The 57,671-nt window shown below is 65.0% G+C and carries 44 protein-coding genes and 2 pseudogenes (1 of these 46 running past the window's edge); 25 read left to right on the top strand and 21 right to left on the bottom strand.

Annotated features, from left to right (window positions below):
- Positions 1–929, top strand: the 3' portion of a protein-coding gene (locus ACYPXD_RS30910; RefSeq protein WP_459720897.1) for an acyl-CoA dehydrogenase family protein. The gene continues 208 nt to the left of window position 1, outside the view; the window shows 929 of its 1,137 coding nt (coding positions 209–1,137); the start codon falls outside the window, past its left edge; the stop codon is at positions 927–929.
- Positions 930–933: 4 nt separating this feature from the next.
- Positions 934–1,437 carry a YchJ family protein gene (locus tag ACYPXD_RS30905; protein WP_459720894.1) on the top strand — a complete coding sequence of 168 codons (504 nt, stop codon included), beginning with the start codon at positions 934–936 and terminating at the stop codon, positions 1,435–1,437.
- A gap of 167 nt (positions 1,438–1,604) precedes the next feature.
- Here the strand turns inward: ACYPXD_RS30905 and ACYPXD_RS30900 are convergent, their stop codons facing one another.
- Positions 1,605–2,048 carry a hypothetical protein gene (locus ACYPXD_RS30900; RefSeq protein ID WP_459720891.1) on the bottom strand — a complete coding sequence of 148 codons (444 nt, stop codon included), beginning with the start codon at positions 2,046–2,048 and terminating at the stop codon, positions 1,605–1,607.
- Positions 2,049–2,101: 53 nt separating this feature from the next.
- Here ACYPXD_RS30900 and ACYPXD_RS30895 point away from each other — a divergent pair, with 53 nt between their 5' ends.
- The 6 genes from ACYPXD_RS30895 to ACYPXD_RS30870 all read left to right on the top strand — a co-directional run bounded on the left by ACYPXD_RS30895 (position 2,102) and on the right by ACYPXD_RS30870 (position 8,988).
- Positions 2,102–3,403, top strand: a complete 1,302-nt coding sequence (locus tag ACYPXD_RS30895) for a dienelactone hydrolase family protein (RefSeq protein ID WP_459720888.1) — start codon at positions 2,102–2,104, stop codon at positions 3,401–3,403.
- A 560-nt stretch (positions 3,404–3,963) separates the two neighbouring features.
- Positions 3,964–5,349, top strand: coding sequence for an adenosylmethionine--8-amino-7-oxononanoate transaminase (bioA, locus tag ACYPXD_RS30890; protein ID WP_459720967.1), 1,386 nt, complete (start codon positions 3,964–3,966; stop codon positions 5,347–5,349).
- Positions 5,349–6,533 (top strand): 8-amino-7-oxononanoate synthase, encoded by a 1,185-nt coding sequence (gene bioF / locus ACYPXD_RS30885; RefSeq protein WP_459720886.1) that lies wholly within the window; start codon positions 5,349–5,351, stop codon positions 6,531–6,533. Before bioA ends, bioF begins: the two co-directional genes overlap by 1 nt.
- Positions 6,530–7,279: a dethiobiotin synthase gene (gene bioD / locus ACYPXD_RS30880; protein ID WP_459720883.1), complete on the top strand. Its 750-nt coding sequence runs from the start codon at positions 6,530–6,532 to the stop codon at positions 7,277–7,279. The genes bioF and bioD overlap by 4 nt, the downstream gene beginning before the upstream one ends.
- 32 nt (positions 7,280–7,311) lie before the next feature.
- On the top strand, positions 7,312–8,427 hold the full coding sequence (gene bioB / locus ACYPXD_RS30875) for a biotin synthase BioB (RefSeq protein WP_459720880.1): 1,116 nt from the start codon (positions 7,312–7,314) through the stop codon (positions 8,425–8,427).
- A gap of 384 nt (positions 8,428–8,811) precedes the next feature.
- On the top strand, positions 8,812–8,988 hold the full coding sequence (locus tag ACYPXD_RS30870) for a hypothetical protein (RefSeq protein ID WP_459720877.1): 177 nt from the start codon (positions 8,812–8,814) through the stop codon (positions 8,986–8,988).
- A 16-nt stretch (positions 8,989–9,004) separates the two neighbouring features.
- On the opposite strand, the gene ACYPXD_RS30865 is transcribed toward ACYPXD_RS30870, so the two are convergent.
- Positions 9,005–9,622 (bottom strand): RBBP9/YdeN family alpha/beta hydrolase, encoded by a 618-nt coding sequence (locus tag ACYPXD_RS30865; protein WP_459720873.1) that lies wholly within the window; start codon positions 9,620–9,622, stop codon positions 9,005–9,007.
- A gap of 339 nt (positions 9,623–9,961) precedes the next feature.
- Between ACYPXD_RS30865 and ACYPXD_RS30860 the strand changes: the two genes are divergently transcribed.
- The 6 genes and pseudogenes from ACYPXD_RS30860 to ACYPXD_RS30835 all read left to right on the top strand — a co-directional run bounded on the left by ACYPXD_RS30860 (position 9,962) and on the right by ACYPXD_RS30835 (position 14,225).
- The gene (locus ACYPXD_RS30860) at positions 9,962–10,903 is read left to right on the top strand and encodes a 2-hydroxyacid dehydrogenase (protein WP_459720869.1); all 942 of its coding nucleotides are present in this window, start codon (positions 9,962–9,964) and stop codon (positions 10,901–10,903) included.
- 126 nt (positions 10,904–11,029) lie between these two features.
- Positions 11,030–11,956, top strand: coding sequence for a hydroxymethylglutaryl-CoA lyase (locus tag ACYPXD_RS30855; protein WP_459720863.1), 927 nt, complete (start codon positions 11,030–11,032; stop codon positions 11,954–11,956).
- Between the two features lie 28 nt (positions 11,957–11,984).
- On the top strand, positions 11,985–12,527 hold the full coding sequence (locus ACYPXD_RS30850) for a YbaK/EbsC family protein (protein WP_459720860.1): 543 nt from the start codon (positions 11,985–11,987) through the stop codon (positions 12,525–12,527).
- Positions 12,524–12,739 (top strand): annotated as a pseudogene (locus tag ACYPXD_RS30845) (DUF1289 domain-containing protein); the annotation flags it as partial. The gene ACYPXD_RS30850 and the pseudogene ACYPXD_RS30845, both read left to right, overlap by 4 nt.
- Before the next feature lie 77 nt (positions 12,740–12,816).
- Complete coding sequence (locus ACYPXD_RS30840) at positions 12,817–13,308, top strand: MaoC family dehydratase (RefSeq protein WP_459720855.1); 492 nt, start codon at positions 12,817–12,819, stop codon at positions 13,306–13,308.
- Positions 13,305–14,225, top strand: a complete 921-nt coding sequence (locus ACYPXD_RS30835; protein WP_459720852.1) for an MBL fold metallo-hydrolase — start codon at positions 13,305–13,307, stop codon at positions 14,223–14,225. The genes ACYPXD_RS30840 and ACYPXD_RS30835 overlap by 4 nt, the downstream gene beginning before the upstream one ends.
- A 278-nt stretch (positions 14,226–14,503) precedes the next feature.
- Here ACYPXD_RS30835 and ACYPXD_RS30830 read toward each other — a convergent pair whose 3' ends face one another.
- Entirely contained in the window at positions 14,504–15,406 is a 903-nt protein-coding gene (locus ACYPXD_RS30830) for a DMT family transporter (protein WP_459720848.1), read from the bottom strand.
- Positions 15,407–15,519: 113 nt separating this feature from the next.
- Between ACYPXD_RS30830 and ACYPXD_RS30825 the strand changes: the two are divergent.
- Positions 15,520–16,017: pseudogene (locus ACYPXD_RS30825) on the top strand (Lrp/AsnC family transcriptional regulator); the annotation flags it as partial.
- A 91-nt stretch (positions 16,018–16,108) separates the two neighbouring features.
- On the opposite strand, the gene ACYPXD_RS30820 reads toward ACYPXD_RS30825, so the two are convergent.
- Entirely contained in the window at positions 16,109–16,813 is a 705-nt protein-coding gene (locus tag ACYPXD_RS30820) for an alpha/beta fold hydrolase (RefSeq protein ID WP_459720846.1), read from the bottom strand.
- A gap of 283 nt (positions 16,814–17,096) precedes the next feature.
- On the opposite strand from ACYPXD_RS30820, the gene ACYPXD_RS30815 reads away from it, so the two are divergent.
- Complete coding sequence (locus tag ACYPXD_RS30815; RefSeq protein ID WP_459720843.1) at positions 17,097–18,056, top strand: NAD(P)H-dependent flavin oxidoreductase; 960 nt, start codon at positions 17,097–17,099, stop codon at positions 18,054–18,056.
- 115 nt (positions 18,057–18,171) lie between these two features.
- Here ACYPXD_RS30815 and mdoH read toward each other — a convergent pair whose 3' ends face one another.
- From mdoH to ACYPXD_RS30780, 7 genes are all read right to left on the bottom strand, one after another.
- Positions 18,172–20,340: a glucans biosynthesis glucosyltransferase MdoH gene (gene mdoH / locus ACYPXD_RS30810; RefSeq protein ID WP_459720840.1), complete on the bottom strand. Its 2,169-nt coding sequence runs from the start codon at positions 20,338–20,340 to the stop codon at positions 18,172–18,174.
- Positions 20,341–20,485: 145 nt separating this feature from the next.
- Positions 20,486–21,607, bottom strand: coding sequence for a polysaccharide biosynthesis/export family protein (locus ACYPXD_RS30805; RefSeq protein WP_459720838.1), 1,122 nt, complete (start codon positions 21,605–21,607; stop codon positions 20,486–20,488).
- A gap of 14 nt (positions 21,608–21,621) precedes the next feature.
- Complete coding sequence (locus ACYPXD_RS30800) at positions 21,622–22,662, bottom strand: lipopolysaccharide biosynthesis protein (protein ID WP_459720835.1); 1,041 nt, start codon at positions 22,660–22,662, stop codon at positions 21,622–21,624.
- Positions 22,663–22,867: 205 nt separating this feature from the next.
- Positions 22,868–26,446 (bottom strand): methylmalonyl-CoA mutase family protein, encoded by a 3,579-nt coding sequence (locus ACYPXD_RS30795; RefSeq protein ID WP_459720832.1) that lies wholly within the window; start codon positions 26,444–26,446, stop codon positions 22,868–22,870.
- A 129-nt stretch (positions 26,447–26,575) separates the two neighbouring features.
- A complete protein-coding gene (locus ACYPXD_RS30790; RefSeq protein ID WP_459720829.1) occupies positions 26,576–27,514 on the bottom strand; it encodes a LysR family transcriptional regulator in 939 nt (312 codons plus the stop codon).
- Positions 27,515–27,617: 103 nt separating this feature from the next.
- The gene (locus ACYPXD_RS30785) at positions 27,618–28,709 is read right to left on the bottom strand and encodes a porin (protein ID WP_459720826.1); all 1,092 of its coding nucleotides are present in this window, start codon (positions 28,707–28,709) and stop codon (positions 27,618–27,620) included.
- Positions 28,710–29,222: 513 nt separating this feature from the next.
- Positions 29,223–29,675: a hypothetical protein gene (locus tag ACYPXD_RS30780; protein ID WP_459720823.1), complete on the bottom strand. Its 453-nt coding sequence runs from the start codon at positions 29,673–29,675 to the stop codon at positions 29,223–29,225.
- 526 nt (positions 29,676–30,201) lie between these two features.
- Here ACYPXD_RS30780 and ACYPXD_RS30775 point away from each other — a divergent pair.
- The 9 genes from ACYPXD_RS30775 (at position 30,202) to ACYPXD_RS30735 (ending at position 42,688) form a co-directional block, all read left to right on the top strand.
- Positions 30,202–31,239 carry a bile acid:sodium symporter family protein gene (locus ACYPXD_RS30775; RefSeq protein ID WP_459720819.1) on the top strand — a complete coding sequence of 346 codons (1,038 nt, stop codon included), beginning with the start codon at positions 30,202–30,204 and terminating at the stop codon, positions 31,237–31,239.
- A 283-nt stretch (positions 31,240–31,522) separates the two neighbouring features.
- Positions 31,523–33,370 carry a GGDEF domain-containing protein gene (locus tag ACYPXD_RS30770; protein ID WP_459720815.1) on the top strand — a complete coding sequence of 616 codons (1,848 nt, stop codon included), beginning with the start codon at positions 31,523–31,525 and terminating at the stop codon, positions 33,368–33,370.
- 391 nt (positions 33,371–33,761) lie between these two features.
- Entirely contained in the window at positions 33,762–34,748 is a 987-nt protein-coding gene (locus ACYPXD_RS30765) for a LacI family DNA-binding transcriptional regulator (protein WP_459720811.1), read from the top strand.
- Positions 34,745–36,061 carry an AGE family epimerase/isomerase gene (locus ACYPXD_RS30760; protein WP_459720808.1) on the top strand — a complete coding sequence of 439 codons (1,317 nt, stop codon included), beginning with the start codon at positions 34,745–34,747 and terminating at the stop codon, positions 36,059–36,061. The genes ACYPXD_RS30765 and ACYPXD_RS30760 overlap by 4 nt, the downstream gene beginning before the upstream one ends.
- A 5-nt stretch (positions 36,062–36,066) precedes the next feature.
- Positions 36,067–36,978, top strand: coding sequence for a carbohydrate kinase family protein (locus tag ACYPXD_RS30755; protein ID WP_459720805.1), 912 nt, complete (start codon positions 36,067–36,069; stop codon positions 36,976–36,978).
- 106 nt (positions 36,979–37,084) lie between these two features.
- Complete coding sequence (locus ACYPXD_RS30750) at positions 37,085–37,306, top strand: hypothetical protein (protein ID WP_459720801.1); 222 nt, start codon at positions 37,085–37,087, stop codon at positions 37,304–37,306.
- 77 nt (positions 37,307–37,383) lie between these two features.
- The gene (locus ACYPXD_RS30745; protein ID WP_219798246.1) at positions 37,384–37,629 is read left to right on the top strand and encodes a hypothetical protein; all 246 of its coding nucleotides are present in this window, start codon (positions 37,384–37,386) and stop codon (positions 37,627–37,629) included.
- Between the two features lie 144 nt (positions 37,630–37,773).
- Complete coding sequence (locus ACYPXD_RS30740; RefSeq protein ID WP_459720797.1) at positions 37,774–38,670, top strand: ion channel; 897 nt, start codon at positions 37,774–37,776, stop codon at positions 38,668–38,670.
- A 265-nt stretch (positions 38,671–38,935) separates the two neighbouring features.
- Positions 38,936–42,688, top strand: coding sequence for an indolepyruvate ferredoxin oxidoreductase family protein (locus ACYPXD_RS30735; RefSeq protein ID WP_459720794.1), 3,753 nt, complete (start codon positions 38,936–38,938; stop codon positions 42,686–42,688).
- A 59-nt stretch (positions 42,689–42,747) separates the two neighbouring features.
- Here the strand turns inward: ACYPXD_RS30735 and ACYPXD_RS30730 are convergent, their stop codons facing one another.
- The 10 genes from ACYPXD_RS30730 to ACYPXD_RS30685 form a co-directional block, all read right to left on the bottom strand.
- Positions 42,748–43,494: a copper homeostasis protein CutC gene (locus tag ACYPXD_RS30730; RefSeq protein ID WP_459720790.1), complete on the bottom strand. Its 747-nt coding sequence runs from the start codon at positions 43,492–43,494 to the stop codon at positions 42,748–42,750.
- A 42-nt stretch (positions 43,495–43,536) separates the two neighbouring features.
- Positions 43,537–44,814 (bottom strand): sensor domain-containing phosphodiesterase, encoded by a 1,278-nt coding sequence (locus ACYPXD_RS30725; protein WP_459720787.1) that lies wholly within the window; start codon positions 44,812–44,814, stop codon positions 43,537–43,539.
- Between the two features lie 421 nt (positions 44,815–45,235).
- Complete coding sequence (locus ACYPXD_RS30720; RefSeq protein WP_459720784.1) at positions 45,236–46,540, bottom strand: solute carrier family 23 protein; 1,305 nt, start codon at positions 46,538–46,540, stop codon at positions 45,236–45,238.
- A gap of 382 nt (positions 46,541–46,922) precedes the next feature.
- Positions 46,923–47,555 (bottom strand): DUF2239 family protein, encoded by a 633-nt coding sequence (locus ACYPXD_RS30715; RefSeq protein WP_459720964.1) that lies wholly within the window; start codon positions 47,553–47,555, stop codon positions 46,923–46,925.
- A 73-nt stretch (positions 47,556–47,628) separates the two neighbouring features.
- A complete protein-coding gene (locus tag ACYPXD_RS30710) occupies positions 47,629–52,614 on the bottom strand; it encodes a response regulator (RefSeq protein ID WP_459720780.1) in 4,986 nt (1,661 codons plus the stop codon).
- A 191-nt stretch (positions 52,615–52,805) separates the two neighbouring features.
- On the bottom strand, positions 52,806–54,380 hold the full coding sequence (locus ACYPXD_RS30705) for a response regulator (protein WP_459720776.1): 1,575 nt from the start codon (positions 54,378–54,380) through the stop codon (positions 52,806–52,808).
- Entirely contained in the window at positions 54,377–55,888 is a 1,512-nt protein-coding gene (locus ACYPXD_RS30700) for an ATP-binding protein (protein WP_459720773.1), read from the bottom strand. The genes ACYPXD_RS30705 and ACYPXD_RS30700 overlap by 4 nt, the downstream gene beginning before the upstream one ends.
- Positions 55,854–57,068, bottom strand: coding sequence for an ATP-binding protein (locus ACYPXD_RS30695; RefSeq protein ID WP_459720769.1), 1,215 nt, complete (start codon positions 57,066–57,068; stop codon positions 55,854–55,856). Before ACYPXD_RS30695 ends, ACYPXD_RS30700 begins: the two co-directional genes overlap by 35 nt.
- The gene (locus ACYPXD_RS30690) at positions 57,053–57,478 is read right to left on the bottom strand and encodes an anti-sigma regulatory factor (protein ID WP_459720766.1); all 426 of its coding nucleotides are present in this window, start codon (positions 57,476–57,478) and stop codon (positions 57,053–57,055) included. Before ACYPXD_RS30690 ends, ACYPXD_RS30695 begins: the two co-directional genes overlap by 16 nt.
- A gap of 19 nt (positions 57,479–57,497) precedes the next feature.
- The coding region (locus ACYPXD_RS30685) for an STAS domain-containing protein (RefSeq protein WP_459720961.1) at positions 57,498–57,671 on the bottom strand (174 nt) is incomplete at its 5' end.

Raw genomic sequence — 57,671 nt, 5'->3', positions numbered from 1 at the left:
TTCTCGAGGAGATCGCCGCGGGCGACGGCGGCACGTCGACGGCGATTTCGGTCAACAACTGCCCCGTGTGCAGCATTCTGCTCAGCTACGGCAACGATGCGCAAAAGCGCGACTGGCTCACGCCGCTCGCGCGCGGCGAGATGCTTGGCGCGTTCTGCCTGACGGAACCGCAGGCGGGCTCCGACGCGTCGGCGTTGCGCACGACCGCGCAAGCCGTCGAAGACGGCCGGGCGTACGTGCTGAACGGCGTCAAGCAGTTCATCACGAGCGGCAAAAACGGCGATGTCGCAATCGTGATGGCCGTCACCGATCGCGAGGCGGGCAAGCGCGGCATCAGCGCGTTTATCGTGCCGACCGATACGCCCGGCTACATCGTCGCGCGCGTGGAGGACAAGCTCGGCCAGCATTCGTCCGATACGGCGCAGATCGTGTTCGAGCAATGCCGCGTGCCGGCCGGCAACCTGATCGGCAGCGTCGGCGAGGGGTACCGGATCGCATTGTCGGGGCTCGAAGGCGGCCGCATCGGCATCGCCGCGCAAAGCGTCGGCATGGCGCGCGCGGCGCTCGAAGCGGCCCTCGCCTATGCGAGGGCGCGCGAGAGCTTCGGCCAGCCGCTTTTCGAGCACCAGGCCGTGCAGTTCCGGCTCGCGGACATGGCAACGCAGCTCGAAGCGGCGCGGCAACTGGTCTGGCACGCAGCGTCGCTGAAAGATGCCGGGCAGCCGTGCCTCACCGAAGCCGCGATGGCGAAGCTCTTTGCATCCGAAGCGGCCGAACGGATCTGCTCGGCGGCGCTGCAAATTCACGGCGGCTACGGGTATCTGAGCGACTTTCCGGTCGAGCGCATCTATCGCGATGTGCGCGTCTGCCAGATCTACGAAGGCACAAGCGATATCCAGAAGATTCTCATCGCACGAGGGCTGAGCTGACACGATGACGATGCACCCCAATCTCAATGCCGGTCAGACGCCTGCCGCAGCCACACAGCGGCCCGACGCATGCCCGTGCGGCGGTGCCGAGCCCGAGGCAGCGGCACAGAAACAGCAGCGCGGCCACGCATCCGCCAAAGCCCCGCGCTTTGCCGACTGCTGCGGGCGCTATATCGACGGCGGCGAGCCCGCGCCGCGCGCACTCGAACTCATGCGCTCGCGCTACAGCGCGTACGTGCTCGGCGACACCGGTTACCTGCGAGCGACGTGGGCGCCGCAAACGTGTCCCGCGGACCTCGATGTCGATCCCGCCGCGCCCGATTCACCGCGCTGGCTCGGCCTGCAGATCAGACGCTTTACCCCGATCGGCGACACGCACGCCGAGGTCGAATTCGTCGCACGATACAAGACCGGCGGGCGCGCGCACAGGCTGCACGAATCAAGCCGTTTCCTGCGCGGCGACGATGGCCGCTGGCGCTATGTCGATGGCGACGTGAGCGATCGCTGACCGCTTGTGCAGACGTCTATACCTGACGTTTACCCTGACCTTTATCCGTATCGCCGGTCGTCCAAACGATCGCGCCGTGGGCGCCCGGTCCATCGCCGCAGTCCATTCAGTTGTGACAGAACTGTTTCGTGTCACTGAAAGTCAGCAGCGTTTTCCGATATCTCCCTTTAAACGCGTTCATTTTTATTGACCGGAAATCGTTGGTTGTCCGCGACAAAATCGAAGCCGCAACATTTACGCAGAGTCAACAACGACGCGGCTTGCACGGTCATTTCCCACATTCCGCAACGGGAATTTGTACGGCAGGGGTTTCTACTGAATTGCACAAAGGGAAATTGTCGTGCCAGGATCGAGCCATAGTCTTGAGTGTCCGTCGCGGAGGTGCGGTCCACCGGCCCCGCAGGATCTCCGGACATGCCGCGGCAAACCTGCCTTGAAGCGGCATGCTTTCGGAGCATCGCGCGACGCTCTTCATCGGCGCGTGGGGTGGCGTCGACTTTGGTTTGCGATTCACTCGGTGCGATTTTTCTCCGGCGTGCGAACGCAAGTTCAGCACGCGAGTGGGCTGTTTTGTCATTTTGCGGCGCAACATGCGCAGGCAATTCAGACAAATAGCTCGAACCGCGCAAGCAATTCAGGCGTTATTTCGAAGCAGGTACAGCGGATGATGTTGAGGAAAGTCCGAACGGGGTGTGCGATGGTGGCGGCGTGCGTCGTAGCACTGGCCGCAACAGTTGCACAGGCAGGCACGGCCGCGGATGTCGACGGCGGACCGCTTGCGAACGCCACCGTGCCGCGTATCGCGCTCGATGACGACCACTATCTGCCGACCGTCCACCTGAACGAGCAGGTGATCGGCATTCCAGCCGGCGCGGACGGCACCATCACCCTGCAAACAACGATCTACAAGCCCGATGGCCCGGGCCCATTCCCGCTCGTCGTCTTCAATCACGGCAAGATTCACGGCGACCCGCGCACGCAGGCGCGCAGCGATCCCGTTTCGTTCGCCCGCGAATTCGTGCGGCGCGGTTATGTCGTCGTCGCGCCGAACCGGCAAGGTTTCGCGCAGTCGGGCGGCACTTATGTGCAGGACGGCTGCGACGTCGAACGCAACGGCATGAGCCAGGCGGCGGACATCGCTTCGACGGTCGACTTCATGTCGAAAGAGCCGTATGTCGACGCGAAGCACATTGTGATCGCGGGCACCTCGCACGGCGGTCTCGCGACGATCGCCTACGGCGTCGACGCGGCGCCGGGCGTACGCGGCCTCATCAACTTCTCGGGCGGCCTGCGGCAGGACGCCTGCACCGACTGGCAAGGCAATCTGACGCGCGCCTTCGGCACCTACGGCGAAAAGGTGCGCGTGCCTTCGCTATGGCTGTACGGCGATAACGACTCGATCTGGTCGCCGGAGCTCGTCGGGCAGATGTACACGGCGTTCGAAGCGCATGGCTCGAACGCAAAGATGGTCGACTTCGGCATGTACAAGAACGACGCGCATCGTCTCGTCGGCGATCGTGACGGCGTGCATATCTGGTGGCCGTCGGTCGAGCGCTTCCTCGCGCGCGCCGGCATGCCGACCCGCGTTCAATACCAGGTGTCCGAACCGGCGCAACCGAAAGCGACGGATTTCGCGTCGATCGACGCGGTCAATTCCGTGCCGTTCGTCGACGATGCGGGCCGCAACGGCTATCGCAACTTCCTGCACCAGTATCCGAGCCGCGCGTTCGCGGTGTCGGCAACGGGCGCATGGTCGTGGGCCGAAGGCGGCGACGATCCGATGGCGGTGGCCATTTCGAATTGCCAGAAGCAGAGCAGCGACCCATGCCGGCTCTACGCGGTCAACGATACGGTCGTCTGGAAGCAGACGCAGTCGGATACGCAAACGGCCGACAATGGCGGCAACAACACCGACGCCGCGAAGCCGAAGACCGACAGCAAGCCGGCGCTCGCGAGCCGCAACTGATTCTCGACGGTCGCGACACGGCGACCGCCATCCTTCTCCGAATCCGATAAAGCAGGCCGACCGGGCTGACCCGCGCTCACCCAGACGCACGGCGGGCGACAGTGGTTGCGCGTTCTTTGCCTGCGTTTCCCTTTCTTCAGTCCATTCGCGCCACGCGTTTTGCCGTAGGGGAGCGGCCCACTCTGTCGTCGCCAACTGCAGCGATTTGCGCGCTTCGCAAGCGATCGGCGCCGTGCTGCTCCGATCGTCGAAAAAGCCTTATGAATCAAGGGTAGCGCAGACACGGCGCGATAATTTTCCGGTGGTGCATTACGTTCGATATCGCGTTAATCTCACAACCTCCCCGCGCTCGCCGCGTTTTCCAGAGGGCGCCCTGCCGTCCCGATTGGCCCTGTTTGCATTCGCATGTGCATGCAAGGCCGGCGCATTTGCGCCGTCCGCATGCGTTTTGCCCGGAGTGGTTTTTGAATACGCAAGGAACTCATCTGGCCAACCCGCTGGCCAACCCGTTGGCCAACTCGTCGGTCAACTCGTCGGCCGCCCCGCCGATCGACCCATCGATTCCGCCGACGCTCACGCCGCCGACCGATGCCTCGACGCCCGGCACGGCCGGGACCGACGACTGGGTCGCGCGCAGTTTGCGCGCCGTCTGGCATCCGTGCACGCAGATGAAGCATCACGAGCGGCTGCCGCTCCTGCCGATCGCACGCGGCCAGGGTCCGTGGCTCTACGACCGCGCCGGCCGGCGCTATCTCGACGCGATCAGCTCGTGGTGGGTCAATCTGTTCGGCCACGCGAACCCGCGCATCAATGCGGCGTTGAAGGACCAGCTCGATACGCTCGAGCACGCGATGCTCGCCGGCTGCACGCACGAGCCGGCGGTCGAACTGGCCGAGCGGCTTTCGGCGCTCACCCAGCAGACGCTGGGTCATGCGTTTTTCGCCTCCGATGGCGCGTCGGCCGTGGAAATCGCGCTGAAGATGAGCTTTCACGCGTGGCGCAACCGCGGCTACGACTACAAGCGCGAGTTCGTCTGCGTCGCGAACGGTTACCACGGCGAAACGATCGGCGCGCTCGGTGTCACCGATGTCGCGCTCTTCAAGGACGCCTACGATCCGCTGATTCGCCACGCGCATGTGGTGGCCTCGCCCGACGCACGCCATGCGCGCGACGGCGAAACCGCGGCCGACGTCGCGCGCCGCGCGCTCGATAACGTGCGCATGCTGTTCGAAGCGCGCGGCAGCAATATCGCCGCGCTGATCGTCGAGCCGCTCGTGCAGTGCGCGGCCGGCATGGCGATGCACGACCCGTCATACATCGCAGGCTTGCGCGCGCTGTGCGACCGCTACGGCGTGCATCTGATCGCCGACGAAATCGCCGTCGGCTGCGGCCGTACCGGCACGTTCTTCGCGAGTGAGCAGGCAGGCGTGTGGCCCGACTTCATGTGTCTGTCGAAAGGCATCAGCGGCGGCTATCTGCCGTTGTCGATCGTGCTGACGCGCGACGAAATCTTCGCATCGTTCTACGACGACGACACGACGCGCGGCTTCCTGCACTCGCATTCGTACACGGGCAATCCGCTGGCCTGCCGCGCGGCGCTCGCCACGCTCGATCTGTTCTCGAGCGACGGCGTGCTCGCCGCGAACGCGGCGAAATCGGCGCAGATGCGCGCCGCCCTCGAACCGCTCGCGAATCATCCGCATGCGCGCAACCTGCGCCAGTGCGGGACGATCTTCGCGTTCGACGCCGCCGTCGACAACCCGCAGTTCGCCAGAACATTCTCGCGCCGCTTCTTCGAGCACGCGTTGCAACGCGAAGTGCTGCTGCGCCCGATCGGCACGACCGTGTATCTGATGCCGCCGTACGTACTCGATACCGCCGAAACTGAATGGCTCGCCGCCCGCACGCTCGAGATTTTCGACGCGACTCTCGCGGAGGGCCGTTGATGCCGTTGCTCGACAGGCTCGAACAAGGGCTCGCCGATCTCGACGCGCAAGGCCTGCGCCGCCACCGGCGTGTGGCGGATAGCCCGTGCTCCGCGCATATGACCGTCGATGGTCGCAACGTGATCGGCTTCGCGAGCAACGATTATCTGGGGCTCGCTGCGCACCCGCTGCTCGTCGCCGCGCTGATCGAAGGCGCGCGGCGCTATGGCGCGGGCAGCGGCGGCTCGCATCTGCTCGGCGGCCATTCGCGCGCGCACGCACAGCTCGAAGACGACCTCGCCGAATTTGCCGGCGGCTTTTCGGACGCGCCGCGCGCGCTCTATTTCAGCACCGGCTATATGGCGAACCTCGCGACGCTGACCGCGCTCGCGGGCCGCGGCACGATGCTGTTTTCCGATGCGCTCAATCACGCCTCGCTGATCGACGGTGCGCGTCTGTCGCGCGCCGAGGTGCAGATCTATCCGCACGCCGATGCCGACGCGCTCGCCGCGATGCTCGATGCGTCCGATGCGCCGACCAAACTGATCGTCAGCGATACCGTGTTCAGCATGGACGGCGACCTCGCGCCGCTCGCGCGCCTCGTCGAGCTCGCGGAACGGCATGGCGCATGGCTCGTCGTCGACGACGCACACGGCTTCGGCGTGCTCGGCCCGCAAGGGCGCGGCGCGCTCGCGCACGCCGGGCTGCGCTCGCCGAATCTCGTGTCGATCGGCACGCTCGGCAAGGCGGCCGGCGTGTCCGGCGCATTCGTTGTCGCGCACGAGACGGTGATCGAATGGCTCGTGCAGCGCGCGCGGCCGTATATCTTCACCACTGCGTCCGTGCCGGCCGCCGCGCACGCGGTCTCGGCGAGCCTGAAGATCATCGCCGGCGAAGAAGGCAATGCGCGGCGCGCCCATCTGCATACGCTGATCGAGCGCACCCGCGCGATGCTGAAAGCGACGCCGTGGCTGCCCGTCGACTCCGAAACCGCCGTTCAGCCGCTCATCATCGGCGCGAACGAAGCGACGCTCGACATCGCCGCGGCACTCGATCGCGCCGGTCTCTGGGTGCCGGCGATCCGTCCGCCGACCGTGCCCGAAGGCACCTCAAGGCTGCGCATTTCGCTGTCGGCCGCGCATTCGCGCGCCGACCTCGACCGGCTCGAGGCCGCGCTCAGCGTGCTGCCGGGAGAAGGCGCATGACCGGCACGCATTCGTCCGCACTCTCGCTGTTCGTCACCGGCACCGATACGGAAATCGGCAAGACGCTTGTATCGGCGGCGCTGTTGCGCGGCTTCGCGCGCGAAGGCCTGCGCGCGGCCGCGATGAAGCCGATCGCCGCGGGGGCCTACGAACAGGACGGCGTCTGGCGCAACGAAGATGCGGACCAGCTCGACGCCGCGGCCAATGCGCCGCTGCCGCCCGCAATACGCACGCCGTACCTGCTCAAGGAGCCGGCGGCGCCGCATATCGCCGCAGCTCTCGAAAACGTCTCGCTCGATGTCGCGCGGATTGTCGATTGCCACGCGCAGGCGGTGCGCGCCGCGGATATCGTCGTCGTCGAAGGCGTCGGCGGCTTTCGCGTACCGCTCGACGATGCGCACGACACCGCCGATCTCGCGACCACGCTCGATCTGCCTGTGCTGCTCGTGGTCGGCATGCGGCTTGGCTGCATCAGCCACGCGCTGCTCACGGCCGAGGCGATCGCGGCGCGCGGGCTGCGGCTTGCCGGCTGGGTCGCGAACCGCGTCGACCCGGCCATGCGCTTCGCCGATGAAAACATCGAAGCGTTGCGCGGGCGCCTCGCGCGCCAGTACGGCGCGCCGCTCGTCGGCATCGTGCCTCATCTGCAGCCGGCTTCGCCCGATGTCGCGGCCGGGCACCTCGACATCGCAGGACTTTTGCGCACGCTGCGCGCGGCGCAGCACGAAAGCTTTCAGCAGCGCTAGAATTTTCGAATTGATCGATAAGGATTGAACCGATGACTCAAGTCACTTCCCCCACGGCTCACGCCGATGCACAACAGGCCGCCGCCGCTGTGTCGACTGCCGTATCGCTCCCCGCGACGCGCGCGCGCTGGCGCGTGGCCGACGTGGTCGCGCTGTACGAACTGCCGCTCAACGACCTGCTGTTTCGCGCGCAGCAAGTGCACCGCGAACACTTCGACCCGAACGCCGTGCAGTTGTCGACGCTGCTGTCGATCAAAACAGGCGGGTGCGAGGAAGATTGCGCGTACTGTCCGCAGTCGGTCCATTACGACACCGGCGTGAAAGCCGACAAGCTGATGGAAATCGACAGCGTGCTCGCCGCCGCGCGCGCCGCGAAGGAAAACGGCGCGTCGCGCTTTTGCATGGGCGCCGCATGGCGCAATCCGAAAGACCGCCACCTCGAACCGATCAAGGAGATGATCCGCGGCGTCAAGGCGATGGGGCTCGAAACCTGCGTGACGCTCGGCATGCTTGAACCGCATCAGGCGAAAGACCTCGCCGACGCGGGCCTCGACTACTACAACCACAACCTCGATACGTCGCCGGAGTTCTACGGGCAGATCATCTCGACGCGCACCTATCAGGACCGCATCGATACGCTCGAACGCGTGCGCGATGCAGGCATCAACGTGTGCTGCGGCGGCATCGTGGGCCTCGGCGAATCGCGGCGCGAACGCGCGGGCCTGATCGCGCAGCTCGCGAACATGGAGCCGTATCCGGAGTCGGTGCCGATCAACAATCTCGTGCAGGTCGAAGGCACGCCGCTAACCGGCACCGAAGCGCTCGACCCGTTCGAGTTCGTGCGCACGATCGCGATCGCGCGAATCACCATGCCGCGCGCAATGGTGCGGCTTTCCGCCGGCCGCGAGCAGATGGACGACGCGTTGCAGGCAATGTGCTTCTTCGCGGGCGCGAATTCGATTTTCTACGGCGATCAGTTGCTCACGACGAGCAACCCGCAAGCGGAAGCCGATCGCCAACTGCTCGCGCGTCTTGGCATGCATGCCGAGGCCGCTCAGCAATTGCCGCGTGACATGGGCGGCCATGAGAGCAGCCATGAAGCGGGCGGCTGCACGCACGGTTGCGACGGTCACACGATGCAAAGCTGAGCGCGCGCCTGCTCCCGGCTTTGACTGGGCCGCATGGTCGCGCATGCACGCCCGGTAACGCCTGAGTTCCACTACGCGAGGTCTGGAAGGCTGCCCGTCGATGACGGCAGCCTTTTTTGTTTCTGACTCCCGTCCGACAACGACGTATGCCATTCGGCTGAGTTTTTGTATCGATCAGCATGCCGTACGATTCTCTCGATCGCTTTTGCGAGGGTCGCAGAGCCGGCATCGGTTTCTGCGTTTATCGGTTGCTGTTCTGCAGTTTTTCTGACAAAAAAAGTGCGCAGCTTAAGAGAGGAATCACGTACGATGCTCGCGAAAACGATGAATCGCGCTGGCCGCGAAAAGCCTTCCAGTCGTTTGCGTCAATTCGGAGAAAGAAATATGGATACACGTACCACTCGCGTTGAAACGTCGCTTGACCAGGTCCATGAAGAAGTGCAGTCGTTGCGTAGCGACATCCGCGATCTGCGTAAGTCGCAGCGCGCCGATTTCCACATCACGTGGGCCGGTCTGATTGGTGTCTGCACGCTATTCGCGAAGGGCTTCCACTGGTTCTGATGCAGTGACTTCGGGGTTATGCCATGGCCTGTGCAACCGGCTCCAGTAACGCGGTGTCCTCGCTGAACCGCAATGGGGCCGCACAGTGCGCAAGCGTATCCACGAAGTACTTCGCACGCGGCCACGGGCCGAAACCCGCGGCCGTGTTGATATGCCCCGCCTCACCAAGATTGACGAACGCACTGCCGAAGCGTTGTGCGAGTTGCCGCGCTCCCGCAAGCGGCATCCATGGGTCCGTTTCGCTGCCAACCAGAATGGACGGCACTGAAATGCGCGCCGCGTCGAATGCGCCAGCAAACGCAAATTTGCGCGGGCTCGCTGGCGCGACGAACAACACGCCCACCACGTCGGCAGAACTCGCGCGTCGCGCGCGCTGCTGGAGTGCGCGTGCGGCTGCCAGACAGCCGAAGCTGTGTGCAGCCAGCACGAACGGGCCGCGCTGCCGGGCAAGCAGATCATTCACCGCCTGCGCCCATCGGGCGAGGTCCGGTGCGTCCCAATCCGTCTGCTCAACGCGCAACGAGCGCGGAAATTGCCGTTCGAGCCATGTTTGCCAGTGCGCTCCCTCGCTGCCATGCAAACCCGGCACAGTCACAAGCCGCGGTGGCCACGTCGATGTTTTGCACGAAAACATGATTCTTTCCTCGCAGACGGAGTAGGAGAAATCATTGTGGCGCGCAAGCCGACACAGCCGAACCAATTTTTCGTGCTTTGCATATCGGGCGGACACGACACGCGTGAGCGGCGCAGCGCGGATCTGCCGCACAACATGCACGCGAAACGCACATCCGCACGAAAAAAGTAGAATGAGGTCTATCCAATAAAAGACCGGTGCCCACAGGCAAAGACGCGGGCGTTGAGGCCGCCTTCAGGGAGACGCCGTCCGCAGCGGGCGCGACCTGCCTGCCGATTCAAGCGCCTCGCCAATAGCGCGTGCACAGCGACAACTGGTCCATCGAACCCGAGCCCTCGCATGAAGATTCTGTTCTACACGCCGCAATCCGATGCCACCGCGTGGCTCGCCGATCTGCGGCGCGCGTTGCCCGAAGCCGACGTGCGCGAATGGAAGCCCGGCGACGCCGCGCCGGCCGATTTCGCCATCGTCTGGCGTCCGCCGCACGAGATGCTCGCGCGGCGCGGCGGCTTGCGCGCGGTCTTCAATCTCGGCGCCGGCGTCGACGCGATCCTCGCCATCGAACGCGAGCAGCCAGGCACCTTGCCGCCCGATGTACCGCTCGTGCGGCTCGAAGATACCGGCATGGCCCCGCAAATGGCCGAGTACGTCGTTCATGCGGTGCTGCGCTACCTGCGGCGCTTCGACGAATACGCCCGGCTACAGAACGAACATCGCTGGCACGTGCTCGAGCCGCATCGGCGCGAGTCGTTCACGGTCGGTGTGCTCGGGCTCGGTGTGCTGGGCGCCCATGTCGCGAAGGCGGTCGCAATGTTCGGGCTGCCGGTGCGCGGTTATAGCCGCGGCGCGCGGCAGATCGACGGCATCGAGACTTATGCAGGGCCCGCACAGTTCGACGCCTTTCTCGATGGCGTGAAGGTGCTCGTCAACCTGTTGCCGCATACGCCCGACACGCACGACGTGCTGAACGCCAACACCTTCGCGAGGCTCGCGAACGGTGCGTACCTGATCAACGTCGCGCGCGGCGCGCATCTCGTCGAGCGCGATCTGCTCGACGCGCTGGCGAGCGGCCGGATCGCCGCGGCCACACTCGACGTATTCCGCGAGGAACCGCTGCCTGCCGATCATCCGTTCTGGCGCGAGCCGCGCATCACGATCACACCGCACAGTTCGGCGCTCACGCTGCGTACGGAGAGCGTCGCGCAGATTGCGCAGAAAATCGTCGCGTTGACGCGCGGTGAAACGATCAGCGGTATCGTCGATATTGCGCGCGGCTACTGAGCGTATCCGTGACGCTATCCGCGCAGGCGGTTACGCCACGCAGTTACACCGCGCAGTTACGTCTCGCAGTTACGTCTCGCAGTTACGTCTCGCAGTTACGCCGCATCACGCGGCAGGAGAAACCCGATGGCAATCCCGCAAACCGTGAAGATCGTCGAAGTCGGCCCGCGCGACGGACTGCAGAACGAGAAGGAGCAGGTGCCGACCGCGATCAAGATCGAACTTGTCAACCGGCTATCGGCCGCCGGGTTTCCGAATGTGGAAACCACGTCGTTCGTGTCGCCGAAATGGGTACCGCAAATGGCTGACGGCGCGGACGTGATGGCCGGCATCGAGCGTCGCGCGGGCACGATCTACTCGGTGTTGACGCCGAATATGCGCGGCCTCGAAGGCGCGCTTGCCGCGGCCGCCGACGAAATCGTGATCTTCGGCGCGGCGAGCGAAGCGTTTTCGCAGAAGAACATCAACTGCAGCATCGCCGAAAGCATCGAGCGATTTGTGCCGGTCGCGCAGGCAGCAAAGGAAAAGGGCCTGCGCGTACGCGGCAGCGTCTCGTGCTCGCTTGGCTGCCCGTATCAGGGCGAAGTGCCGGTCGCCTCGGTCGTCGACGTCGTCGAGCGGTTCGCCGCGCTCGGCTGCGACGAAATCGATATTGCCGACACGATCGGCGTCGGCACGCCGAGGCGCACGAAGGAAGTGTTCGCGGCCGTCACGCAGGTCTTTCCGCGCGAACGGCTATCCGGCCACTTCCACGACACCTACGGTCAGGCGCTTGCGAATATCTACGCCGCGCTGCAGGAAGGCATCGCTATCTTTCACGCATCGGTCGCGGGGCTCGGCGGCTGCCCGTACGCGAAAGGCGCGACCGGCAATGTCGCAACCGAAGATGTGCTTTATCTGATGAACGGTCTTGGCATCGAAACAGGCGTCGATCTCGCGCAAGTCGTCGAGATCGGCGACTTTATCTCGAAGTCGATCGGACGCCAGAACGTATCGCGCGCAGGCAAGGCGCTGCTGGCCAAGGCTCGCAGCGAGCAGACGAACTGCGCCTGACTCCACTGCAACACGGACACATTCAAGAATGACAAACGACACCTCACTCCCGAACCCGGCCGCCGCGGCCGCCTCCGCCGATCTCGGCGCGCTGCCCGACTCGGCACGCCGCGTCGCGCTGCTGTTGCGCGAGCGCGGCCACGCCGGCCAGATCGTGATGCTGCCGGAAACGGGCAAGACCTCGGCCGAAGCGGCCGCGGGTCTGGGCTGTTCGGTCGCGCAAATCGCGAAGTCGATCCTGTTTCGCCGCCGCGAGGATGACGCGCCGGTACTCGTCGTCGCGAGCGGCGCGAATCGTGTCGACGAGCACAAGGTCGCCGCGCATGTCGGCGCGGTCGGCCGCGCCGACGCGAAGTTCGTCCGCGAAAAGACCGGCTATGCCATCGGCGGCGTATGTCCGATCGGCCATGCGACGCCGCCGGTCACGCTCATCGATGCGGACCTGCTCGATCTCGACAGCCTGTGGGCCGCGGCGGGCCATCCGCACGCGGTGTTCAACCTGTCGCCGCAGGAACTCGTCGCGCTGACGGGCGCGCCGGTGGTCGACGTTGCGTTGCGCGAACCGGTATGACCGGCGCCGCGCCCGATACGGAGCACGGGGCGCCAGTGGCCTCGCCGTGCATCAACATCTGCCGGATGGACAATGCGGCTGGCTGGTGCGACGGATGTCTGCGCACCATCGACGAAATCGCAAACTGGTCGCTGTACGACGAAGCAACGAAGCGCGCGGTCTGGGATAAGCTCGAAGCAAGGCACGCGTACCTGATGTCGCAAGCGGCCGCGCAATCGAATGCACACTCGAATGCACAATCGAATGCGCAATCGGATCCACAGCGGCCTACGCGCAACGAGGGGTCGCGATGAATCGGCCGCCGCGCGTCGTGACGGTTGGCGAAAGCTTCAGCACGACGCTTGCGCTCTCGGCGGCTTCGGTGAAGTCGTTCGCGACGCTCGTCAACGATCTGAACCCACTGCATCACGACGACGCGTATGCGGCGCAAAGCCGCTTCGGCACCCTGATCGCATCGGGCGCGCAGCCTACCGCATATCTGATGGCGCTGGTCGCCACGCACTTTTCGCAATACGCGCAACCGCTCGGTCTCGAGTTCGACATCAAGCTCAAGAAGGCCGTGCGCAGCGACGACACGCTAACGTTCACGTGGCGCGTGCGCAGCGCGTTCTGGAAGCCAGGTCTCGACGGCGACCTCGCTCAACTCGACGGCAACGCGGCGAACCAGCGCGACGAAACGGTGATGCTGGCGAACGCGACGGTGCTCGTGATGCCGAAGTCCGCAGTCGAACCCGCACCGGCGTTCGCCCCTGAGCCGGCGCAAAAGGGCGGTGCGCCATGATCGCGCTGCCTGCGTCGATGCGCGTGTTCGAACGCGGCTGGCTGTCGTCGAACAATGTGCTGTTGCTCGACGATCGCCACACGACGCTCGTCGACACCGGCTACGCGACGCACGCGCCCCAAACGGTCGCGCTCGTACGCCATGCACTCGGCACACGGGCCCTCGATCGCATCGTCAACACGCATCTGCATTCGGACCATTGCGGCGGCAACACGCTCTTGCAGCAAACATGGCGCTGCGAAACGCTGATCCCGGCAAGCGAAACCGACACAGTGCGGCAATGGGATGAAACGCGCCTCAGCTTTCGCGCGACCGGACAGTTCTGCGAACGCTTTTCCGCCACCGGTTCGCTCGCGCCCGGCATGCACATCGAACTGGGCGCGCTCGACTGGCAGGTGCTCGGCGCGCCAGGCCACGACCCGCATTCGCTGATGCTCTACTGCGCCGACGAACGCATGTTGATCAGCGCGGACGCGCTCTGGGAAAACGGCTTCGGCGTGATCTTTCCCGAACTCGACGGCGAGAGCGGATTCGCGGAACAGCAAGCAGTACTCGAGTTGATCGCGAGCCTCGACGTCGCGACGGTGATTCCCGGTCATGGTGCACCGTTTGCGAACGTCGAAGCGGCGCTCGAACGCGCGTTCTCACGGCTGGCGTGGCTGCGCGCGGACCCGGCGCGCAACGCGAAGAATGCGCTCAAGGTGCTGCTCGTGTTCAGGCTGCTCGATGTGCGTACAACGAACTTCCGCTCATTGATCGACATGCTCGAAAACGCGAGCGCGATGCGCGCCGCCGCAGCGATACTGGCGCCGCACGAGGCATGGCCGGCGCTGGTGCGGCGAATCGTCAGGGAACTTGCGGCCAACGATGGTCCGCTGCAGCTAGACGGCGAGCACGTGAGGACACGCGAATTGTGAAAAATCCGAGGCGGAAAAAAGAAAGCCGCTCGGCAATGCTGGCGAGCGGCGCAACGTTTTATGTGTGACGTGATCAGCGTCAGTAGCCATGATACTTCCAGAATGCATACTCACGCATCGGGGGTTTCCCTACGCGCTTCAGGCCACGACAGGCGGAAACAAGGCTCGGGCGTCAACAGCTGATTTACAGACATCCGAAGCATACCGATCCGGCTTCATGTTATGGAATCCGTATTATCTACCGGTTAAATCCGGACGCACCTCGGGGCCCGACGCACCTATGTCGACGAATAACGCCGCAGCGGCACGATCCGCCAGCGCAGATTGACGCCCGCCGCCGCCAGCAGAATCAGCACCGCGCCCAGCACCTGAACCCATGCGAGCTTCTGTCCGAACGCAACCCGGTCGACGATGATCGCCACCACCGGATAGATAAACGACAGTGCGCCGGTCATCGCAGTCGGCAATTTCTGGATCGCACCGTACAGCAGCACGTACATCACGCCGGTATTGACGATGCCGAGCGTCGCCAGCTGCAGCCAGTGGATCGCGCTGGTCGGCAATGCGTCGAAGCGGACAAACGGCGCGAGCAGCACGACGCCGCTCGCCGCGGTAATGAATGCGATCAGATGCGGCGGCGTCGACTTCAGATACTTCGTGACGATTGACGAGATCGCCCACAGGAACGCCGCGCCGGCCGCGAGCGCGACGCCTTGCAGATATTGCCCGGGCATCGCCAGCACCGCGGGTTCGACCCGCACGACGAGCACCAGTCCTACGAACGCGATGCCGAGCCATGCGACCACCGACGCGGTGATGCGCTCACGGAACACGAGCGCGCCGAGCGCGACCAGCATGAACGGCTGCGTACTATAGACCGTGGTCGCCATCGAGATCGATGCGCGCGAATACGCGGCAAAAAGCAGCACCCAGTTGGCGACGATCGCGACGCCGCCGAGCGTGGCGAGCCCAACGACGCGCCAGGCGAACAGCTTGCGCCGGAACAGGCCCAGTCCCGCGCAGACGAGCGCGAGCGTCGCGCCGCCGAACAGGCAGCGGAAGAACACGACGTTTTGCGACGATTGCTGCGACGACACGACGAGCCAACCGATCGTGCCGGACATCAGCATCGCGATGGTCATCTCGAGCGCGCCGCGCCGGATTTCATTGCCGCCTGTCATCACCGTCCCCAAAAAGCGTCATACCGATGATGGCAGTGTAATGAATGATCAAGCGCGAATACATGACTAAACTTAAGCCAAACCCCCTTTCGACTTCGCAAACGAAGGCTCAAATGACCAAACGCCTCAGTTCCGCTGCATCGGCCATGTCGTTGACGCCGCTCCAGCCGGCCGCGCCGCTCGACGATACGGACCGCGCGCTGTTATCCGCGCTCGCCGACGACGCGCGCCAGCCGGTCAGCGAACTCGCGCGCCGCGTCGGGTTGTCGGCGCCCGCGACCGCCGACCGTTTGCGCCGCCTCGAAGCATCGGGGGTGATCGGGCGCTTCACCGTGCAGATCGACCCGCGTGCGCTCGGCTATACGCTGCAGGCGATCGTTCGGGTCAAGCCGCTGCCCGGCCAACTGCATCTGGTCGAAGAAGTGATCCGGCGCATTCCGGAGTTCGTCGAGTGCGACAAGGTGACGGGCGACGACTGCTTCATTTGCCGGCTCTATCTGCGCACCATCGAACAGCTCGACGAGATTCTGTCGAAGGTCACCGAGCGCGCGGAGACCCGCACCGCGATCGTCAAGTCGACGCCGGTGCCGCGCCGGCTGCCGCCGTTGTCGGCGCGTGCGACCGCCGATGCGACGCGGGCCACGGCTGCCGGACAGCCCACGACGCGCGCGTCGACCCGTGCTTCCACGCGCGCTTCCCCCTCTACCGATCAATAGCTTCGAAGAACGACAGCATTTCGGCCATCAGCTCGTCGGGCGCTTCCTCGGGGATCGCGTGGCCGCATGGCAGCGCACGGCCGCTGACGTCGCGCGCGACCTTGCGCCATTCGGCGAGCGGTTTGGCGGCCCGCCCCGGCACGCCATGCGTGCCCCACAGCACACGCAGCGGGCAGCCGATCTTGGTGCCGCGTTCGATATCGGCGCGGTCGTGCTCGAGATCGAGTTTGTTTGCCGCCGCCGCCGCGGTCGTTGCGGCGGCCCGCGCCGCATGAACGTCCGCTTCAAACGCGGGCGCGATATCGAGCAGCATCAGACGCTCGACGGCGTCTGTGTGATCGAGCGCCATCCGGTGCGCGACGTGCGCGCCGCGGTCGTGCGCGCAGACGAGAAACCGCGCGTAGCCAAAATGGCGCATCACCGCGATCTGGTCGGCGGCCATCACGCGCCTGGAAGGCAGCTCGTGCGACGAGGCGGCGCCGTGCGGCATCGCTGACGCGCCATAGCCGCGCAGGTCGGTCGCGATCACCGTGAAATGCTCGGCAAGCGGTTGCGCGCACCGATGCCAGACCGCGTGCGTGTGCGAATGCCCGTGCAGCAGAAGCAGCGGCGGCCCCGATCCGCCCTTGACGCCGTTTATTTCGACGTCGTCAGTCAAGACGCGAAACGGTGTGTAGTGATCGAAGGGCATCGGCGCGTTCTCGTTGTCATTGTAAGTGTGCGCATTGTAGAAGGCCGCCGTGCCCGCGCGAGGTGGGTTAGCCCACGCAGATATAGAAACCGAACTCTTCCTCCAACGGTGGGTGGGGCACGTAGGGCAGGTTGCCACCCTATAATCGAACGATCGTTCATTACGATGCGTAACCGGTTCGGCAATTGCCGCTCGCACGGCCGCTTCCCGCTACACTCGTCATGCCGGCCCGCCGCGCCGCGCGGCACGCCGGCAAAGATTCATCGTTCAGGAGACTTCCGCCATGGCATTGCCAGCCGTTCTGCAAAACCTCACGCTGCCGGTCGTCGCTTCACCGATGTTTATCGTCAGCTACCCGGAACTCGTGCTCGCGCAATGCAAGGCCGGTATCGTCGGCGCGTTTCCCGCGCTCAATGCCCGGCCCGCGGAACGGCTCGACGAATGGCTCACGCAAATTCAGGCCGCGCTCGCCGAACATAGGACCGCGCATCCGGACGCGGTGATCGGACCGATCGCGGTCAACCAGATCGTTCACCGTTCGAACGAGCGGCTCGAACACGATGTGCGCGTGTGCGTCGAGCACAAGGTGCCGATTTTCATCACGAGTCTGCGCGCGCCCGCGAGGGAAATTATCGATGCGGTGCACAGCTACGGCGGCATCGTGCTGCACGACGTGATCAACTTGCGCCACGCCAACAAGGCGCTCGAAGCCGGTGTCGACGGGCTGATTCTGGTTGCGGCCGGTGCGGGCGGCCATGCGGGCACGATCTCGCCGTTCGCGCTTGTCGGCGAAGTGCGGCGCATCTTCGACGGACCGATCGTGCTGTCGGGCGCGATCGCGAACGGCGGCTCGATTCTCGCCGCGCAGGCAATGGGCGCGGACCTCGCGTATATGGGCACGCGCTTCATCGCGACCCGCGAGGCGCACGCGGTCGACACCTACAAGCAGGCGATCGTCAATTCGAACGCGGCCGACATCATCTATACGAACCTGTTTACCGGCGTGCACGGCAACTACATTCGCGAGAGCATCGTCGCGGCGGGGCTCGATCCGGATGCGCTGCCCGAGTCGGACAAATCGAAGATGGACTTCGCCAACGAGAAGTCGAAGGCGTGGCGCGATATCTGGGGCGCGGGGCAGGCCGTCGGCCTGATGGACGACGTGCCGAGCGTCGCCGAACTCGTCGATCGGCTCAGGCAGGAGTACGCGGACGCGAAGAAGCGGCTCGGCATCGCGCCGTAAAAGCGGGGCGTTCACGTGCTGCGTGCTCATAGGCTACGCGTCGCGCCGGCGCCGGAACACGCAGCAACAGGTAGTCCCGCGAATCATTCCGCTGGGCGCAGGCTGGAGCAGCGGCTTATCGACAACCGGCGGCGTTTTCTTCGAGCGTGCAACGGCGCATCGCGTTGATATGAAGTGCGTCGAAACAGCTCCGCTCGCTCAAGGCAAGCAGCATGTGCTTGTCGCTCAGCGGCTTTCCTTCCGCGATCATCGGCAGCAAGCGATGCGCGATGTGCGCACGGATTCGCGTTTCCGGCCGATGCCTGACATAAAATCCCGCATCGCGGACCGCATATTCGATCACGCCCGCCGGGTCTTCCACGTCCGGCAGTTCATGGCGCAGCGTTCGCTCCCAGCGCACGGTATCCTCGATCACCCGAGGCGTATCGATTTCCTCCGGAATGCTGAACAGCCGGCGTGACGCGACGGCATCGATCGACAGGCTCGTAAAGCGGGCGATCCAGACGCTACCGGTGAATCCCGCAAGAATAGGGAAGAACCAGAGCATGATGTCGGCCGGCGACACCCATCTGTTCGAAAGCGCTTCGATCACGAGCGCACGGGCACCCGAGATGCCATGCACCGCGTACGCCATCGATGCCCAGCAGATGACCCCGATCACACTGATCCATCCGAAGTGCGCGACGCAGACCGACCAAGGCAGGGGCTCATCGTCGCGTTGCTGGGTTCCCCATGAAATGCTCTTCCGCTTCAGCCAGAGCCACACGAATCGCGTGACGTAGATCATCATGATCGGCGAAAAGAAAAAGGAGAAGATCGTCTCGAGCAGCAACGACCAGGCGAGCTTATCCTTGCCGCCGAATCCACGCGCGCGATCGCGCTTGACGTGCACGGCAAACGCCAGCAAACGCGGCATAAACAGAAAGACGAGCGACGAGATCAGCAGCATGATCATCGGCATGGCGAGCAGCCGGATCGATCCGACCAGCAGAACGCCTTCGCTAAGGAAATGGACCATCCCATACGCCGACACGACGAGGAACATTGCCCATAGCGGAGCGGCCAGATAGCCCATCGATCCGTTGAGAAAGGTCTCCCTGTGAACGGAGCGCAGGCCATCGATAAACAGAAATCGCAGATGCTGCATGTTGCCCTGCATCCAGCGCCGCTCGCGTATCAGAAATCCCAGAAGATTGGCCGGTATCTCTTCGTAACTGCCTTCCAGTTCGGGAAGGAACCAGACCTCATAGCCCGCGCGCGCCATCATCGCCGATTCGATGATGTCGTGGCTCAATGGCTTGCCGCCCCAAGGCGCCTTGCCTGACAGTTCGGGAAGCATGCAATGTTTGATGAACGGCTTCATTCGTATCATTGCATTGTGGCCAATGTACGACGCGTGCCCCATGAACATCGCCTGCAGGCTGTACGAGAACACGGCCCCGTAGAGCCGGGCGGCGAACTGCTGCATCCGGCCGAACAGGCTGCGCCGCAGCACGGGCTTCGGGTTGGTTTGCAGGATGCCGATCCGCTCGTTGCCCTCCATCATCCGGAGCAGTTCGACGATGGTCTTGCCATCCATGATGCTGTCGGCATCCATGACGAGCATGTACTCATACTTCTTTCCCCAGCGCCGGCAAAAATCCGTCACGTTGCCAAGCTTGGCGTTCAGATTGACGGGGCGGCGGCGATAGAAAAAACGCCCTTGCGAAAATCGCTCGCGCAAGTTGTGCACGGCACTCTGCTCGGCGATGCAGTATTCGAGCTTGCGGCTGTCGGAAAGCAGGAAGTTGTCGAAATGGCCGCAATAACCTGGAAATTCGCGTTCGATCGACTCCCACGTGGCGGCCATGCCGGCGGCGACGCGCGGCACGTCCTCGTGGTAAACGGGATAGATGATGGCAACCTTCGCTTCCTTGCGCGGCTCGCGGGCGGACTTTGACGGATGCCACGGATTGCTGGCCGGCCCCCGCAGCGTGTGCCAGGTTCCGATCATGAGCTTGAAGAAGTTGGACGCCAGGAACCACGTCATGACACCGTAGAGCACCAGATAGATTCTGGTCGTGATCTCGGGCATCTGCTGCGCGCGCAGCGTGTAGCTGGACAGCAGCAGAATAACGACCGTCGTGACAAAGGTCAGCGCAAGCGTCACTTTTCTTCGATACTCGACGACCCGCTCCCAGCCTCGCGCCTCGCCGTCCTGAACTTTCGCCGCATGCGCACGCCGGATGCGCCCCCAGACATTGCGCTTCCACTCGACGTCCAGCGCCGGGGGAGCGACGGTCATGCGCTCCGGCTTCGGCTGAATGACCGGTCGCCGATTGATATCGAGCCATGCATGAAGGTCGTCCCAGCTGCGAACCGATGCGCGCAGTCGCCGAACCTCTGCGGCATCGAGCCCAAGCGAATCGATGTAGGCACCAAAGGGCATATCACTTCACAGCCTGGACGGGAACCGCAAGCTGGAACAGGATGCTGACGGCTCGCTCGACCGGAACGATCGGCGCCTCGGCCACATAGATCATGTCTCCGTCCTTGATCGGAAAGCTGTGCGACGCAAGCATGCCCTGCAGATTATTCCAGGCGAAGCTGTAGAGCACCGGGCGTTCACCGCTTTCCGCTTTTTCCGTTCCCTCAAGGACAAACACGGCATGGTCGTCCGCCACGTTGGCATCGAGGCCGGACGCTGCGGCTAGCGCTTCGGCGAGCGTGGGCACATGCGCAAAGTCGAACTGCCCATTCTTGCGAATCCCGGCGCCGACCATGGTCACGCGCACGACCGGCGCGCGCTTGACGAGAATGCGGTCGCCGGGAGCAAGCGCGACCTGGCGGGCAAGGGCATCGTCGAGTGACAGCGTGACGGACGCGCCGTTACGCAACACGGTCACCTGGCTGGCGATGCCGCTGCGGCCGTCTCCATTCGCCGACCCGATGAGATCGGCGCCGCTTCCCAACGCCTGGGTCAAGGCCGATGCGAGCGAAATCCCCGCTGGTGTCCATGGCAGAATTTTTGGCGCACCAATAGCGCCTGTGACGAGCACGCTGCCATGTGACGAAGACGTCACCGAGATTTTCGCGGCCGGGCGCTGAAGAATGCCGAGCGACGCGTATCGCCGGGCAACCGTGTTCTGCGCCGCGTCGAGCGTCAGCCCGCGGATCGAAGTGGGGCCCACATAGGGAAGATCGATCGCGCCGCTTGCGGAGACCGTGTAAGCGCCGAGGTCGATCGGTGTCGGCACATTCGAGGCGCCTTGCTGCGAATCGGATCCGGGCCACGGCGAGATGGTCCAAAGCTGCAGGTGAAGCGTATCGCCGGGCTCGAAAGCGAAGCCATTCTGCTTCGGCTCGCCCGAAAGCGCCGCGAGCGATTGCTGAAGCTGCGCATCGTGGCGCTCTTTTTCCGACACGGCCCGTTGCCGCGCGAAGGCGGGAGTGACATTGACGATGTCGACTTCCGTGGTGGCGTTCAACGACGACACCGAAGGCCCCGCGGACGGAAGCGTATTGCACGCCGACAATGCAAGCATCGCGCTTACGGGAGCGAGGCGGGCCATTCGAAGCATGTTCCTCATCGGAGAAGTCCCCACAGCACGAGGGTGGCAAGCAGTACACCGGCGATCCATTCGAGACGCCGGGGCAGTTCGGGCGCCTGCGGGCTCGACGGCGCGCTGATGATGTTCAGGTAGTACTTGTTCTTCAGCGCGTTCAGCTGTGCCTGCTGAACCGCGGTCTCGACTTCGTGAAGCAAGGCAATGTCGTTGTCGCGCGCCACGGTCAGCTCCGCATGGCGCGCGGCCTGGCGCGAGAGTGTCTTGCCGTCGTTCAGCGTGCTGGAGATCCTCGCCTGAATGGCGGCCATTGCCGATTCGAGGTTGTTCGCCACCGGATTGTTCGGCGTGGCCTTCCGGATCGCGTCGTATTGCGCGACCATGCGCGCCTTCTGTTCGTTAAGCGAATTCAGGAGCGCGAGGTTCGAGTTGTACAACTGCGACGGATCGTGCATGCCGGTCGCAACGCGATAGGCGGCGAGCGCAGCCTCGTCGCGCTTGAGGTTCGCCTCGATCGACGCTCTCCTGTCGATGGCGTTGCGAATGTAGTCGGTCTCCTGCTGCCGGTTCATTTCGTCGATATGACGAACAGAATCGTCGAGCACTTTTCGTGCAATCGCCGCGGCCATCGCCGGCGTATAGCCTTCGACCGATAGCGAAACGATTCCGCTATCCCGATCAATCGCCGCATTCACGCGGCTTTGATAGTAATGCCAGAGCGTCACATCGCTTTTCCGCAAGAGCGTGGCGAGTCCGCCAAAACGGCTGAGCAGATCGCCTTCACCGTAATGCTTCGAGAGTTCGACGGCCCGACTCACGTTCCGGTATTCGTCCCATGAGCCGATGTAGTCCTTCACGATGTAGGCGCCCTCGGGCGAGCTACCGCCTCCCGTGCCGGAAAGCATCGTCGCGAGGCTTTGCGAACTCTGCGTGGGCTTATAGACGACCAGCGACGCCGTCGAAACGTAAACCGGCGAAGCGATCAGAAGAAAATAGATGACACATAGAACATTGGGAATGACAACGATAGCCAGAAAAAGCGGCTGACGAAACGACTTCATATTTATCGCTGCTTTTATACGTCGGAATGGGTTATGTCGAGGTGTCGAACCGGCGACGCATCGGCGGCGGACAGGCGGCGGATAGGCCGCCTCGCTCGCGATAAGCGAGCGTTGTTAGCGCTCCGAAAGAGCGGATGGATAATCTGGGGAAACAGGTGGGGCACCAATAGGAATATGCCCAAACACTTGCGGATTTCTCAGAAAATTACATATTGCGGCGATACTGCCCGCCCACCTCGAATAACGCATGCGTGATCTGCCCGAGCGAGCAGACCCGCACCGCATCCATCAGCACCGCGAACACGTTCTGATCGTCGATCACCGCCTGCTGCAAGCGCTCGAGCAGCGCGGGCGCCGCATCGCGATGACGCTGCTGAAATGCGCGCAGCCTTCCGAGCTGACCTTGCTTCTCGTCTTCGGTCGAGCGCGCAAGGGCGATCGGCGGCGGCGCTTCATGCGGATGCGCGCCAAGAAACGCATTCACGCCGACAATCGGATAAGACCCATCGTGCTTGCGATGCTCGTAGAGCATCGACTCGTCCTGAATGCGTCCGCGCTGATAGCCGGTCTCCATCGCGCCGAGCACGCCGCCGCGCTCGGTGAGCCGGTCGAATTCGGCGAGCACCGCCGCTTCGACCAGGTCCGTCAATTCGTCGATGACGAAGCTGCCCTGGTTCGGATTCTGGCTCTTCGCGAGCCCCCACTCGCGGTTGATGATCAGCTGGATCGCCACCGCGCGCCGCACCGACTCTTCGGTCGGCGTCGTGATCGCTTCGTCGAACGCGTTCGTATGCAACGAGTTGCAGTTGTCGTAGATCGCGATCAGCGCCTGCAACGTCGTGCGAATATCGTTGAAGTCGATTTCCTGCGCATGCAGGCTGCGGCCCGACGTCTGCACGTGGTATTTGAGCTTCTGGCTGCGCTCGTTCGCGCCGTAGCGCTCGCGCAGCGCGACCGACCAGATGCGGCGCGCGACGCGGCCGAGCACCGTGTACTCGGGGTCCATGCCGTTCGAAAAGAAGAACGACAGATTCGGCGCGAAATCGTCGATCGGCATGCCGCGCGCAAGATACGCCTCGACATACGTGAAGCCGTTCGCAAGCGTGTACGCAAGCTGCGAGATCGGGTTCGCACCGGCCTCGGCGATGTGGTAACCGGAAATCGAGACCGAATAGAAGTTTCGTACGCCGTGTTCGACGAAGTACGCCTGGATGTCGCCCATCACCTTGAGGCTGAATTCGGTCGAGAAAATGCAGGTGTTTTGCCCCTGGTCCTCCTTGAGGATGTCGGCCTGCACGGTACCGCGCGCGTTTTGCAATGCCATGCGACGCGCGGCCGCGAGTTCTTCCGCGGATGGCTCGCGGCCCGCTTCGCGTGCGCGTTCGCGCGCGAGGCCGATCTGCTGGTCGATCGCGACATTGAAGAACATGGCGAGAATCGCCGGCGCCGGGCCGTTGATCGTCATCGATACGGACGTGTCCGGCGCGCAGAGATCGAAGCCGTCGTAGAGCGCTTTCATATCGTCGAGCGTGGCGACCGACACGCCCGAATTGCCGACCTTGCCGTAGATGTCCGGGCGCTCGTGCGGCTCTTCGCCGTAAAGCGTGACCGAATCGAACGCCGTCGACAGACGCTTGGCCGGCATGCCCGCCGAAAGCAGCCTGAAGCGGCGGTTCGTGCGGAACGGATCGCCTTCGCCCGCGAACATGCGGGTCGGGTCTTCGTTCTCGCGCTTGAACGGAAATACGCCGGCTGTGTACGGGAAATAGCCGGGCAGGTTTTCGAGCATCAGCCAGCGCAGGATCTCGCCCGGGTCGCTGAACTTCGGCAGCGACACCTTGCGTATCACGCTGCCCGACAGCGTGTCGACCGTCAGCGCGGTGCGGATTTCGCGGTCGCGAATCGTCACGACGTGTTCGTCGCCCGAATACGCGGCGACGGTGTGCGGCCATGTGTCAAGCAAGGCCCTTTCGGATGCGCCGAGCTGCGCCGTGCGCGCTGCGATCAGTGCGTCGAGTTTTTGCGAAGTCGTGACGGGGAAACCGGTTTCGCTCGCACGCTGGCGATCGCCTTCGCGTTCGCCTTCGCTGTCGCCAGCTTGCGATGGAACGGCAGCGGAATCCGCGGGTTCGGCGGCACTTTCGGCCAGCATGCGGCGCGTCTCCATCAGTTGCCAGCGCTCGCGCGCGACGCGTGCTTGCGCGTGCGCATACGAACGATAGTCGCGCACCGTTTGCGCGACATCCGACAGGTAGCGCACACGCTCGGGTGGCACGATCGCATGACGCCCGCTCGAATGACGCACGCCATCGAGCGTCGGCAGCCGCGCGCTGCCTTCGCGCAGTCCGCGTGTGCGCAGCGCGCGGGCGACGCGCTGATAGAGCGCGGTCACACCGTCGTCGTTGAAGCGCGACGCGATCGTGCCGAATACCGGCATGCCGGCTGGCGCCGTCGAGAATTCGCCGCGATTGCGCTGCACCTGCTTCGCGACGTCGCGCAGCGCATCGGCCGCGCCCTTGCGGTCGAACTTGTTGATCGCGACGAAGTCCGCGAAATCGAGCATGTCGATCTTCTCGAGCTGGCTGGCCGCGCCGAATTCGGGCGTCATCACGTACAGCGATTCGTCGACATGCGGCACGATCGCGGCGTCGCCCTGACCGATACCCGACGTCTCGACGATGATCAGATCGAAGCCCGCCGCCTTGCACGCGGCAATCGCGTCGGGCAACGCGTCGGAGATTTCACTCGACGCTTCGCGCGTCGCCATCGAGCGCATGAACACGCGCGCGCCCGCCCCCCAGTCGCCGATCGCATTCATGCGGATGCGGTCGCCGAGCAACGCGCCGCCGGACTTGCGGCGCGACGGGTCGATCGCGAGCACGGCGATTGTCAGTGCATCGTCGTAGTCGAGGCGAAAGCGGCGGATCAGTTCGTCGGTCAGCGAGGATTTGCCCGCGCCGCCGGTGCCGGTGATGCCGAGCACCGGGGCGTGGGCGGATTGCGCGTGCGGTGCGAGCGCGGCGCGCACGGCTTCGGCATCGGCGCTCGTTTCGAGATGGGTGATCAGGTGCGCCAGTTTGCGGAAGACCATGCCGTTGGCATCTGTGGCGTGTTCTGCCGCGCTGTGCGCGGGCTTTGACGTATCGCCTGCGAGGGGGTCTGCTGCATGCAATGCATGCGCGATATCGCTGGCGAGTCGCGCAGCAATGCGCGGCCCGGCGTTTTCACCTTCACCTTCATTTTCGTCGCGCGCCGCGTTCGAACAGCGCGCGATCATATCGTCGATCATGCCCTGCAAACCGAGGCGCTGTCCGTCGTGCGGCGAATAGATCCGCTCGACGCCATAGCGTTCGAGTTCGTCGATCTCGTCGGGCACGATCACACCGCCGCCGCCGCCGAACACCTTGATCCGCTCGCCGCCGCGCGCGCGCAGTAAATCGACGAGATAGCGGAAATATTCGACGTGGCCGCCCTGATAACTCGACACCGCGACGCCGTCCGCGTCTTCCTGCAACGCGGCGGTCGCCACTTCCTCGACGGAGCGGTTGTGTCCCAGATGAATCACTTCGACGCCGCTTGCCTGCAACATGCGGCGGATGATGTTGATCGACGCGTCGTGGCCGTCGAACAGCGCGGCCGCCGTGACAAAGCGCAGACGCGCGGGCCGTGCGCGCCGCCCGGGCTGCTCGGGCAGTTGAACAGCCCGTTGCGGTGACTGGCTTGCTGGCGCCTCGCCGGATAGCGCGGCGCCGCCGGCGCGTTGCGGCGTGGAAAGATCAGTCATGTCTCCCCCGGATCGATGGGTGCGTGACGATGCGCGATGCCTGCATTATTGACGCAGCGCGGCGGCGGTCACGCAGCGCGGGTGCTGCAAGCAGTATATCGAAACGGGTTCGCGCCAACGGTGGCCGCGCTAGCTTGCTGCCAGCGTTCGCACCTGTTCGAGCGTAGGCCACAGCGATTCGTTCGAGAACCGGTCGGCGAGGAAATCGACGAATGACCGCACTTTCGCCGACACATGGCGCCGGCTCGCATACATCACGTGAATCGGCAGTTCGCGCGGCGGCAGCAGGTCGACGAGCAGCGGCACGAGCCGCCCCGCGGCAATATCGTCGCCGACCACTTCAGTGCCGAGCAGCGCGATTGCGGCGCCTTGCAGGACGACCACGCGCAGCGCCTCGAGGTGATTGACGACCAGATTGCCGGTGAGCCGCAATGGCGCGCTGCCCGCGTTCGCCGCCGTCACGAGATCCTGTGCCGACACGCCTGAATATTCGATGAAGTTGTGCCGCGCGAGATCGGCGAGCGTCTTCGGCACGCCATGCCGCTGCAGATAATCGGGCGACGCGCACAACACGATATGCGCGGTGGCCACCTGCCGCGCAATCAGCGACGACGACTTCAACCCCGCCGGCGACGCGCGGATCGCCACATCGAAGCCCTCGTCGATCATCTCGACGACGCGGTCCGACAGCGTGATGTCGACGGTGACTTGCGGATGCAGCGTCGCATAGTCGGCGGTCGCGCTCATCACATGACGCAGACCGAACGCCGACAGCGACGACACGCGCAGCCGGCCCTGCGGCACGACGCTCGCCGCGCCGACCGCCTGCTCCGCTTCGTCGAGTTCGGCCAGCACCTGGCTGAGCCGCTCGTAGTATTCGCGGCCGGCTTCCGTCGGCGCGACGCGGCGCGTCGTGCGGTTCAGCAGCCGCGCGCCGAGCTGCTGTTCGAGATGCATCACATGCTTGCTCGCCATCGCCGCCGACATATCCATCCGCTCCGCAGCACCGACAAAGCTGCCGATTTCGACGACATAACGAAACACTTTCATGCTGATGAGCGTGTCCATAAGCAATCGCTCGCGACAGGAATCAATCGTTGAACTCCTGCGGACTTTATCAAAGACTGGTCAGCAAAGCGCTGTCGCCGCGCCAATCCGCGCCGGACGCCGCTCAGAACTTCGTGCGCATGCCGATTCCGAATGTGTCGCCGCTCGACTGGCCGGAGAAATGGTCGTACAGGTAGGCCGCGTACACGTCGGTGCGTTTCGACAGCGGATAGTCGTAGCCGATCGCCGCGGTCTGACGCGTCTGATCGAGCCCGCCGCTGTCGCGCGAGTACGCATACGACGCCATCACCGTGCCGGGCCCCGCCGGCACGGTCAGGCCGCCCTGTGCGGTATCGACGTGCCAGCTGCCGGTCTGCTGGTCGTTCTTCGTGTACATGTACTGGCCGTAGAACTTGACGAACTTGAGGTCGTAGGTCACGCCGAATTGCCCGACGCCCTGGCTTTTCATACCCGAAACAAGCGTGCCGAGGTCCGCCGGATCGTTATTGAAGTTGACGTACTGGTACACGCCGGTCACCGCGAACGGGCCGTTGAAGTACAGGAACTGCACGCTGTATTTTTTGGCACCGTTCTGTCCGGCCGTATTGCCGAACGCGTACATCGCACTGCCGGAAAGGCCGTTGAAGCTTGGCGACGAGAACTGGATCGCGTTATTCCAGCCCGAATCGCCGACCACGCCCTGGTCCGTCGTATAGGTCGGGAATGTGCCGAGGCCAAGGAACACGTGATAGACCATCGGCGAGAACACGTACGAATCGATGAACGGATTGAAGAGAATGGTCGACACGAAGAGCTGCGTGGTCAGCCGCCCGGCCGTCACCGTGCCCCATGGCGATTCGATGCCCAGATACGCATTGCGCGCAAAAAACGTATCGCCGTCGAAGCGCCCGTAGCGGCCGTTCTGCCCGCGAAAGAAGTCCTCGAGCGTGAAGATCGCCTTGACGCCGCCGCCGAGATCTTCGGCGCCCTTCATGCCCCAGTACGACGTCGACATGCCGCCGCCCGACACCTGCCACGCGCGCTCGCCGCCCGGAAATTTCTGGGCGCCGACCCATTCGTCGACCTGACCGTAGAGTTGCACACTCGATTGCGCATGCGCCGGCAAAGCCGCGCCGGCCGCAAGCGCGACAATGGCGCCCGCCTTCAGCACCGTGCGTGATGACCAGCTGATGGCACGGCTGACCGCAGTTTTCATGGGTTCTCCTGTCTTTGTCCATTGGATGAGGCTGTGCGGCGGGGCGCTCGCCGATCCGTCACGAGGAGCCGGTGCGGAGGTCGAGCCAATCTGGGCTGAGCCATCTTTGCCGGTCATTTTTCTGGACAAAAACGCGGGGGCTTATTGCGGGTATAGCGCGCTCGATAGTTTGGTTGACTGACCAGTGTTGAAGGAATGCGTCGACAGGGGTGCTGCTTGCGGTGCGGCATCAGGGCTTGCGCCTTGCGCGCGCAGCCGCAGTGGAGATCGATCTGTTCAAAGGAGACGCAGACGCGCTTTATGTTGCGGCGCCGCACGGAGAATGCGTGCGGATGGTGAACCGGATCAGCAATACCGCGCGCTCGGCACGGTGTGGTGCGGTTGCATCAATCGGAGGATTGGCTTGCGGGATGCGCCTCGGGTCAGGGCGCTCGAACAGCGGGGCTTGTTGCGCTCAGATGCGCTCAGCGGGCCTTGGTTGCCTTAGTTGCCTTTAGTTGCCCGTGGTTGCCCTTAGTTGCGGTAGGGCGACGGTCCAGGCGGCCGGCTGCCTTCGCCCGGAGGATGCGCGATCTGACGTGACACGCGCTCTTCGTTGTAGCGCGCGACATCGTCGCGAATCGACCCCGTGTGCATCGCCTGGCTGTTCGACGGTGGGCGCGGCGCGCCACGCGTTTCGGTACTGACCGGCGTAATCGCGCCTGCGTATTGAACGCCGGCGTATTGCGCGGCGGGATGCACGTCAGCCTGGAGCTTGTACGAACCATTGAGAACGTCGAACGCGGCGGGAGCGTGCGGCGCGACGACGAGCGTCGCGCTGTATGCGCGATATGTTGCGTTCGCGTTGTGGAGTGCCGCACCACGCGGCGCGAGCGCCGGGCTGGCATGGGCGAGCGAAACGGCGGCCGCGACCAACGCGCCCGAAAGCCAGTACCTCGCTCGAGAAAACCCTGCACTCACGATCATTTGCCTGCTGAATGGAACGCTGCGAAACCGCGTTCCGGTTATTCGGAATTGCGGGCGTCCCAATGGCCTTTCAGCAGTAATTTATGGGGGGCTCCTGGCACTGTCGAGGCAAAAAGTGTTATGCCCTGAGCAGGGTTGTAACACCATGTTACCGCCTCATTTTTCTGATAAATGGATTGTCTGAAACGCACGTCAGACGGGCCTGTCAGCGATTTTCCTGACGATTAAAAGGGGGCGGAAAAGTCCGATCGCGAGCGGCGGAAACGGGCAACATTGGCGCCGTATCTGCTAGACCCGCACCATCCGTTCGCCAACACCAAAGAGCATATTTTCCGAGGCATGAATCGCCTCCGGCGCGTCCGCCGTCAGCGCATCGACCCGCAAGTTTCAAAAAGGTGACCGCCACCTTTCATGCATCAAGCGCATCAATCAATTCGTCAAATGAATTTGCATATTTAATCCCAATGCATGGAAAATAAGCGTTTTCCCTAATGCCGTGTGCTTTCCTCGCATCGAGATTCCAAAGATGGCCCGCCCGAAACTGCTTCCGGACAACTTCACACTGTGCCTCGTCGGCACGGTGATTCTCGCCAGCCTGCTGCCCGTTCACGGGCAAGCCGCAGTGGCGTTCAACTGGGTCACGGATATCGCGATCGGCCTGCTGTTCTTTCTGCACGGCGCCAAGCTGTCGCGCGAGGCGATCGTCGCAGGCGCGACCCACTGGCGCCTGCACGTCGTCGTGCTGCTAAGCACGTTCGCGCTGTTTCCGCTGCTCGGCCTCGCGCTCAAGCCGCTTCTTGCGCCGATCGTCACGCCATCGCTCTATATCGGCATCCTCTTCCTTTGCACGCTGCCGTCGACGGTTCAGTCGTCGATCGCCTTCACGTCGATAGCCAAGGGGAACGTCCCAGCCGCCGTATGCAGCGCGTCCGCTTCGAGCCTGCTCGGTATTGTCGTCACGCCCGCGCTCGTGAGCATCATCGTCGCGAGCCAGACGGCCGGCGGCGTGTCGCCATGGCATACCGTCTGGAACATCGTGCTTCAGCTGCTCGTGCCGTTCGTCGCCGGCCAGCTGCTGCGCCCGATGATCGGCAGCTGGATTGACCGCAACCGCGGCGTGCTCAAGTACGTCGACCAGGGCTCGATCCTGCTCGTGGTGTACGCCGCGTTTAGCGAAGCGGTAACCGAAGGCCTGTGGCACCACATTCCGCTTTCGGCGCTTGGCGGGCTGCTGGTCGCGTGTGCGGTGCTGCTCGCGCTCGCGCTTACGCTCACGATGTTGATCAGCAAGCGCCTCGGCTTTAACCGCGCCGACCAGATTACGATCGTCTTCTGCGGTTCGAAGAAAAGCCTCGCCGCCGGCGTGCCGATGGCGAAGGTGATCTTCGCGACCCATGCGGTCGGCGCGGCCGTGCTGCCGCTCATGCTGTTCCACCAGATCCAGCTGATGACCTGCGCCGCGCTCGCCCAACGCTGGGGCGCGCGCGAAACGAACGCCCAGAAGCGCGCCGGAAAGCAGGACGCAGCGGCTGCCGTCGGCGGCGGGGTGGGTCCTCGACCGTGATAAGACCTTCATTCACTCTCTCCCTGAGACTGTTTTCGCAAGCCGCGTAGTGCGGCTTTCAAGGCGGCTGTTGTTTTGCGTGCCGTCGTTGCTCGTGTGTTGTTGCGACGCTATTTGACCGCGCGCACACGTGCGCCGTCAGCCTGGCCGGATGGGATAGGCAAAAAGCGCGAGACCGTTCGCGTAAGACGAACGCCGCATTTATGCGAAATTCATCAAAAGTTCATTCAAGTCTTCAGCACTGCCGCCGATATGCCGAACGTCCCCTGTCCGGCTGTCCGTCATGTCACTTCGCTCGCCCGCCCGGTCCAGCGCTTGCCGCATTGCAGATCTGATTGCCCAGCGCAGCTTGTCCGCCGTGTTTCAGCCGATCGTCGATTTCGACGGCGGCGCGATCGTTGGTTATGAGGGACTGATACGCGGGCCGGCGGGCTCGGATCTCGAGACGCCGGTCGCGCTCTTCACGCAGGCAGCGGCTGAAGACGCGGTGATTCCGCTCGAACATGCGGCCGCGCATACCTGCATCGAGGCATTCGCGCGGCTTCACTACGACGGCAAGCTGTTCCTGAATTTCAGCGCCGGCGCGATTCGCCAGCTCGCCGACGCGCGTGACGAAACGTTCGCGCTCCTGCGGCGCCTCGGCGTCGACGCGAGCCGCATCGTCATCGAGCTCACCGAGCGGAGCGCGATTCCCGACGTCAACCATGTGCTGCCCGCGATCGCGACGCTGCGCACCGCCGGTGCGCAATTCGCGCTCGACGACTACGGCACCGCGAACGCAAGCATGAATCTGTGGGTGCGGCTGCGGCCCGACCTCGTGAAGATCGACCGCTTCTTCATTCACGACATCGCGAGCGATCCGCTGAAATTCGAAGCGGTGAAGGCGATGCAGTACTTCGCGAATGCGAGCGGCGCGACGCTCGTCGCCGAGGGCATCGAGAACGAAGCGGATCTGATCGTCGTGCGCGATATGGGGATCGGCTGCGGGCAAGGCTATTTCTTCGGCAAGCCGCACGCACAGCCGTCACGCAAGGTCGCCGACGACGCGCGGCAGGCCATTCGCGCGGGCCATATCGCGGTGTTTCCGGAAGCGACGCGCACGCTCGCCGCGTCGCCGTCGGGCGGCATGGCGTCCGCGAAGATGATGGTCGAGGCGCCCGCCATGCCGCGCCATGCAACCAACAACGACGTGCTCGAGCTGTTCAACCGGCTGCCGCACCTGCATGCGGTCGCGGTGGTCGAGCGCGACGTGCCGGTTGCGCTGATCAACCGGCGCGCGTTTATGGATCGCTACGCGCTGCCGTATCACCGCGAGCTGTTCGGCAAGCGGCCGTGCCTGCTGTTCGCGAATGCGTCGCCCGTCATCATCGAAAAATCGATGACGGTCGAGCAGATGGCGAAATTGCTCGCCAGCGACGACCAGCGCTATCTCGCCGACGGCTTCGTGATTACCGACCAAGGCAAATACGCGGGCCTCGGCACCGGCGAAAACCTCGTGCGCGCGGTGACCGAGGTGCGCATCGAAGCGGCGCGCTATGCGAATCCGCTCACGTTCCTGCCGGGCAATATTCCGATCAGCTCGCACATTGCACGGTTGCTCAGCAACGGCGCCGGCTTCTACGCGTGCTATGTGGACCTGAACCACTTCAAGCCGTTCAACGACCAGTACGGCTACTGGCAAGGCGATGAAGTGCTGAAGTTCGCCGCCGCGGTACTCGCGGACGTCTGCGAGCCGACCCGCGATTTTCTCGGCCACGTCGGCGGCGACGATTTCCTGATCCTGTTTCAGAGCGACGATTGCATCGAGCGCGCGCAGCGCGCGATTCATGCGTTCAACGAGGGCGCGCAGCGCTTCTACGCACCCGACGACCGTCTCGCCGGCGGCATCCATGGCGAGGACCGGCGCGGCAATCCGACCTTCTTCGGCTTCGTCACGATGGCGATCGGCTGTGTGCATGTGCGGCCGGACACGACCCACGCGCCGCGCACGAGCGAGGACATCGCATCGATTGCGGCGCTCGCGAAACGCCGCGCGAAACATGAAGCGTCCGGCCTCGTGCTGATCGACGCGAGCGAAAGCGCGACGCTGATGCATAGCCGCGCCGAAGCCACGCATATGGCGATCGACTGAGCGCCGCTCACGACCTTCACGCGGCCTTCACGCAGCCTTCCCGCTTTACCGCCGGGCGAACGCCGGCTCGCCCCGCACCCCTTGTCCGAACGCGATAGACATCTCGACGCCGCGCGCTTCCTCCGAACGGAAGCTGCGCGCTGTTCGCGCATGCGCGCCTCGCCGAGGCAGCCGCTTGAGCGGGTCACCGCTTCACCTGAACCGGTCCAGATCAAGTGATCTGTTTAGCATTTTTACTAAACACGCACTTACCATTCAAACCCTTCTTATACGGGTATTTACGCGTGTCCGAACGGCCATTTTGAGGGTTTTTGAGAAACGTTTTACTATACAATCGCCGAACTCGAATTCTGCCGCGTCGCGTGCTTCGCGTCCGGCCTCCCAATCATTCATGGCAACTACGATTCGCGACGTCGCCCGCGAGGCCAGCGTGTCGATCGGCACCGTCTCGCGCGCACTGAAAAACCAGCCGGGCCTCTCCGACGCGACGCGCGTACGCGTCGTCGAAGCGGCGCGCCGGCTCGGCTACGACGCCGCCCAATTGCGCCCGCGCATTCGCCGGCTCACGTTCCTGCTGCATCGCCAGCACAACAATTTCGCTGCGAGCCCGTTTTTCTCGCACGTGCTGCATGGCGTCGAAGACGCATGCCGCGAACGCGGCATCGTGCCGTCGGTGCTGACCGCCGGGCCGACCGAAGACGTCGCGCAGCAAATGCGTCTGCACGCGCCCGATGCGATCGCGGTGGCCGGCTTCGTCGAGCCCGAAACGCTTGCGACGCTCGCCGCGATGCAGCGCCCGCTCGTGCTGATCGACCTGTGGGCACCGGGCCTGCGCTCGGTGAACCTCGACAACGCAACGGGCGCCGCGCTCGCGATGCGCCACCTGTTCGCGCAAAAGCGCACGCGCATCGCGTTTATCGGCGGATCGCTCGCGCACTACAGCATCGCGCAGCGCGCGCTCGGCTACCGCCGCGCGTTTTTCGAAGCCGGGCTGCTGTTCGATCCGTCGCTCGAAGTGACGATCGACGCGGGGCTCGACCCGGCCACGGGCGCGGCGCTTGCGATGCAGCGCCTGCTCGATGCGGCAGGCCCGAAGCCCGACGCGGTCTTTGCGTATAACGACGCCGCGGCGCTCGCCGCGCTGCGCGCGTGCATCGCGCGCGGCCTGCGTGTGCCCGACGACATCGCGATCATCGGCTTCGACGATATCCCCGCCGCCGCGCACGCCACGCCCCCGCTGTCGACGATCGCGGTCGACAAGGAAGCGCTCGGCCGGCGCGGCATCGAACTGCTGCTCGAAGAGGATCCGGCCGAACCGGAAGTGCGCCTGCCCGTCAATCTTGTTGTCCGCGCCAGTACATCGGTGACTCCGTCATGACTCAATCCGCCACCCTTCTTTCCGACCCGGCGACCGGGACCAATGTGCCGCCGGTCAGGAGCTACCGCGACCGCGACTTTCTGCTCGCGCATATCCGGCACACGCTCGCCTTCTACGCGCCGAATGTGCTCGATCCGAGCGGCGGCTTTTTCCACTTCCTGCGCGACGACGGCTCGATCTACGACCGCACGACGCGCCACCTCGTCAGCAGCTGCCGCTATGTGTTCAATTACGCGATGGCATACCGGCAATTCGGCGATCCGCAGCATCTCGAATACGCGCGCCACGGCCTGAAGTTCCTGCGCGACGCGCATTGGGACGCGCACAACGAGGGCTACGACTGGGAGCTCGAATGGCGCGACGGCCACAAACGCACGCTCGACGGCACGCGCCACTGCTACGGCCTCGCGTTCGTGCTGCTGGCGTACGCGCATGCGTATAGGGCGGGCATCGAAGAAGCAAAGCCGATGATCGCCGCGACCTTCGACCTGATGGAGCACCGCTTCTGGGACGCGGCCGCGGGCCTTTACGCCGACGAAGCGACGCCCGACTGGCACGTGAGCACGTATCGCGGCCAGAACGCGAACATGCACACCACCGAAGCGCTGCTTGCCGCGTATGAAGCGACCGGTCATCTCGTCTATCTGGACCGCGCCGAACGCGTCGCGACCAACATGACGATTCGCCAGGCGAAGCTGTCGCAGGGCCTCGTGTGGGAGCACTATCACGCGGACTGGTCGGTCGACTGGCATTACAACGAGGAAGACAGTTCGAACATCTTCCGGCCGTGGGGTTTTCAGCCCGGTCACCAGACCGAATGGGCCAAGCTCCTGCTGATTCTCGAGCGGCACCGCCCGTTGCCGTGGCTGCTGCCGCGCGCCATCGAGCTGTTCGACGCGGCCATGACGTACGCGTGGGACAACGACCACGGCGGCCTCTATTACGGCTTCGGCCCGGACCGCACGATCTGCGACCACGACAAGTACTTCTGGGTGCAGGCCGAGACGTTCGCGGCCGCGGCGCTGCTCGGCAAGCGCACCGGCAACGAGCGCTTCTGGGACTGGTACGACGAACTGTGGCGCTACAGCTGGGCATATTTCGTCGATCACCGCTATGGCGCGTGGTACCGCATCCTGACCTGCGACAACCGCAAGTACAGCGATGAAAAGAGCCCCGCCGGCAAGACCGACTATCACACGATGGGCGCCTGCTACGAAGTGCTGATGCACGCGTTGCAGGCCCCCGCAGCAGAAGCCGACACCGCGGACGCCACCGCGCAGGCCGCTTCCCCTCTGAATCGAACCGCACGGTGAGCACCATGACCGCGAGTACTGCATTACCCGTTTTCGTCTCGGCCGGCGACATCCTGACCGACCTCGTGCGCAGCGGCGACTCGCACTGGCTGTCGCACCCGGGCGGCGCCGGCTGGAACGTCGCGCGCGCGGTTGCGCGCCTGGGCCTGCCGACCGCGTGCGCCGGCTCGCTCGGCACCGACTGCTTCTCCGACGAACTGTGGAATGCGAGCGTCGCCGCCGGCCTCGACATGCGCTTCATGCAGCGCGTCGATCATCCGCCGCTGCTCGCGATCGTCCACCAGACGCATCCGCCCGCGTACTTCTTTATGGGCGAGAACAGCGCGGATCTCGCGTTCGACCCCGCGCTGCTGCCCGAGGGCTGGGAATCGCAGGTGAAGTGGGCGCACTTCGGCTGCATCAGCCTTGTGCGGCAGCCGCTCGGCGCGACACTCGCAAATCTCGCGGCGCAACTGCGCGAGCGCGGCGTGAAGATCAGCTTCGACCCGAATTACCGGAACCTGATGGAGCACGGCTACGAGCCGACGCTGCGCAAGATGGCCGCGCTCGCGGACCTTATCAAGGTGTCCGACGAAGACCTGCGCCTGCTGTTCAAAACCAGCGAAGCGAACGCGCTCGACCAGTTGCGCTCGATGAACCCCGACGCAATCGTGCTCGTCACACGCGGCGCGGACAAGGCGACGCTGATCGACGGCGGTCTGATTGTCGAAGCGGCGCCGCCGCGCGTCGAAGTGGTCGACACGGTCGGCGCCGGCGACGCGTCGATCGGCGGCCTGCTGTTCAGCCTCATGAGCGCGCCGCAACGCAAGTGGAACGAGCACCTCGCGTTCGCGCTGGCGGCGGGCGCGGCCGCCTGCCGCCACTCGGGCGCGCATTCGCCGACGCTCGACGAAGTGGTGTCGCTGCTCAACGACTGAAGCTGCAAGCCCGCGAGGCCATACGGCCCGCGGGCATGATCGCCACCGCCCTGAAAGCGTCGACATGCCGTGCTACGATGGAATCTCCTTCTGAAGGAGAGGCATCATGGAGGACGTCACCTACACGAAAGGGATCTACACGGCCACGGCATCGGTGCGGCCGGTAGACGGTGGACGCTATCAGGGCGTCGTCGCGCTCGAACGCGATGAAGGCGACGAGACCGAAAACACGGTCTACGAAGTCAGCAGCGTCTCGGCCAGCTCCGAAGAAGCGCTTGAAGAGGCCAAGGCGCTCGCCCATCGGATCCTCGGCGAAATCGAACTCTAGCGGGCGAGCGCGGCATGCGCGCGCCGCAAGCGCCGCATGTGGCGTCCCGTTCCGCTTATCAGCAGGCGGAGACGAACATGGCTGAACCGCTCTTCCTTTACGGCGTGTATTCGATTCACGTCCGTCCGCTCGCGCTGCAAGGCGCGCGTTGGGATGCCGAGTACGAGATCCGGCACAACGAGCACGCGGTGCAGCGCTGGACGACCGTCGGCGGCGACGCGGGGTACGCGACCGAAGCCGAGGCTGTCGAGTCCGCACGGCGCCAGGCCGTCGCCGATATCGATCATGGCGCAGGCATTCCGAAGCCGCGTGCGTTCCCATAAAGCGCCGCGACGGAAATCAACCTGACGGCCGTTTGCCGCGTGCTACGCTTTGCGCGTTTTCAACTACGTGAGAACGCGATGTCGCCGAGTGGCACGTCACAACAAAAGGACGACCCGAAACCCTCCCCTCACCGCAGCGGCCGTATGACCGACCGCACGATGCGCGTGCGCTCGCACACGATCGTCACGCACGGCTTGCCGCTGCGCGTCTGGCAAGACCTCTATCACCGCGCGCTGACGATGAACTGGCCGACGTTCTTCGCATCGCTCGCGGCGTTGTTTCTGGTGCTCAACACCGCGTTCGCGTCGCTCTACATGCTCGGCCATACGCCGATTGCGAACCAGTCTCCGCCCGGCTTCATCGGCGCGTTCTTCTTCAGCGTCGAAACGCTCGCGACGGTCGGCTACGGCGACATGCATCCGCAGACGGTCTACGCGCATCTCGTCGCGACGCTCGAAATTTTTGTCGGCATGTCGGGCGTTGCGCTGGCCACCGGACTGGTGTTCGCGCGCTTTTCGCGGCCGCGCGCGCACATCATGTTCGCGCGCCTCGCGGTCGTGCATCCGGTCGAAGGCCGCGCGACGCTAATGGTGCGCGCGGCCAACGCTCGCCAGAACGTGATCTCCGAAGCGCGCGCGCGCCTGCGGCTGATGCGCATGGAAACGACGTCCGAGGGTTACCGCATTCGCCGGATTCGCGATCTCGAACTCGTGCGCGACCAGCACCCGTTGTTCGTGTTCAGCTGGAACCTCATGCATGTGATCGACGAGCAAAGTCCGCTCTTCGGCGAGACGGCCGAATCGCTCGCGGAGCAGAGGGCCGAGGTGCTGGTTACGATCGAAGGCTCCGACGAAAACACCGCGCAGACGATGCAGGCGCGCTACTCATGGCCGAGCGGCGATATCCGCTGGCAGCACCGCTATGTCGATGTGATACGCGAAGAGGGCGGCATCAGTCACGTGGACTACACGCGCTTTCACGACGTGCTGCCGTTCGAGCCGCCGATGGCCACCGACGCGATCCGGTCGGAGCAGGCGTAAACGCTTGTGCGGCTTGTGCGGGCTTCGGCCCGCGAGCGGCTCGGAACCCTCTCGCCACTGCGAATCCGCCGGCTTCGGCAAATTTATCTCAAAAAAGCTGGAATTCGCCTGCCCCATCGCGCCGCCGCTCGATCATTGCGCGAAGTTAGCAAAAAATCGCTTCAATCGGCGCTAAAAAATAGAGTCTCTTTCGCTGCATCGTCGACGATGCGCCCATCGGCGCACTCGACGACGTCGCATGCGGATGCAAATACGGAGACTCCCCATGACCGCTCGTCTGCCTGATGAGGCAAACCCGGACGCCAACCGCAACACAGGCCCGGACGTCACCTCGCACCGCGCATCGGACGGCGCGCCCGCACTTGCCGGCTACCGGCTTGCCGACAACCTGACGGCGACGCGCGGCCGCCTCTTCCTGACCGGCACGCAAGCGCTCGTGCGCCTCGTGCTGATGCAGCGCGCGCTCGACCGTGCGCGCGGGCTCAACACGGCAGGCTTTGTCAGCGGCTATCGCGGCTCGCCGCTCGGCATGGTCGATCAGCAATTGTGGAAAGCCGGCAAGCTGCTCGCCGCGAACGATATCCGCTTTCTGCCCGCGATCAACGAAGAACTTGGCGGCACCGCGGTATTGGGCACGCAGCGCGCCGAGGCAGACCCCGAACGGACCGTCGATGGCGTGTTCGCGATGTGGTACGGCAAAGGCCCCGGCGTCGACCGCGCCGGCGACGCGCTGAAGCACGGCAACGCGTATGGGTCGTCGCCGCACGGCGGCGTGCTCGTGGTGGCGGGCGACGATCACGGCTGCGTGTCGTCGTCGATGCCGCATCAGAGCGACTTCGCGATGATGGCGTGGCATATGCCGGTCGTGAATCCGTCGAATATCGCCGACATGCTCGAATTCGGCCTCTACGGCTGGGCGCTGTCGCGCTTTTCGGGCGCATGGATCGGCTTCAAGGCGATCTCGGAGACGGTCGAATCGGGCTCGACCGTCGACCTTGATACGTTGCGCACCGACTGGACCGTGAGCGCCGACTTCGCGATGCATGAAGGACTGCCGGAGGGAGCGCCTGAGGGAACGCCCGAGGGCGGCCTGCACAACCGCTGGCCCGATCTGCCGAGCCTCGCGATCGAAGCGCGCCTCGCGGCGAAGCTCGACGCCGTGCGGCACTTTGCGCGGATCAACAGCATCGACAAATGGATCGCGCCGAGCCCGCATGCGAACGTCGGCATCGTCACCTGCGGCAAAGCGCATCTGGACCTGATGGAAGCGCTGCGCCGCCTCGATCTGACCGCCGCCGATCTCGACGCGGCCGGCGTGCGGATCTACAAGGTCGGCCTGTCGTTCCCGCTCGAGATGACACGCATCGATGCGTTCGTCGGCGGCCTGACTGAAGTGCTGGTGATCGAAGAGAAAGGCCCGGTCGTCGAACAGCAGATCAAGCAGTACTTATACAACCGGCACAGCGGCGCCCGGCCCGTGGTGATCGGCAAGCAGGCGGAGGACGGCACGCCGCTGCTGTCGGCACTCGGCGAGTTGCGGCCCTCGCGAATCTTGCCGGTATTCGCGAGCTGGCTCGCGCGCCATAAGCCCGCGCTCGACCGGCGCGAGCGCGTCGTCGATCTCGTCGCGCCGCAGATCCTCGCGAACGAAGCCGACGCGGTGCGGCGCATTCCTTACTTCTGCTCGGGCTGCCCCCACAACACCTCGACGAAGGTGCCCGAAGGCTCGATCGCGCAGGCCGGTATCGGCTGCCACTTCATGGCGTCGTGGATGGAGCGCGATACGACGGGGCTGATCCAGATGGGCGGCGAGGGCGTCGACTGGGCCGCGCACTCGATGTTCACGAAGACGCGCCATGTGTTCCAGAACCTCGGCGACGGCACCTACTTTCACTCCGGCATCCTTGCGATCCGCCAGGCGGTCGCGGCGCAAGCGACGATCACGTACAAGATCCTCTATAACGATGCGGTCGCGATGACGGGCGGCCAGCCGGTCGACGGCAGCATCTCGGTGCCGCAGATCGCGCGGCAGGTCGAGGCCGAAGGCGTGTCGCACTTCGTCGTCGTAAGCGACGAGCCCGAAAAGTACGATGGTCACCACGAACTCTTTCCGAAGGGCACGACGTTTCATCACCGCAGCGCACTCGACGCCGTGCAACGGCAGTTGCGCGATATCGAAGGCGTGACCGTGCTGATCTACGACCAGACCTGCGCGGCTGAAAAGCGCCGCCGCCGCAAGAAAGGCGAATTCCCCGATCCGGACAAGCGGCTCTTCATCAACGAAGCCGTGTGCGAAGGCTGCGGCGATTGCGGCGTGCAATCGAACTGCCTGTCGGTCGAGCCGGTCGAGACGCCGCTTGGCCGCAAGCGCCGCATCGACCAGTCGTCGTGCAACAAGGACTATTCGTGCGTGAACGGCTTTTGCCCGAGCTTCGTCACGGTCGAGGGCGCCGCGTTGAAGAAGGCCGCGGGCGTCGCGTTCGACGTCGACGCGCTGGCCGCGCGCGTCGATGCGCTGCCGCGCCCGGCCGCGAAGCTCGATGCCGCGCCCTACGACATCCTTGTGACCGGCGTCGGCGGCACCGGCGTCGTGACGGTCGGCGCGCTGATCAGCATGGCCGCGCATCTCGAAGGCAAGAGCGCGTCGGTGCTCGATTTCATGGGCTTTGCGCAGAAGGGCGGCTCGGTGCTGTCTTATGTGCGCTTTGCCGCACGCGACGAATGGCTGAACCAGGTGCGTATCGATACGCAGCAGGCGGATCTGCTGCTCGCGTGCGACATGGTGGTCGGCGCGAGCGCCGATGCGTTGCAGACCGTGCGGCATGGACGCTCGCGCATCGTCGTCAATACGCATGCGATTCCGAATGCGGCCTTCGTGCGCAATCCCGACGCGAACCTGCACGCTGGCGCCTTGCTCGACAAGATGCGCCACGCGGCGGGCAGCGAGCGTCTCGCGTCGTGCGACGCGCAGGCGCTGGCGACGCGTTTTCTCGGCGACACGATCGGCGCGAACATTCTGATGCTGGGTTTCGCATGGCAGCTTGGGCTGGTGCCGGTTTCGCTGGAGGCGATGATGCGGGCGATCGAACTCAACAATGTCGCGGTACAGATGAATCAGCTAGCGTTTTCGATCGGCCGGATGGCGGCGGGCGACGCGGCGGCGCTCGAGATGGTGTGGCAGCAGCGGCATGCAGGCGCGCCGCTGCCGCGCCCCGGCGCGATCGAGAGCGAGTCGGCCGCCACGCTGGACGCGCTGCTCGCGGACCGCGAAACGCGGCTCGCGGCGTACGGCGGGCGGCGCTACGTGACGCGTTATCGCGCGCTGGTCGATGCGGCGCGGCGCGCGGAAGCGCGCGCGTGCGGGTCGCCGGATGCATCGGGCGAGCGCGTGAGCCGCGCCGTTGCGACGACGTTCTATCGTCTGCTCGCGGTGAAAGACGAATATGAAGTCGCGCGGCTCTATGCCGATCCGGCGTTCCGTGACGCGCTCGAAGCGCAATTCGAAGGCGTCGCGGGCAAGGATTTTCGCGTGAAGTTCAATATGGCGCCGCCGGCGTTGTCGCGGGCGGCGCACCGCAGCGGCAACGGCCGCACCGCGAGCGCGCTAACCCCGCAGCCACGCAAGCGGACCTTCGGGCAATGGATGTGGCCCGTGCTGCGTGTGCTCGCGACCTGCCGCGGCCTGCGCGACACGCCGCTCGATCCGTTCGGTCGCACGATCGAGCGCCGGATGGAACGGCAACTCGCCGACGACTATCAGGCGACGATCGAACGCGCGATGACGGTCCTCACCGTCGATAACGCGAACGACGTCGCGCAGCTTGCGGAGCTGCATTCGCGTGTGCGCGGATATGGTCATGTGAAGCGGGCGAATCTCGTCGCGGTGAAGCGCAGCGAACGCGAACTCGCGGCGCGCGTTGGCGTCGATGCGGCGACCGGCGTGGCGGTGCAACGCGCGCTCGAAGAAGCGAAGGGTGCGGGGGCGTTAAAGGGCATTCCAGTGGTTGTGGCGAGGTGAGCGCGGCACGGGCGGCGGCCGGGCTCGGCTAAGCGGCTCACCCGGCTCGCCTGGCTTGCTTATGCCCCACCCTCAACCGCCGCATCGAGCAACGCTCTCGCACGCGCGACCTTGCCGGCATCGATCGGCGCGAGGCCATTGCCGCCGACCCGCACACCACTGCCGAAATGCACGGCATGCACGCCCGTCGCGGCGATAAAACCCGCGAGCGCATCGACCGTGAGCCCCGCGCCCGCCAATACCGTGCAATGCGATCCGCGTGCCTGCGCCATCAGCGCGCGAATCGTTTGCTCCGCCTGCAGCACCGACGGCGCGCCGCCCGACGTCAGCACATTCGTCACCGCCTCGAACCCGAGCAGCACATCGAGCGCACGCCGTAAGTCACGCGTTTGATCGAACGCGCGATGAAACGTAATCGACAACCCGTCGGCCGCCTCGATCGCACGCGCCAGCCCGTCGCAATCGATCTCACCCGCGGGCGTCAGCATACCGATCACGATGCCGTTCGCATGCGCCGCCGCGATCGCGCGCACGTCGCGCAGCATCGCCGCATGGTCGCTCGCATCGAACACAAAAGACCGGCTATGCGGACGCACGATCACGTTGACCGGGATGCGCACTGCATCGACCACGGCTTCCACCATGCCGATGCTCGGCGTGAGGCCGCCTTCGCCGAAAGCGGTAATCAGTTCGAGCCGGCCGGCGCCGGCCTCTTCGGCGGCCTTCGCATCGGCCACCGTGGTGGCGATGACTTCGAGCAGGACGCGCTGGGCGGCGTGCGGTCGGATGAGATCGGAATCGGGCATGGCTCGGCTCTCGAACCTATCGTCGTCAAAAACGACATGATCTCAGACCCGCTCGTCGTCGAGCCAGTCGATATCGCCGCACAGCACGCAGGTGCGCTCGGCGATCTGCGTCGCAACCGACAAGGTCACGCACGGAATCGCTTCGTTGATCGACAGATACGGCCGCGTCACATGCACGCGCCCCGGCTCGTCGATCGCGGCGCGGAAGTACGGGCGCCTGAGCCAGTTCGCGCCCTGCGCGTCGGTGAGTGGCAGAAAGCGCGTCTCGTATGCGGCCCGGTCCGCGCGCAGCACGACGTTGCGCCCCGATTGCCGGCCTTTCGCGTCGATCAGATAGCAACGCGCCGCATCGTCGAGCGCAAGAAAGTTCCAGCACACTTCGTCGAGCGGCTCGCCGGCCGCCAGCCGCTCGGCCGCGCGCTCGAAGGCGCGCAGATACGGCGCGAGCCGGTTCGCGGCTTGCCGCTCGCGCGCGTCGGCAAGCGTCTGATGACGTTCGCTCAGTTCACCGATGCAAGACGCCGCCTGCGCGTTATCGGCGATGCCGGGCGCCGGCCGCGCAAAAAAGAAGCCCTGCACGAAGTCGACATCGCATGAGAGCGCCATATGCGCTTCGTGTTCGGTCTCGACGCCTTCGATCAGCACGAGCTTGCCCGCCTCATGCAGCAGCGCAACGAGGCCGGGCAGAATCGCCGCGACGTCGGCGCGATGCGCGGCCTGCGACAGCATGATGCGGTCGAGCTTCACGATGTCGGGATTCAACTGCCAGATGCGCTCGACATTCGAATGCCCGGCGCCGAAGTCGTCGAGCGCGATCAGAAAGCCGCGCTCGCGGAACTGGCGCACCGCGTCGGCCAGATGCTCGACGTCCTCGGCGCTTTGCTCGAGCACTTCGAGTACAACCCGCCGCGGCGACAGATCGAGCCGCCGCAGATTCGCGAGCAGCGATGCCGAATGGTACGGGTCGGTCAATGCGCCGGGATGCACGTTCAGAAACAGCCATTCGCGCTCGGCGCCGAGCATGCGGAAGTTCTCCATATGCAGCACCTGCGCGAGCCTGTCGACGTGCAGCACGTCGCCGACGCGCGCCGCTTCGCCGAATACATCGACCGGCGAAACGGGCCGATCGAACGCATCGTGTGCGCGCAGCAAACCTTCGTAGCCGACCGCACGCATATGCGACAGGCTGAAGATCGGCTGGAATACGCTCGTCAACGTGAGCCCGCTGTGCTGCACCGAGAAGCGCTGCAGCCCCGAGCTCACGCTCAATTCGAAACCATGCGGCGCCGCGGCCGTTCTTTCCTGTTGCGCTGTGGTCATGCATTTCCTCTCACGCGAGAGCGAAGCCGCATCCGTCATGACGAATGCGATCCCGCGGCCCCGTACCTGAATGTGCGTGCGTCAAATGTGCAATAGCGGAAGCCCTTCAAGCAAGCTCCATGCGCACGGTAGCGCACCTTCGCGCGAGCTTCGTCGCGGTGCTTGCACCGCTCGCAAGGTTTGCGCGGTCGAACTGGGGCGCGGCGCACTGCGACGGTGCGTTGTCCGCCATCCGTAATAAGGATGGAAACCGCCGCCGCCGCCTCGATGCACGCATGCGCGCGCACTACTTCAGCTTAGCCGCGCAATCGCGGACGGCAACCAGGATCAACAGAAGATGACGATCGACAACGTAAGAAAACGTGCAGGTTCGACACGAAGCGACCTCGCGCGGAGCGCTTCGCTGTGTGCCAACGAAACCTCAGACCACGGATTCTTGCGCAGGCTTACGCCGCAACAGCGCATAGAGAATGATCGCGCCGAACGTCGCGGTACCGATGCCGCCGAGACCGAACGCGCCGATCTTCAGCGAGAAGTCGCCGGCGCCGAGCACGAGCGTGACGGCGGCAACAATCAGATTACGGTTGTCGGAGAAGTCGACCTTGTTGACGACCCAGATGCGCGCGCCCGTCACCGCGATCAGACCGAACACGACAATCGATACACCGCCGAGTACAGGACCAGGAATGGTCTGAATCACCGCGCCGAATTTAGGAGAAAAACCGAGGATCAGCGCGATCACGGCGGCCATCACGAACACGAGCGTCGAATAGATCTTCGTGACCGCCATGACGCCGATGTTCTCCGCATAGGTCGTCACGCCCGTGCCGCCCGCGAAGCCGGAAACCACCGTCGCAAACCCGTCGCCGATAAACGCGCGGCCGATGTAGCGGTCGAGGTTTTGCCCGGTCATGGCGGCCACCGCCTTGATATGGCCGAGGTTCTCGGCAACCAGAATGACGGCGACCGGCGCGAGCAGCGCCATGGCGTGCGCATCGAATACCGGCGCCGTGAAGCGTGGCATACCCCACCACGGCGCGTGGGCAACAACCGAAAAATCGATCGGCGCGCCCATGCCCATGCCGTTCGCGACAATCGCATAGATCGCGTAAGCGATCAGCAGGCCAACGAGAATCAGAAGCCGCTGCACCATCCCATGCGCGAACACCGCGACCGCGCCCACGCAAACCACCGTCACAAGCGCCATCCACGATTCGAACGCGGTTCCGCTGACCCCCTTCACGGCAATCGGCGCGAGATTCAGACCGATCACCGCAACAATCGAACCGGTCACGACCGGCGGCATCAGCGTTTCGATCCAGGCGGTGCCCAGTGCCGCGACGACCGCGCCGATGATCATATAAACGATCCCGCACGCGATGATCCCGCCAAGCGCAAGCGACACGTTCATATTCGGACCGTGCCCCGCATAGCCGGTCACCGCGATCACGAGCGCGATAAACGAGAAGCTCGACCCGAGATAGCTGGGCACGCGGCCGCCCGTGATAACGAAGAACCACAGCGTGCCGATGCCCGACATGAAAATGCACAGATTGGGATCGAAGCCCATCAGGAGCGGCGCCAGCACGGTCGAGCCGAACATTGCGACCACATGCTGAATACCCATCGCAAACATTTGCGGCAACGGCAGCCGCTCGTCGGTCGCGATGACGCGGCCTTCGCTTCGTAGCTGAAGGCGCCAGCGGGGAAAGTAGGAATCGGCCATTGCGGGGTTCTCCTCTGTACGGCGTGAACGTTGATCTGGTTATTGACGGCTATGGCTTATGCATCGATCGGCGCCCAGGAAGGCTGACATGCGTGGCTGAGCTAGGCGCGAGTGTACGGAGAGGCAATTCCACTGACAAGGCAAGCAACCCCATCTTGCATGGAAGCGGACTCAGCGCTAAAGCAGGAATCTTCACGCCCGTCGGCTCAGCGCGCGACCGTGACCCAGATTCTTTGGGACTAGTCTGATTATCGACACGAGGGTGCGTTCACTACACTGCTTTGGCTGCGCGACCCCATGAGAAGCGTAAGCGATGTTGTAACTCTCCGACTTTCCGCTCGCACTCCCCGGTGCGAGCGGTTTTTTTTCGTCACGATTTTTGTCAAGTTGCTTCGCAGAACGCAGCAGCGGCCAGCTTCGCCGCATGTTCGCGAATGTCGCCGGGCCAGCCGGCGACCCGCTGCTCGAAGCGCACGCGCTCGTTTGCATAAAGCGCGCGCGTGGCCTCTTCGTAGTCCGGCAGATTGCCGGCCATCGCAGTCATGAAACGGTAGGCCGCCTCCTGTGCAAGCCGCACGCGTTGCTTGTCACCGCCCGCCAGACGCGCCGCGTCGACGAGTTTCCTCAGGACGACCGATGCGCCGCCGGGCTGCGTATTCAGCCATTCCCAATGACGCGGCAACAACGTGACCTCGCGCGCGACCACGCCGAGCTTCGGCCGGCCGCGCCCGCGCGCCACCGGCGCGCCGTCCTGATCCGGCGCGCCGGCCGTGTCGGAGCCACCGGCGCCGTCGTCCACGAGGCGCGCGAGCACATCGTCGACGCTGCCGCGCAAGTCGAACTCGACTGGCCGGCTCGTCGCATCGTCGAATACGAGAATCGGCTCGCCGTCCGGCTTGCCGCTCGCCGCGTCGTGCGCGCGCTTGACCGCGGCGGCGACGTCGCGAAGCGGGCCGGACGCGATGCGCCGGACGCCTTCGAACGCCGTGCAGGTAGCAATGGGATGAATGACCATGGTCATCTCGGGCGCCTCCTTAAAGAACGATGAGTCGCCCGAATTTTATCCGGGTATAAATAAAAAAGCAATATTACCCGGGTAAATCTCGCGAATCCTGCGACACGCACGCATGCAGCGCGTTGATCAGATCGAGCGGATCGTACGGCTTGCGCAAATGGGGCGCGTTGCCGAGCGCCGCCTGCTGGTCGGGCGCGAGTTCGACCGGATAGCCGCTCACGAAGATCACGCGCAGGTGCGGCTGGCGCCGCGTCGCCTCGAGCGCGAGATCGACGCCCGAGTGGGCGCCCAGACCGATATCGGTGAGCAGCACGTCGACCGGCTGCGCGGCGATCACCTGCTGCGCGTCGTCGTGACCGGCCGCTTCGAATATATCGAGGCCGAATGTGCGCAGCACTTCGGCGGTACTCGCGCGCACCATTTCGTCGTCTTCGACGAACAGAATGCGCAGCCCGCGCACCGCGTCGAAGGTTTCGTTGCGATTGCGGTCGACGAGCGTCACCGTCTGCGAATCTTTTGCCTGCAGCGTGGCTTTGCCGGTGCCCTTCGCCCCCTTCGCGTCCTGCACACGCAGCGTATGGCGGATCTTGCGCGCGAGCGCTTCGTGCGTGTACGGCTTGCTCAGCAGTTCGACGCCTTCATCGAGCCGCCCCGCATGCACGATCGCGTTGTCCGTGTAGCCGGACGTGAACAGCACCGCGATCGCGGGCTGCCGCTCGCGCGCCTTGCGCGCGAGCTCGGTGCTGCGCAGCGGCCCCGGCATGACGACGTCGGTGAAAAGCAGATGGATCGGCACGCCGCTTTCGACGATCGCGAGCGCGCTTTGCGCGTCTTTCGCGCGCAGCACGTGATAGCCGAGGCTCGACAGCATTTCGACGACGGTGGTGCGCACATCCTCGTCGTCCTCGACGACGAGGATCGTTTCGGCGCCGCCCTTCGACGGCCCGGCGTCAACCTCCGTTTCGAGGTCTTCTTCCTGGCGCACGCGCGGCAAGTACACGCGGATGGTCGTGCCCTGACCCGGCTCGCTGTAGACCTTCACATGGCCGCCCGACTGCTTGACGAAGCCGTACACCATGCTGAGGCCGAGGCCCGTACCCTGGCCTTCGCGCTTGGTCGTGAAGAACGGCTCGAACACGTGCTCCTGCACGTCGGGCGTCATGCCGCTGCCGGTATCGGTCACGGCGACCATCACATATTGCCCGGGCAGCACGTCCGCGTGGCGCTTCGCGTATGCATCGTCGAGCGAGGCGTTGCCCGCTTCGATGGTGAGCCTGCCCTGGCCGTCCATCGCGTCGCGCGCGTTGATGGCGAGATTGAGCAATGCATTTTCCACCTGGAACGGATCGACGAGCGTGTTCCAGAGCCCGCCCGACACGATCGTCTCGATCTCGATGCCGTCGCCGAGCGCGCGGCGCAGCATATCGTCGAGGCCGCGCACGAAGCGCCCGAGGTTTACCACTTTCGGCGCGAGCGGCTGGCGCCGGCCGAACGCGAGCAGTTGCGAGGCGAGTTTCGCGCCGCGCGCGACGCCGGCGAGCGCATTGCGCACGCGCTGCGCGGGCCGCTCGGAACCGGCGACGTCTTCGGCAAGCAGTTGCAGATTGCCGCCGACCACCTGCAGCAGGTTATTGAAGTCGTGCGCGACGCCGCCCGTCAGCTTGCCGATTGCCTCCATCTTCTGCGCGAAGCGCAGCGCTTCTTCCGCGTGACGCAGCGCCTCCTGTGTTTCGCGATCGGCGGTGACGTCGCGGCCGACGCCGTGAATGCGCTCGGTATCGGGATCGAGCGCGAGCGTCCACGCAATCCAGCACCATGCGCCGTCGCTGCGCCGCAGCCGGTTTTCATAGCGCATCGGCACGCCGGACACCCGCAGGTCGTGGATACGCGCGTTCACGAACTCGAGGTCGTCCGGATGGATCAGGTCGAAATACGACTGCGACGTCAGCGCCCATGCCGGATGGCCGAGCACGCGCGTCCACGACGGACTCACGCGTTGCAGCGAGCCGTCGAGACCTGCGACGACGAGCAGATCTTCGCTCAGTTCCCACAGACGGGCGCGGTCCGCGACCGCTTCGGCGATGCGCGCTTCAAGCGTTTCGTTGAGGTTGTGCAGCGCGGCCTGCGCTTTCGAGCGCGCCGCGATCTCGTCCTGCGCGGCCCGGTAGAGCCGCGCGTTATCGATCGCACTGGCCGCCTGCGCAGCGATACCCGCAAGAAACCGCTCGGCGCGCGTCGTGAACACGCCGGGCTCCGGATGGCCGAAAAAGAGGCCGCCGAGCACTTCGCCGGTCCGCGATACGACCGGCGCGGCGAGATAGCTCGTCACCGTCAGATGGCCCGGCGGCATGCCGTGATACGGATTGTTCTTGCCGTAACGCGGGTCCTTCGTGATGTCGTCGGAGCGCACGATGCCTTCGCCATTGAAGGTCGGCCCGAACACAGCCGTATTGCGCGGCATCGGAAACTTCGAGAACGTGTCTTTCGGCACGCCTGACAGCGTGTAAAGCGTGTAGCGGCCGCCCTGTTCGTCTTCCACGTTGTAGAAGAACGAGCCGAACGCGGCGCCGGTCAGTTCGGTTGCGGCATCGGTGACGATCTGCACCGCGCGGTTCAGGTCGAGTTCCGCCGCGACCGCGGTGCCCACGCGATTCAGTATTTCGAGCGTGCGCGTCTCATCCGCAAGACGCTGCCGCGTCTCGCGGCGCAGCCGCGCGAGCTGGAGGTTGCCGCTCACGCGCGCAAGCAGTTCGCGCGCGGAAAACGGCTTCGTCAGATAGTCGTCGGCGCCGGATTCGAGGCCGCCAACCTTCGCTTCTTCGCCCGCGCGCGCCGATAGCAGCAGCACCGGCGTTTCGCCCAGCTGCGGATCGGCGCGCAGTTGCTGCAACAGGCCGAAGCCGTCGAGGCGCGGCATCATCACGTCGGATACGACGAGATCGGGCGGCGCCGCGCGAATTGCGTCGAGCGCGCTGATGCCGTCTTCGGCGACGCGCACGTCGTGCCCCGCCGCGCTCAGAATCCGGCGCATGTAGTCGCGCAGATCCGCGTTGTCGTCGACGATGAGCACGCGCGCCACGCGGTCGTCGGCCAGCGCCGTTCCGTCGAGCGCCTCGGCGGCCACACGCCATGCGTCGTCGGCGTCGGGGTTTGCATCGGGGTCGGCGTCGGATTGGAGCCGGGCCGCGCCGTCGGGCAGCCAGCGCAGCGCCGCGTCGACATACGTTTGCGCCTGCTTGCTGGTCGTCGCAGGCTTCACCTGCGCGGCTTGCGCCGGCGTGGCCTGCCCGGCTAGCAGCGACCGCGCCGCACCGGCACCGCCGGCCGGCAGCGCAACCGTGAAACACGAGCCGACGCCGACCTTGCTGTCGACGCGAATCGCCCCGCCGTGCAGCCGCACGAGTTCCTGCACGAGCGCAAGACCAATACCGCTGCCTTCGACCGAGCGGCCCGCCGCGCCTTCGACACGATGAAAGCGCTCGAAAAGACGCGGCAGCTCGTACTCCGGAACGCCGATGCCGGTATCCGATACGCACACCTCGACGCCGCCGTCGTCCGCCGGCTTCACGCTGACCGTGATCGTGCCCGACATCGTGAACTTGAACGCGTTCGACAACAGGTTCAGTACGATTTTTTCCCACATGTCGCGATCGATCTCGACCAGCCGCGGCGGCGCCGCGCAATCGACGACGAGCGACATGCCGGCCGACTCGATGGCCGAGCGGAACAGCGACGCGAGCTCGGCCGTGAACGCGGCGATATCGGTCGGCTCGCGATGAATCTGGATGCGGCCCGCCTCGAGCCGCGAGAAATCGAGCAGCGCGTTGACGAGCTTCAACAGCCGCAGGCTGTTGCGATGCGTGACTTCGACGAGCTCGCGCCGGTCGCTGCCGCCGGTCTCCGGCTCGGCGAGCAGTTCCTCGAGCGGTCCCAGCATCAGCGTGAGCGGTGTGCGGAACTCGTGGCTGATGTTCGAGAAGAACGTGGTCTTCGCGCGATCGATCTCGGCGAGCGCTTCGGCGCGCCGGCGCTCTTCCTCGTATGCCTGCGCATAGCCGATCGCACCGCCGATCTGCCGCGCGACGAGATTCAGGAACGCGCGGTAACTATCGTCGAACAGGCGAAACGGATTAAGCCCGACGATCAGCACGCCGCCGCGGCCGCGTTCGCCGCTTGGCTGCACGGGCAGCACGGCCGCCTGCGTGGGCGGCTGCGACCATGCGCCGCCCGGCAGCGACGAGCCGAAGCGTTCAGCAAGATCGGTCACGACCTTGACGGTCTGGCGGCGCTGCACTTCGGCGAACGGCCATAGAGCATCGCTGCTTGCCCGCATCGACGCGGGCGCGGCCGGGTGGCCGGCCGCGATGCCGCATGCGCTCGTCAGCGTGACGCTGTCGCCGCCGGCCTCGCCCGAGTAGAACATCGCGAACGGGATATCGCGCGGATCGGTCGCGAGCGCGCGCATGCCGGATTCGCATGCCTCGAGCCAGGTGCGCGCATCGGTCGTCGATGCGCCGATTTCGCGTAAGAGCGTGAGCTGCCTTTCGCCGATCACGCGCACCGTGTCGTCGCTGTTCGCGCAGATGATGCCGCCGGTGCCGCCGTGGTCGTCCGGCACCGGACTGTACGAGAACGTGTAGTAGGTTTCCTCCGGGTAGCCGTTGCGCTCCATGATCAACAGCTTCTGCTCGACGTACGTGCCTTCGACACCCGTGAGGGCCGTGTCGAGCAGCGGACCGATTTCCTGCCAGATCTCGCGCCAGACAGTCGACGTCGGCTGGCCGAGCGCGACCGGATGCTTGCCGCCGATGATCGACTGGTATGGGTCGTTATAGAAGAACAGCAGGTCGGGGCCCCAGCCGACCCAGATCGGCTGGCGCGACGTCAGCATGATGCGGATCGCTATCTTGAGGCTTTGCGGCCAGCTGTCGGGCGGCCCGAGCGAGGTCTTCGACCAGTCGTGCGCGGCAATCAGCGCGCCCATCTCGCCGCCGCCGCGCAGAAATGCCGGCGCCGCGCCGGTCAGAGGCACGCCCGCCATCGAGTTGTCCGCTTTCATCGACGCCCCTTCTCCTGACTTCCCCGCGTAACCCTGGCGCAGTGCCCGGTGCAGTGCCGACAACGGACGTCGCCTCCCCATCCTGTCCGAAGCGTTCGCGCCGACGGCTTGAGCAAACGCTTTGCCTGCGCTTGTCGAGCGGCTCGTCCGGCCGCTCGTCCCTGCATTGGCCAGCTGGACTCCGCAGCCGCTTATCCCGCTGCGTCCGAGCGCATTTCGACGCCCGGATTGCGCGGCTGTCCGTGCTCGCCGTCGGTCGCGATCACGCGTTCGACGTCTTCGAGCGAGGCCGGCTTGACGAGGTGATGATCGAAGCCCGCCGCGCGCGTGCGCTGACGATCGCTTTCCTGTCCGTAGCCGGTCAGCGCGATCAGCAACGCGCCGGCCGTCGCCGCCTGCGAGCGCAACGCGCGCGCGACGTGATAGCCGTCGAGGTCCGGCAGTCCGATATCGAGGATCACGACCTCCGGTTTGAATTCCGGCGCGGCCGACAGCGCGGACGCGCCGTCGTAGACGACGCGCACGTCGTGGCCGAGCATTTCGAGCAGCACCGACATCGATTCGGCGCCGTCGACGCTGTCGTCGACGATCATCACGCGCCGCTTCGACAGCGGCGCCTCCGACGCCGACGCCTGTTTGCCCGCCGCCGCCGCGGCCGCGTATTCGGGCGTCATCGCGAGCGGCAGTTGCACGACAAATTCGCAGCCCTTGCCGGCGCCTTCCGAGCGCGCTTCGATCGTGCCGCCGTGCAGCTCGGTCAGCGTGCGCGCGAGCGACAGTCCGATACCGAGCCCTCCTTCCGAGCGCGCGAGCGAATCGGCCGACTGCATGAACAGATTGAACACGTCGGCAAGCTCGTCGGGCGGAATGCCGATGCCGTTGTCGGCCACCCGGATCGCGACCGCCCCTTCCGCGACCCGCACGCCGAGGTCGATCGAGCCGCCATCGGGCGTGTATTTCGCCGCGTTCGACAGCAGATTGCCGATGACCTGCGCGACGCGGATCGGATCGCCGCGAATCACGCACGGCAGTTCGGGGATATCGACGCTCAGCGTGTGATGCTTGCGCTCGATGGCGGGCTGATTCGTTTCGACCGCGGTCGCGACCGCCGACGCGATATCGACGGTTTCCATGCGCAGCGCGATCTTGCCGTGCGTAATCCGCGACACATCGAGCAGATCGTCGACCAGCCGGCTCAGATGCTCGACCTGGCGGCGCGCGATCATCCGCGCGTCGCGCACGACCGGTTCGGCCGCGTGATACTTCGGGTCCATCAGTTCGACCGCGTTGCGGATTGGCGCAAGCGGATTGCGCAGCTCGTGCGCGAGCGTCGCGAGGAACTGGTCCTTGCGGCGGTCCGCGTCGCGCAGCGCTTCTTCGGCGCGGTGCAGGCGCAACAGCGCGCGCACGTTCGCCACGAGCTCGGCCGGCTCGATCGGCTCGGTCAGATAACTGTCGGCGCCGCCGTCGAGCGCGCGCACCTTGTCGAGCGACTGCACCGCGGCCGCCGACGTTTGCAGCACGAGCGTCGAGCGCGTCTGCGGATCGCGCTTGATGCGCGAGCAGACTTCGATGCCGTTGATGTCGGGCAGCTTCACGTCGAGCAGCACAAGCGCGGGCCGGCGCGCGCGTACCTGGTCGAGCGCGCCCTGGCCGCTCGCCGCTTCGATCACCTCGAAGCCGGCATGCACGAGCACGCGCGTTTTCGCATAACGGGCGCCGTCGTTGTCGTCGACGTTCAGAATCAGGGGGACCGGAGGTGTCATGCGCGATCTCCGCGTGGCACGACTTCGGCATCGATGCCTGCCGCGCCTGCGCCTGCACCTGCACCTGCACCTGCACCTGCGCGATCGGCGCCGCCGGCCGCCGCGAGTTGCGCCGCCGCGTCGCTCGCGAGCACGAGCCGCACCGGCAGCGTCGCATAGAAAGTCGAGCCGACGCCGAATCTGCTCTCGACGCCCACATAGCCGCCAAGCAGCGCCGCGAGCTTGCGGCACAGCGGCAAACCGAGGCCGGTGCCCTTCACGCGTTGCTGCAAATGGCTTTGCACTTGCCCGAATTCCTCGAATATCACTTGCTGGTGCTCCTCCGCTATGCCGATGCCGGTGTCGGCGACGGTAAACGTGATGTGCTCGCCGCCCGGTTCGATCCGCGCGCCCACCCGTATCTCGCCGTGCTCGGTAAATTTGAGCGCGTTGGAGACGAAATTACGCAGGATTTGCGTGAGCTTCGCTTCGTCGGTGTAGATCGCCGGCAGTCCTTCCGTGTCCTCGAAAATCAGCCGCACCGCCGGATCCGTCAAAAGCGGCGTAAGCATCGTGCGCAGCGCCGCAAAGAGGCCGGACGGCTTGAACGAGGCCGGCAGCACATCGGTTCTGCCCGCTTCGATCTTCGCGAGATCGAGCAGATCGTTGACGATCTCGGTCAAATCTTCGGCCGATCTGCGAATCAGTAGCACTTGGCGTTCCTGTTCCTCGGTCAGCTCGCCGTCGAGGCGGTTCAGAAGCAGATTCGACAGCGCGCGAATCGAGCTCAGCGGCGTGCGCAGCTCGTGGCTCATGTTCGACAGGAAGCGCGTTTTCATCGTGTCGGCGCGGCGCAGTTCGTCGGCGCGCTCGTCGAGTTCCGCGTACAGCGCGACGACGCCGCGGTTGGTCGCTTCGAGCTCCTGTGTCAGCCGCGTCAGCTCGTCCTGGCGATCGCGCAATTCGGTCAGCGTCGACAGCAGCTCACGGTTCTGCTGCTGCACCTCGTCGAGCGAATCGTGCGAATTGAGCGGTGTCGCGCTCGCCCCCGGCCGCGGCGGCTCCTGCATCAGGGCCCGGACGATCGCGTCGAGCCTCGCCGGCGCGATTTCCGCGCGCTCCGGCGGCAGCACGCGCGCCATCGAAACCGTCGTGCCCGTTTGCGGCGACGAATCGATCGTGCAACGATCCATGAGGCGGCGGCTGCCCGCAATGCCGCGGCCCATGCCGGTCGGCGAGCGATAAGTGCCGTCCAGCACCGATTCGAGATCGCGGATGCCGGGCCCGCGATCGCATACGTCGATCAAAAAAGCCTGCGGCTTCGCATTCGCGTCGAACGCGAAGATCACCTCGCCCGCGCGCGCATACTCGAAGGCATTGCGCGCGATTTCGGATACCGCGCTTGCAATGCGCGTCTGATCGAGCGGCGAAAACCCCAGGCCGGCCGCGAGGGCGCGCGCCCGGCGGCGCGCGGCGACCACATCCTCTTCGGCCTCAAGCCGGATTCGCAGTATCTGCTGGGTTGCCATGCGTGAAATGTACTCCCTGATCCGCTTTGACCACTAACACGGTTGCGTCGTCGCGGCCGCGCGCGAAGTCGCGATACAGCACCGCCGCGATCATCACTGAAGGCTGAAGTTGCAAGCCGGGATAAGCGGACAGATCCCAGCGCGTGCCGATACCGTCCGAATGCAGGATCAGCATCGCATTGCGTGTCCACGGCACTTCGAATTCCTGTGCATCGCGCATCGTGTGACCGACAATGCCGTTGCGCGATGTGAGATGCCAGTTGTTGCACTCGCCGCCTCGATCGCCTTGCGCGGGACCGGTGCCGGACGACATCTGCCCGAACCGCCCCGTGACGAGCACCGGGCGGCTCGTGCCAGACAGCACCGCGGCAATGTTGCCGGTACCCGAAAAAGACAGGACCGAGCGCGCGAGATCGATACGCGCAATCGCGACCGCGGCGCCGCGCGTCGAGCGCAGCGCGTCGTGCGCGTATTGCATCAACGCCGCCGGCGGCCGGCCCGCACGACGGTGCACCGCCGCAATCGCACCGGCCGAGGCGACGTGCGCATCGGGACCGTGCCCGAGACCATCGGCCACGGTCACCGTGAGGCCCTGCTGATCGGGTTCGACACCCCATGCGTCGCCGCATACCTGTTCGCCCGGATACGGCACGCACAGGCCGCCGATATCGGTACCCGAAGCAGGGCGGCTCGCGCCCTCAGGCGTACTGCGCGCGTCGGCGAAAGCCGCGCTCCGGCCGCGCACGATCGCGCGCACGATCGTGCCCAGACCCGGCTGCGAATAGATCGATATCTCGTCGGAGAGCCGCCGGATCGCGCCGAGCCCCGTGCCGGGCGTGCCGGCCGTCGAGCGGCCGTCGTCGAAGGCGCGGCGCACGTCCGCGATACCGGGGCCGCGGTCGATCGCCAGCATTTCGACGCCGCCTGCCGCGTTCTGCGCGCCGCCGTCCGCGGCCTGCGGCGACAACTCGCGCACAAGCAGTTCGCCGTGCTGTGCGTGCTTGAGGATATTGGTGGTCGCTTCGGTGACGATCAGCGCCAGCCGCCCCGAGTCGGTCTCATTGAGCCCGCACTTCTGCGCGGCCTCGCTCGCGCCGCGGCGCGCGAACGCGACACCGCTGGCGTCGGCGATGTCGAACGACGCATGCATCCCGCGCAACCCGCTTAACGATGTTTCCATTTCGTAATCGTGACCGTCGTGCCCTTGCCGGGTTCGGACTGAATCTCGAACTCGTCGGACAGGCGCCGCGCGCCGCCGAGCCCGAGGCCGAGACCCGAACCGCTTGTAAAACCATCCCGCAACGCCCGCTCGATATCGGGAATGCCGGCCCCCTTGTCGATAAAGCTTATGCGCAGCCCTTTGCGCGTGCCGTTCATGAGCACGCTCAGTCGCGCGTCGCCACCGCCGCCGTACAGCAGCGTATTGCGTGCCAGCTCGCTGGCGGCCGTGACGAACTTCGTCTGGTCGACGAGCGAGAAGCCTTGTGCGATCGCCTGGTCTCGCACGATCTGCCGCAGCCGGACGATTTCCTGGTCGGAGCGCAAGCCGACTTCCATTGCCGATAACACCGTGACGCCGGTTAGATCCATAAGTAGAGGCCTTCCGTCGTCAACGGCGCCGCTGCTGCAGCAGCGCCATGCCGCGCTCGACATTGAGCGCCGTGCGCACGCCGGTCAGCGTGAGACCCAGTTCGACGAGCGTGATCGCCACCGACGGCTGCATGCCGACGACCACCGTCTGCGCATCGAGCACGGTCGCCATCGCCGCGGTATTGCTGATCAT

The organism is Paraburkholderia sp. 2C (genome assembly GCF_054589215.1).
This window is presented reverse-complemented; position numbering and strand designations above follow the sequence as displayed.

What these genes read in the sequence shown, in the direction of transcription:
- ACYPXD_RS30905 (WP_459720894.1), top strand. Translation starts at nt 934, where the DNA reads ATGACGATGCACCCCAATCTCAATGCCGGTCAGACGCCTGCCGCAGCC.
- ACYPXD_RS30895 (WP_459720888.1), top strand. Translation starts at nt 2,102, where the DNA reads ATGATGTTGAGGAAAGTCCGAACGGGGTGTGCGATGGTGGCGGCGTGC.
- bioF (WP_459720886.1), top strand. Translation starts at nt 5,349, where the DNA reads ATGCCGTTGCTCGACAGGCTCGAACAAGGGCTCGCCGATCTCGACGCG.
- bioD (WP_459720883.1), top strand. Translation starts at nt 6,530, where the DNA reads ATGACCGGCACGCATTCGTCCGCACTCTCGCTGTTCGTCACCGGCACC.
- bioB (WP_459720880.1), top strand. Translation starts at nt 7,312, where the DNA reads ATGACTCAAGTCACTTCCCCCACGGCTCACGCCGATGCACAACAGGCC.
- ACYPXD_RS30870 (WP_459720877.1), top strand. Translation starts at nt 8,812, where the DNA reads ATGGATACACGTACCACTCGCGTTGAAACGTCGCTTGACCAGGTCCAT.
- ACYPXD_RS30865 (WP_459720873.1), bottom strand. Translation starts at nt 9,622, where the DNA reads ATGTTTTCGTGCAAAACATCGACGTGGCCACCGCGGCTTGTGACTGTG.
- ACYPXD_RS30860 (WP_459720869.1), top strand. Translation starts at nt 9,962, where the DNA reads ATGAAGATTCTGTTCTACACGCCGCAATCCGATGCCACCGCGTGGCTC.
- ACYPXD_RS30855 (WP_459720863.1), top strand. Translation starts at nt 11,030, where the DNA reads ATGGCAATCCCGCAAACCGTGAAGATCGTCGAAGTCGGCCCGCGCGAC.
- ACYPXD_RS30850 (WP_459720860.1), top strand. Translation starts at nt 11,985, where the DNA reads ATGACAAACGACACCTCACTCCCGAACCCGGCCGCCGCGGCCGCCTCC.
- ACYPXD_RS30840 (WP_459720855.1), top strand. Translation starts at nt 12,817, where the DNA reads ATGAATCGGCCGCCGCGCGTCGTGACGGTTGGCGAAAGCTTCAGCACG.
- ACYPXD_RS30835 (WP_459720852.1), top strand. Translation starts at nt 13,305, where the DNA reads ATGATCGCGCTGCCTGCGTCGATGCGCGTGTTCGAACGCGGCTGGCTG.
- ACYPXD_RS30830 (WP_459720848.1), bottom strand. Translation starts at nt 15,406, where the DNA reads ATGACAGGCGGCAATGAAATCCGGCGCGGCGCGCTCGAGATGACCATC.
- ACYPXD_RS30820 (WP_459720846.1), bottom strand. Translation starts at nt 16,813, where the DNA reads ATGCCCTTCGATCACTACACACCGTTTCGCGTCTTGACTGACGACGTC.
- ACYPXD_RS30815 (WP_459720843.1), top strand. Translation starts at nt 17,097, where the DNA reads ATGGCATTGCCAGCCGTTCTGCAAAACCTCACGCTGCCGGTCGTCGCT.
- mdoH (WP_459720840.1), bottom strand. Translation starts at nt 20,340, where the DNA reads ATGACCGTCGCTCCCCCGGCGCTGGACGTCGAGTGGAAGCGCAATGTC.
- ACYPXD_RS30805 (WP_459720838.1), bottom strand. Translation starts at nt 21,607, where the DNA reads ATGGCCCGCCTCGCTCCCGTAAGCGCGATGCTTGCATTGTCGGCGTGC.
- ACYPXD_RS30800 (WP_459720835.1), bottom strand. Translation starts at nt 22,662, where the DNA reads ATGAAGTCGTTTCGTCAGCCGCTTTTTCTGGCTATCGTTGTCATTCCC.
- ACYPXD_RS30795 (WP_459720832.1), bottom strand. Translation starts at nt 26,446, where the DNA reads ATGACTGATCTTTCCACGCCGCAACGCGCCGGCGGCGCCGCGCTATCC.
- ACYPXD_RS30790 (WP_459720829.1), bottom strand. Translation starts at nt 27,514, where the DNA reads ATGGACACGCTCATCAGCATGAAAGTGTTTCGTTATGTCGTCGAAATC.
- ACYPXD_RS30785 (WP_459720826.1), bottom strand. Translation starts at nt 28,709, where the DNA reads ATGAAAACTGCGGTCAGCCGTGCCATCAGCTGGTCATCACGCACGGTG.
- ACYPXD_RS30780 (WP_459720823.1), bottom strand. Translation starts at nt 29,675, where the DNA reads ATGATCGTGAGTGCAGGGTTTTCTCGAGCGAGGTACTGGCTTTCGGGC.
- ACYPXD_RS30775 (WP_459720819.1), top strand. Translation starts at nt 30,202, where the DNA reads ATGGCCCGCCCGAAACTGCTTCCGGACAACTTCACACTGTGCCTCGTC.
- ACYPXD_RS30770 (WP_459720815.1), top strand. Translation starts at nt 31,523, where the DNA reads ATGTCACTTCGCTCGCCCGCCCGGTCCAGCGCTTGCCGCATTGCAGAT.
- ACYPXD_RS30765 (WP_459720811.1), top strand. Translation starts at nt 33,762, where the DNA reads ATGGCAACTACGATTCGCGACGTCGCCCGCGAGGCCAGCGTGTCGATC.
- ACYPXD_RS30760 (WP_459720808.1), top strand. Translation starts at nt 34,745, where the DNA reads ATGACTCAATCCGCCACCCTTCTTTCCGACCCGGCGACCGGGACCAAT.
- ACYPXD_RS30755 (WP_459720805.1), top strand. Translation starts at nt 36,067, where the DNA reads ATGACCGCGAGTACTGCATTACCCGTTTTCGTCTCGGCCGGCGACATC.
- ACYPXD_RS30750 (WP_459720801.1), top strand. Translation starts at nt 37,085, where the DNA reads ATGGAGGACGTCACCTACACGAAAGGGATCTACACGGCCACGGCATCG.
- ACYPXD_RS30745 (WP_219798246.1), top strand. Translation starts at nt 37,384, where the DNA reads ATGGCTGAACCGCTCTTCCTTTACGGCGTGTATTCGATTCACGTCCGT.
- ACYPXD_RS30740 (WP_459720797.1), top strand. Translation starts at nt 37,774, where the DNA reads ATGACCGACCGCACGATGCGCGTGCGCTCGCACACGATCGTCACGCAC.
- ACYPXD_RS30735 (WP_459720794.1), top strand. Translation starts at nt 38,936, where the DNA reads ATGACCGCTCGTCTGCCTGATGAGGCAAACCCGGACGCCAACCGCAAC.
- ACYPXD_RS30730 (WP_459720790.1), bottom strand. Translation starts at nt 43,494, where the DNA reads ATGCCCGATTCCGATCTCATCCGACCGCACGCCGCCCAGCGCGTCCTG.
- ACYPXD_RS30725 (WP_459720787.1), bottom strand. Translation starts at nt 44,814, where the DNA reads ATGACCACAGCGCAACAGGAAAGAACGGCCGCGGCGCCGCATGGTTTC.
- ACYPXD_RS30720 (WP_459720784.1), bottom strand. Translation starts at nt 46,540, where the DNA reads ATGGCCGATTCCTACTTTCCCCGCTGGCGCCTTCAGCTACGAAGCGAA.
- ACYPXD_RS30715 (WP_459720964.1), bottom strand. Translation starts at nt 47,555, where the DNA reads ATGGTCATTCATCCCATTGCTACCTGCACGGCGTTCGAAGGCGTCCGG.
- ACYPXD_RS30710 (WP_459720780.1), bottom strand. Translation starts at nt 52,614, where the DNA reads ATGAAAGCGGACAACTCGATGGCGGGCGTGCCTCTGACCGGCGCGGCG.
- ACYPXD_RS30705 (WP_459720776.1), bottom strand. Translation starts at nt 54,380, where the DNA reads ATGACACCTCCGGTCCCCCTGATTCTGAACGTCGACGACAACGACGGC.
- ACYPXD_RS30700 (WP_459720773.1), bottom strand. Translation starts at nt 55,888, where the DNA reads ATGGCAACCCAGCAGATACTGCGAATCCGGCTTGAGGCCGAAGAGGAT.
- ACYPXD_RS30695 (WP_459720769.1), bottom strand. Translation starts at nt 57,068, where the DNA reads ATGGAAACATCGTTAAGCGGGTTGCGCGGGATGCATGCGTCGTTCGAC.
- ACYPXD_RS30690 (WP_459720766.1), bottom strand. Translation starts at nt 57,478, where the DNA reads ATGGATCTAACCGGCGTCACGGTGTTATCGGCAATGGAAGTCGGCTTG.